At 58.4% G+C, this 40,620-nt stretch carries 33 protein-coding genes, 2 tRNA genes and 1 pseudogene; 13 read left to right on the forward strand and 23 right to left on the reverse strand.

Features of this window, described 5'->3' with window-relative positions; genetic code table 11:
• Window positions 1-88 precede the first annotated feature (88 nt).
• Window positions 89-1,729 (forward strand): IS1182 family transposase, encoded by a 1,641-nt coding sequence (locus tag H9S92_RS15305; protein WP_187464761.1) that lies wholly within the window; start codon window positions 89-91, stop codon window positions 1,727-1,729.
• 368 nt (window positions 1,730-2,097) lie between these two features.
• Here the strand turns inward: H9S92_RS15305 and H9S92_RS15310 are convergent, their stop codons facing one another.
• From H9S92_RS15310 to H9S92_RS15320, 3 genes are all read right to left on the reverse strand, one after another.
• The gene (locus H9S92_RS15310) at window positions 2,098-2,835 is read right to left on the reverse strand and encodes a 3-keto-disaccharide hydrolase (RefSeq protein ID WP_187467571.1); all 738 of its coding nucleotides are present in this window, start codon (window positions 2,833-2,835) and stop codon (window positions 2,098-2,100) included.
• Between the two features lie 305 nt (window positions 2,836-3,140).
• On the reverse strand, window positions 3,141-4,277 hold the full coding sequence (locus H9S92_RS15315; protein WP_187467572.1) for a S1C family serine protease: 1,137 nt from the start codon (window positions 4,275-4,277) through the stop codon (window positions 3,141-3,143).
• Window positions 4,278-4,441: 164 nt separating this feature from the next.
• Complete coding sequence (locus H9S92_RS15320; protein ID WP_187467573.1) at window positions 4,442-6,673, reverse strand: TonB-dependent receptor; 2,232 nt, start codon at window positions 6,671-6,673, stop codon at window positions 4,442-4,444.
• Window positions 6,674-7,663: 990 nt separating this feature from the next.
• Between H9S92_RS15320 and H9S92_RS15325 the strand changes: the two genes are divergently transcribed.
• The 4 genes from H9S92_RS15325 to H9S92_RS15340 all read left to right on the forward strand — a co-directional run bounded on the left by H9S92_RS15325 (window position 7,664) and on the right by H9S92_RS15340 (window position 11,071).
• Window positions 7,664-8,653 (forward strand): DUF2279 domain-containing protein, encoded by a 990-nt coding sequence (locus H9S92_RS15325; protein ID WP_187467574.1) that lies wholly within the window; start codon window positions 7,664-7,666, stop codon window positions 8,651-8,653.
• Window positions 8,654-9,075: 422 nt separating this feature from the next.
• Window positions 9,076-9,513 carry a hypothetical protein gene (locus H9S92_RS15330; protein WP_187467575.1) on the forward strand — a complete coding sequence of 146 codons (438 nt, stop codon included), beginning with the start codon at window positions 9,076-9,078 and terminating at the stop codon, window positions 9,511-9,513.
• The gene (gene dinB, locus H9S92_RS15335; RefSeq protein ID WP_187467576.1) at window positions 9,473-10,588 is read left to right on the forward strand and encodes a DNA polymerase IV; all 1,116 of its coding nucleotides are present in this window, start codon (window positions 9,473-9,475) and stop codon (window positions 10,586-10,588) included. Before H9S92_RS15330 ends, dinB begins: the two co-directional genes overlap by 41 nt.
• Window positions 10,589-10,997: 409 nt before the next feature.
• Window positions 10,998-11,071: transfer RNA gene (locus tag H9S92_RS15340), tRNA-Lys, on the forward strand.
• A gap of 110 nt (window positions 11,072-11,181) precedes the next feature.
• Here H9S92_RS15340 and H9S92_RS15345 read toward each other — a convergent pair.
• The 15 genes and pseudogenes from H9S92_RS15345 to H9S92_RS15410 form a co-directional block, all read right to left on the reverse strand.
• Entirely contained in the window at window positions 11,182-11,703 is a 522-nt protein-coding gene (locus H9S92_RS15345) for a DUF2335 domain-containing protein (protein ID WP_187467577.1), read from the reverse strand.
• 10 nt (window positions 11,704-11,713) lie between these two features.
• Complete coding sequence (locus H9S92_RS15350; protein ID WP_187467578.1) at window positions 11,714-11,902, reverse strand: hypothetical protein; 189 nt, start codon at window positions 11,900-11,902, stop codon at window positions 11,714-11,716.
• Window positions 11,903-12,133: 231 nt separating this feature from the next.
• Window positions 12,134-12,409: a 30S ribosomal protein S15 gene (rpsO, locus tag H9S92_RS15355; RefSeq protein ID WP_187467579.1), complete on the reverse strand. Its 276-nt coding sequence runs from the start codon at window positions 12,407-12,409 to the stop codon at window positions 12,134-12,136.
• Window positions 12,410-12,499: 90 nt separating this feature from the next.
• Window positions 12,500-13,126, reverse strand: a complete 627-nt coding sequence (locus tag H9S92_RS15360; RefSeq protein WP_187467580.1) for a chromophore lyase CpcT/CpeT — start codon at window positions 13,124-13,126, stop codon at window positions 12,500-12,502.
• A 50-nt stretch (window positions 13,127-13,176) separates the two neighbouring features.
• The gene (locus tag H9S92_RS15365; protein ID WP_187467581.1) at window positions 13,177-13,842 is read right to left on the reverse strand and encodes an RluA family pseudouridine synthase; all 666 of its coding nucleotides are present in this window, start codon (window positions 13,840-13,842) and stop codon (window positions 13,177-13,179) included.
• Window positions 13,843-13,862: 20 nt separating this feature from the next.
• Window positions 13,863-15,485 carry a T9SS type B sorting domain-containing protein gene (locus H9S92_RS15370; RefSeq protein WP_187467582.1) on the reverse strand — a complete coding sequence of 541 codons (1,623 nt, stop codon included), beginning with the start codon at window positions 15,483-15,485 and terminating at the stop codon, window positions 13,863-13,865.
• Between the two features lie 233 nt (window positions 15,486-15,718).
• Window positions 15,719-18,721 (reverse strand): DUF559 domain-containing protein, encoded by a 3,003-nt coding sequence (locus tag H9S92_RS22865; protein WP_406612199.1) that lies wholly within the window; start codon window positions 18,719-18,721, stop codon window positions 15,719-15,721.
• Window positions 18,722-18,748: 27 nt separating this feature from the next.
• Window positions 18,749-20,848, reverse strand: a pseudogene (locus tag H9S92_RS22870) (DNA polymerase III subunit alpha); the annotation flags it as partial.
• A gap of 409 nt (window positions 20,849-21,257) precedes the next feature.
• Window positions 21,258-22,076, reverse strand: coding sequence for a formylglycine-generating enzyme family protein (locus H9S92_RS15380; RefSeq protein WP_187467584.1), 819 nt, complete (start codon window positions 22,074-22,076; stop codon window positions 21,258-21,260).
• Window positions 22,077-22,192: 116 nt separating this feature from the next.
• Window positions 22,193-22,378 carry an SUMF1/EgtB/PvdO family nonheme iron enzyme gene (locus tag H9S92_RS15385; RefSeq protein WP_187467654.1) on the reverse strand — a complete coding sequence of 62 codons (186 nt, stop codon included), beginning with the start codon at window positions 22,376-22,378 and terminating at the stop codon, window positions 22,193-22,195.
• Window positions 22,353-23,366, reverse strand: coding sequence for an RNA-directed DNA polymerase (locus H9S92_RS15390; RefSeq protein WP_187467585.1), 1,014 nt, complete (start codon window positions 23,364-23,366; stop codon window positions 22,353-22,355). The genes H9S92_RS15385 and H9S92_RS15390 overlap by 26 nt, the downstream gene beginning before the upstream one ends.
• A complete protein-coding gene (locus H9S92_RS15395; protein WP_187467586.1) occupies window positions 23,350-23,805 on the reverse strand; it encodes an HRDC domain-containing protein in 456 nt (151 codons plus the stop codon). The genes H9S92_RS15390 and H9S92_RS15395 overlap by 17 nt, the downstream gene beginning before the upstream one ends.
• A 100-nt stretch (window positions 23,806-23,905) precedes the next feature.
• A complete protein-coding gene (locus H9S92_RS15400; RefSeq protein ID WP_187467587.1) occupies window positions 23,906-24,718 on the reverse strand; it encodes a formylglycine-generating enzyme family protein in 813 nt (270 codons plus the stop codon).
• A 3-nt stretch (window positions 24,719-24,721) separates the two neighbouring features.
• On the reverse strand, window positions 24,722-25,144 hold the full coding sequence (locus H9S92_RS15405) for a hypothetical protein (RefSeq protein ID WP_187467588.1): 423 nt from the start codon (window positions 25,142-25,144) through the stop codon (window positions 24,722-24,724).
• A 10-nt stretch (window positions 25,145-25,154) separates the two neighbouring features.
• Window positions 25,155-28,346, reverse strand: a complete 3,192-nt coding sequence (locus H9S92_RS15410; RefSeq protein WP_187467589.1) for a COR domain-containing protein — start codon at window positions 28,344-28,346, stop codon at window positions 25,155-25,157.
• Window positions 28,347-28,552: 206 nt separating this feature from the next.
• Here H9S92_RS15410 and H9S92_RS15415 point away from each other — a divergent pair, with 206 nt between their 5' ends.
• The 3 genes from H9S92_RS15415 to H9S92_RS15425 all read left to right on the forward strand — a co-directional run bounded on the left by H9S92_RS15415 (window position 28,553) and on the right by H9S92_RS15425 (window position 30,112).
• Window positions 28,553-28,816 (forward strand): hypothetical protein, encoded by a 264-nt coding sequence (locus H9S92_RS15415; RefSeq protein WP_187467590.1) that lies wholly within the window; start codon window positions 28,553-28,555, stop codon window positions 28,814-28,816.
• A 119-nt stretch (window positions 28,817-28,935) separates the two neighbouring features.
• The gene (locus H9S92_RS15420) at window positions 28,936-29,457 is read left to right on the forward strand and encodes a TlpA family protein disulfide reductase (RefSeq protein WP_187467591.1); all 522 of its coding nucleotides are present in this window, start codon (window positions 28,936-28,938) and stop codon (window positions 29,455-29,457) included.
• A 70-nt stretch (window positions 29,458-29,527) separates the two neighbouring features.
• A complete protein-coding gene (locus H9S92_RS15425) occupies window positions 29,528-30,112 on the forward strand; it encodes a hypothetical protein (protein ID WP_187467592.1) in 585 nt (194 codons plus the stop codon).
• Window positions 30,113-30,378: 266 nt separating this feature from the next.
• Here the strand turns inward: H9S92_RS15425 and H9S92_RS15430 are convergent, their stop codons facing one another.
• Together H9S92_RS15430 and H9S92_RS15435 are read right to left on the reverse strand one after the other, a co-directional pair.
• Window positions 30,379-32,655: a TonB-dependent receptor gene (locus H9S92_RS15430; RefSeq protein WP_187467593.1), complete on the reverse strand. Its 2,277-nt coding sequence runs from the start codon at window positions 32,653-32,655 to the stop codon at window positions 30,379-30,381.
• A gap of 5 nt (window positions 32,656-32,660) precedes the next feature.
• On the reverse strand, window positions 32,661-33,212 hold the full coding sequence (locus tag H9S92_RS15435; protein WP_187467594.1) for a type 1 periplasmic binding fold superfamily protein: 552 nt from the start codon (window positions 33,210-33,212) through the stop codon (window positions 32,661-32,663).
• 92 nt (window positions 33,213-33,304) lie between these two features.
• Here H9S92_RS15435 and H9S92_RS15440 point away from each other — a divergent pair, with 92 nt between their 5' ends.
• A complete protein-coding gene (locus H9S92_RS15440; protein WP_187467595.1) occupies window positions 33,305-33,682 on the forward strand; it encodes a Fur family transcriptional regulator in 378 nt (125 codons plus the stop codon).
• A 440-nt stretch (window positions 33,683-34,122) separates the two neighbouring features.
• On the opposite strand, the gene H9S92_RS15445 is transcribed toward H9S92_RS15440, so the two are convergent.
• Entirely contained in the window at window positions 34,123-35,709 is a 1,587-nt protein-coding gene (locus H9S92_RS15445; protein WP_187467596.1) for a peptide chain release factor 3, read from the reverse strand.
• 149 nt (window positions 35,710-35,858) lie between these two features.
• On the opposite strand from H9S92_RS15445, the gene H9S92_RS15450 reads away from it, so the two are divergent.
• Window positions 35,859-35,934: transfer RNA gene (locus H9S92_RS15450), tRNA-Thr, on the forward strand.
• A 170-nt stretch (window positions 35,935-36,104) separates the two neighbouring features.
• On the opposite strand, the gene H9S92_RS15455 is transcribed toward H9S92_RS15450, so the two are convergent.
• Both H9S92_RS15455 and H9S92_RS15460 read right to left on the reverse strand, forming a co-directional pair.
• The gene (locus H9S92_RS15455; protein WP_187467597.1) at window positions 36,105-36,347 is read right to left on the reverse strand and encodes a hypothetical protein; all 243 of its coding nucleotides are present in this window, start codon (window positions 36,345-36,347) and stop codon (window positions 36,105-36,107) included.
• Window positions 36,348-36,423: 76 nt separating this feature from the next.
• Window positions 36,424-36,588 (reverse strand): DUF1328 domain-containing protein, encoded by a 165-nt coding sequence (locus tag H9S92_RS15460; RefSeq protein WP_187467598.1) that lies wholly within the window; start codon window positions 36,586-36,588, stop codon window positions 36,424-36,426.
• A gap of 144 nt (window positions 36,589-36,732) precedes the next feature.
• Between H9S92_RS15460 and H9S92_RS15465 the strand changes: the two genes are divergently transcribed.
• The 3 genes from H9S92_RS15465 (at window position 36,733) to H9S92_RS15475 (ending at window position 40,604) form a co-directional block, all read left to right on the forward strand.
• Complete coding sequence (locus tag H9S92_RS15465; protein ID WP_187467599.1) at window positions 36,733-37,329, forward strand: hypothetical protein; 597 nt, start codon at window positions 36,733-36,735, stop codon at window positions 37,327-37,329.
• A gap of 100 nt (window positions 37,330-37,429) precedes the next feature.
• Window positions 37,430-38,884 (forward strand): ArnT family glycosyltransferase, encoded by a 1,455-nt coding sequence (locus H9S92_RS15470; protein WP_187467600.1) that lies wholly within the window; start codon window positions 37,430-37,432, stop codon window positions 38,882-38,884.
• A gap of 361 nt (window positions 38,885-39,245) precedes the next feature.
• Window positions 39,246-40,604 carry a pyridoxal-phosphate dependent enzyme gene (locus H9S92_RS15475; RefSeq protein ID WP_187467655.1) on the forward strand — a complete coding sequence of 453 codons (1,359 nt, stop codon included), beginning with the start codon at window positions 39,246-39,248 and terminating at the stop codon, window positions 40,602-40,604.
• Window positions 40,605-40,620: the final 16 nt, after the last annotated feature.

Consider the following 40,620-nt stretch of genomic DNA (forward strand, 5'->3'; position numbering starts at 1 on the left):
GGGGCCGTCTAAAAAGTCTACTAGGGGGGCATTCTGGTACAAAATACGAAAAAGTAGTATTTTGAGGCTGTTCCCATCCCCGTAGCCGATGAGCACAAAAAGAGCAGTTTTCAAGCCTGACCTCCAGAACCAAGGCTTGCTATTCCCTCCACATCTTGCCGACATGGTACCGCCTCATCATAAGGCGCGGCTGATCAGCCAGATTATAGATGGGATGAACATTGATTCGATCCTAAGCACCTATTTAGGAGGTGGCAGTAGCGCGTACTCTCCTCGGATGCTGCTTAAGGTGTTGGTTTATGCCTATTCTGATCGGGTGTACTCATCTCGTTCGATTGAGAAGGCTTGCTATGAGAACGTGTGCTACATGTGGCTAAGTGGGATGTCCACTCCCGATCACAATACGATCAATAACTTTCGCAAGCACCGCATGGGTGGCCGGGTAAAGGAAGTGTTTGCCCACGTTTTGTTGACTTTACATGAACAAGGCTATGTCAAGCTGGATGATTACTTTTTAGATGGCACTATACTGGAGTCAGTAGCTGGCCGGTACACCTTCGTTTGGAAGTCAAACGTTGAGCGTTACAAGAAGTCGGTGCTAGACCAGATAGGGATGATCGTTTCTCAGATTGACGCTTTATGTGAAAAAGCGGATAAAGAGGATGAGCAAGCTGCCGATGGGGATGATCAAGGGGACAAACTCAGCGACAGTGCAGCAGTCCAAGAAACGATTGATCGACTCAACAAAGCCTTAGAAAGTCAGTCCCCCAGCACCAAGGAGGAAGCCAAAGAGGTCAAAAAGGCAAAGACAAAACTGAAAAACCTGGAGAGCAAGTCCTTGCCCAAACTCCAGGAATATGAGCGCCAGCAAGAATTACTGGGAGATCGGTCGTCTTACTCTAAAACGGATCATGGTGCTACGTTCATGAGGCCCAAAGACGACCACTTGGGCAACGGGGAGCTAAAACCCGGCTACAATGCTCAAGTGGGAACGGAAAACCACTTTGTTGTAAACTGGACAATGCACCAGACGCCTTCTGATGCGGCCTGCCTCATTCCTCATCTTGAAGACACCGAATCGATCTTAAGCCAAATCGGATTGAACTTGCCCAAGGCCATTACAGCCGATGCGGGGTATGGCAACGAAGAGGCCTATCGCTATTGTGAGGGCAAGGAGATAGAAGCCTACCTCAAATACCCGGGCTATTACAAGGAAGAGCAAGGAGTACTTAAAGCGCCATTTGCGCCAAGCCAGTTATACTATAACGAAGAGCAAAATGTGCTGATATGCCCCATGGGTCAGCATATGACGTATTGTGGAGAGGGAGAGGAGAAAACAGCAAGTGGGTATATCCGTGAAACAAGTAAGTACAAAGCCGTCAATTGCATAGGCTGCCCCTTGCGCGGGATGTGTCATAAACAAGACGGCAACCGAGTGGTAACCATTAGCCACAAAGGTCAAAGCTATCGCCAGCAAGCCCGAGCTCGTCTGAGCACGAAAGAGGGTAGAGCAAAGTGCCTGCGCCGTAACGCAGAAGTCGAGGGCTTCTTTGGCAACTTGAAGGCCAATCTGGGAAGACGTCGGTTTACACTAAAGGGACTTACGGGGGTTAACATTGAGATGGGCCTCCTTTCGATAGCCACAAATCTTCGTCGATTACATAAATTATCGATTGAGCAAGGGCGTAGTCTGCTTACTCCGGTCGTACAAAGGGCCCAAATGACCTAAAACGGCCCAAAAATCCGTCTAGACGGCATTTTTAACTCCCTGAAGGCCCACCCAGCATGTGGGGAGGCCCAAAAAAGGAACACATATTTTTTCTTAAATGTGTCAGAACGCAACCAGCACAGCCACCGTGGCGCACCCCACAGCTTTGGGGCTGACTTTTTAGACGGCCCCGAACCTTAATAACCCCGGATGGAGGATGCGCAGCCTCCGGAATCCGGGGTACTCCCGCCAGAGTATGCGCAGCATCCGGAATCCGGGGTACTCCCGCCAGAGTATGCGCAGCATCCGGAATCCGGGGTACTCCCGCCAGAGTATGCGCAGCATCCGGAATCCGCCCCACACACAAAAGCTGCCATCCAGGTCACCCCCTAATTCCGCCGCACCCGCACGTTGCGGAAGCGGCACAGGTGGCCGTGGTCCTGCAGCCCCAGGTGGCCTTCCTCAGCGCTGGCGTAGGTGGGGTATTCGGCAAATTTGCTCTTGGCGTAGCGGGCCTTCCAGTCCTCGTCGTGCAGTTCGTAGCTGATGACGAGATTGCCGTTCAGCCAGTGCTCCACGTGCTTGCCTTTTTTCAGGATCCGGGCCTGGTTCCACTCACCAATCGGCTTGCTGTGGTTGACCGTCTGGGCGTGCATATCGTAGTTCGCGCCGGTCAGTTGGCTGCTCGTCAGCTCGGGGTAGGTGACTTTGTAGGTCTCGTCGTCGAGCAACTGGTATTCCGGCGCGCTGTGCCAGATGGGGGTTTCGGGGACCTCCTGGACCAGGTATAAAATGCCGCTGTTGGAGGTATCCGTCAGGGCAAATTCCAGCTCCAGCTCGAAGTCGCCAAACTTTTCGCGGGTAATGATGTCGCCACCGCTGCCCGCTTCTTCCATCCCGGAGTGTTCCACCATCAGTTCGCCGTTTTCAACGCGCCAGCCGTGGGTGGGGAATTCGGCCTGGTTATAACCACGCCATTTTTCGACGCTCGTGCCGTCGAACAGGACTTCCCATTCGCCAGTGAATTCGGCAGCAGCAGTTTCGGTTTCGGTATCCTCCGCTTCTTTGGGCGCCGGAGCGCAGGTGCAAAGGAGGAGGGACAAGGAGCAAAGTAAGAAGGTACGCATAGTGAGTGAACTTGGGTACGGGAGACTTAAACCGTACACCGCCCCAAGGTAGGAAATTCACCGAAATGTTGTGGAGGTGCTTAAACTCGACGTTAGCTACTGCTCGCCCTGGCTACTCTCCGTACACATCATTTCAGGCACTACAATCTCCAGCATTGACCCGCAAACAACCATCAATTTAACGTCAAAAGAACGGTGCTTGGGTCACCCCTCTCCTGTGGAGAGGGGCCGGGGGAGAGGGCAAAATCAGACTTAAACCATACACCGCCCCAAGGTAGGAAATTCACCGAAATACGGAGCCCCGCCTAATCCACCGTACTTCCCAAAGTAGCAGACACATCCAGTTTGCGGTCGTCGCGCAGGATGTTCAGCGTCACCGTTTCGCCAGGTGCAAGTTGCTCCATCGCCTGGAAGTAGTCGGTATTGCTCTTGATGGGTTTGCCGTTGATGCCGAGCAGGATGTCTCCCAGGGCGTAGTAGCCCCGGCTGTCTTGGGTAAGGCCACGGACACCGGCCCGGGCCGCTGCGCCCTCGGGAGCCACCCGGTAGAACGCCAGGCCCTGCTCATTGCGGAGCGGACGAAACTCCACGTCCAGCGTCGCCCGGCGGATTTCTCCGTAGCGGATCAGGTCGGGCACCACGTAGCGCACTACGTCTACCGGAATGCTGAAGCCAATCCCCGCCGAAGCACCGCTCGGACTGTAAATCGCCGTATTCACCCCGATCAAAAGCCCTTTGCTATCGAGCAAGGGACCACCCGAATTGCCCGGGTTAATGGCCGCGTCGGACTGGATAACGCCCTGGATCGGCACGTTGGCCTGGCTGTTGATTTCGCGATCGAGGGCCGAGACGACGCCCGTAGTCAAGGTCTGGTCGAGGCCGAAGGGATTACCGATGGCGTAGACCGATTGCCCCACCCGGATGCCTTCCGAAGAACCAACGGGAATGGGCGCCAACTCCCGCTGCGGCGCGTCAATTTTGAGAACGGCCAGGTCCTTCTCCTTGGCAAAACCCACGAGCGTAGCGGGGTAGTTCTCCCCATTGGCCAGGGTAACGATGGCCTGAGTAGCCCCCTGAATGACGTGGTAGTTCGTAATGATGTGCCCCTGCTTATCCCAGACAAAACCCGACCCGGAACCGGAAGGAACCTCCGTCACGTCAAAACTCCAGAAGCTCCGCTGCCGGGTTTTCGTAGTGATGTAGCACACCGAAGGGGAAGCCGTTTCGAAAAGCTGAATCGTGTGCAACTCCGACGGGGTATAGGTCAGTGCCTCCTCCGCCGTGACACTGCTCGCAATCGGACTTTCTCCCCTACTGACGACCGGAACTTCCGTAGTTGCCACCGTTGTGGGGCCCACCACCACGGGGGCAACGGGAAAAAGATAACGGCCAGCGGCAAATGCGGCCAGGACGATTAAAAAGGATAAAAGGAAGTTTTTCACGGCGGTGCTGGGTTATGAACGGGATACGGGGCCAGGATCTCCCCCGGCCCCGCCGATAAAACGCTCCAAACGGTACTTTCAGTTCACTACCCAGCACGAAAGCACCGCAGCCCCCCCAACCCCGGAAGGGGTCGAACCTGAATTGCCCCGGATAAAATCCGGGGTTAAAAATCCAAGCCCAGCCCCAGCAACACATTCCGCCCCGCCTGGGGGTAAAGTCCCTGCAGGATCGTCTGCTCCCCGGCGAAGCGGTAGCGATAACTCCAGCCGTTGGAGAAATATTCCTGGTCGGTGAGGTTGCGCACCAACAGGGTGAGGCGCAGGGCTCCCAACGGGCCTTCCCCCCGGGGCCGGAGGGTGTAAGCCAGGCGCAGGTCGGTGTAGTAATAGGCGGGCAACGCGGCGGCCGGGTCGCCCGTGTTATCGACGAAGCGCTGTCCGACGTATTTGGTCTGCAAGCCCGCTTCCAGCAGGTGGCGGTCGGTATTGGCCAGCTGGTAGTTGAGGTCCAGGGCTCCTACCACGTCGGGACTGAAAGCCAGCGGTGTCCCTTCGCGCACCACTTCGGCCTGGCCGAGGAAGTTGAAGTCTTCGTCGAAGTCGTCCAGGAATTCGGTGAAACTCCCAACGCGGTTGCGGCTCAGGGCCAGGTTACCTCCTACGCTGAAAGCGGAGGTGACCTGGTAGCCCCCCTGCACTTCGAGCCCCAGGCGGTAGCTTTCCGGCACGTTGGCGCGGATGTATTCCCCGACGTCATTAAGCTGGCCGGTCAGGACGAGCTGATCGCGGTACAACATGTGGTAGAGGTTGACGCCGTAGTTGAAGCGGCCAGCGCTCGTCCGCAGGCCCACTTCGGTGTTGTAAAGCTGCTCGGGGCGGGGCCGGGTAGGACCGGGATTCTCCGTGAAGTCGTTGCGGTTGGGTTCGCGCTGGGCGACGCCGAAGCTGGCGTAGGCCTGGCCCCGGCCAAAGTCGTACAGCAGCCCGGCCTTGGGATTGAAAAAAGTGTGCCGGGCCGTTTCGTCGATCCGGCTCAGGTCGTTGGCGAAGCCCAGGAACTGGTAATTGACGTGGCGCAGTTGCACATCCAGGTAGGCGTTGAAGCCCCCACCGAAGCGGTAATTGCCGCGCAGGTAGTTGCTGAAATCGCGTTTGGTGGCGTCGTTGTCGTAGTAGCGGTGGCGGATTTCGGAGTTGCCGGCGTTGCGGGCCCAGATGACTTCGCCGTAGTGGTGGCCCAGGTATTCGTTGGCTGAGCCGCCCAGGGTGAGGTCAAAGGCAGCACCGGGGCGGTAACGGAGACTGTAGACCGTGCCGTAGAAATGGTTGTCGAGCCAGCGGCGGCGGATGAGGTCGGAGGTCTCCCCTTCCGTATCCCCGACTGTGATGCCGTAGTCGGCCAGGTCCTGCTCGGCTTTGTACTGCTCGAAGTAGCCCAGTCCGCGGGTGTAGTGGCCGCTGATGCCCAGTTTCCAGCGGGTCCCGAAGGCATTGTTGTAGTGGAGCTGGTAGTGGTTTTGGCGGTAGTTATCAACTTCGTTGTCGTAGGGTTCGCCCGTTTTTTCGGTGCCAACGGAATTGTAGGTGCGGCCAAATTCGTCGATTTCCGCCTGCGTGACGCCGTTCCAGGCCTGGTAAGTGACCTCGTTGCCGCCAAAGGCATTGAAGTTCCACACTGCTCCTTGTCCTTTCCCGGCACCTGCGGCCGCGCCCCCGGCTACGTAAGTGACGCTGGCGTAGTAGCCGCTGAGGTCGGCGGTGGCCCGGTCGACGTACCCATCGGAGTGGGTTTTGCTGTAGCGGGCGTCGATTTTCAGGCCGCTAGGCAGGAGCCCGGAGCGGTAGTTGACGCTGCCCCGGCGGGTGCCGAAGCTGCCCACGGTACCGTCGATGCTGAAGCCAGCTGCTTCCTCGATGCGGTTGGTGCTGAAGTCGATGGTGGCCCCGAAGGCTCCCGCGCCGTTGGTGCTCGTCCCGACGCCGCGCTGGATCTGTACGCCGCTGGCGGAGCTGGAAAAGTCGGGCAAATTGACCCAAAAAACGCCCTGGCTTTCGCTGTCGTTGTAAGGAATGCCGTTGATGGTGACGTTGGTGCGGGTGGGGTCAGAGCCGCGGATCCAGATGCCCGTGTAGCCGATGCCGGTGCCCGCGTCGGAGTTGACGACCACCGAAGGCGTCCACTTAAGCAGGTAGGGCGCATCTTGGCCGAGGTTGCGTTTTTGGAGCGCGGACCGGTCCAGCTCCACGAAAGTGACGGGCGTGAGCGGGGTGGCAGCGGTGGCCGTAACGGTGATGTCGGCGTTGAGCACCCCCAAAACGAGGGTATCGGGAGATTGGGCCCGGAGCGCGTAGCCCGTGGCCAGCGCCAGGACGGCGCCAAAAAAGAATCGCAGCATGCGAGAAAAATTTTTCCCTTCCCGGCATTACCCGGGCAGGTTCCTGATTATGAAAATCTAAGGGTATGATCTCAGCCGGCCCACACGGGCCAGCACCCCTATTTATCGGTGGCAAAGGTAAAACAAGGAAATGGATTGGGCCGGAGATTCCCGGGAAGGGCCTTCGGATGACCGAAGGGGCATTTTGCTGGTAGCGATTAAAAAACGCGTCTTACCTTGCGCCCGGAGCAAAAAAAAGAAACCGGCCGCCGAAAGGGCAACCGGTTCGAAAAAAGAGCTTTGAGAGGCTATCTACATACCAAATTTCCGGAGGTTGTACCCTCCAATGTCGTCGTTCATGGGAAAATGGCCACTTGGGCCTGAAAACACGAATTCGCTTGAGATTACGATTGGCCTAAAGCAAGAAACTGATCGTCTGAGATTACGGCGTTGTCAAAAGAAAGCAGATCACTTGAGATTACAATTGGTCAAAAGAAAGCTGGTCGTTTGAGATTACGGTTGGTCAAAGGAAAACAGGTCTTGTGAGATTACGCTTGTCGAAAAACTTAAACGGGGTCGTGTGAGATTACAATTCGCTTGTGCCTAAAGATGGAGTGTTGTGAGATTACGATTCGCTTGTGCCTAAAATAATGGTCGTTGTTGGTGTGTTGAGATTACGGCTTGTCTGTGCCTGAAAAACATCATTCTGAAAAACCACTTTTGCTCTTGGTGAGCCTTGAAGTGTTGCTGTCATCATTCGTTTCCTCTTTCTGACAATACAAAAGTGCGGTAAGAAACCACACCTGTCATGTACATATGAGTAGTTTTCTGGACCAAAAAGTCGAACAGCAAAAAACATAAACTACTCAAAATCAATTTATTAAGATGAAAACAGTGTGCAAAAAGTGGACAATCAAGCAAGCTTCTTCCCCGCCCATTGGCCCAAAATTTTTTCATTTTTTTTCGCTGGCGGGCAAAAAAAGGTGCCTTAGCTGCCTTTTTCTGCTCTGTTTGGGTGCCCTGGCTCTTTTTCCCGCTCCGCTGGAAGGGCAGTTGGATAGCCTCCCGGACTATACGCAGCGCGATCCTCTGCAGGGGGTGGCTCCCGACGGATGGCTGCGGCCGGCGGATTCCTTTAACAAAAACCGCTTTTACCTTTCGGCCGGCACCGGTGCGGCGCTGTACGGAGCGGCCAGCGTGGGGCTATACCAGACCTGGTACGCGGGTTACGACCGCGTCGGCCTGCATTCTTTCGACGACTGGGGCGAGTGGAACCAGATGGACAAGGCCGGCCACGTATTCACGGCCTACATGTTCAGCCGCTATGCCTTCGCTGGCGTACGCTGGGCGGGCGTTGAGCGGCCGGGCGCCCGCCTGATGGCCTTCGGCGTAGCCAATCTTTTGCAGGGCACCATTGAGGTGCTCGACGGCTTTTCCTCCGAATGGGGGTTCAGTTGGTCCGACATCGGGGCCAACGTCACCGGCAGCCTCATTTTTACGGCCCAGGACCTGGCCTGGCGCGAACAGCGCATCCTTATAAAGGTATCCAACGACCTGCGGGCCCACCCCGATGTGCCCATCACCAACGCCAGCGGTGCGATGTCTAACCTGGGCAACATCAGCCGCGAGCGTTTCGGGGACAATTTCTTCGAGCGCTACCTCAAAGATTACAATGCCCAAACCATCTGGCTGAGCGCCAACCCGCGTGCCTTCTTCCCGCAGAGCAAGGCCCCGACCTGGCTCAACCTGGCCGTTGGCTACGGCAGCGAAAACGTCTACGGCGCCTACGGCAACGTCTGGAGTGAGGGCGGCCAGGGCTTTTTCTACCCCGAAAGCCGCTACCGGCAGTGGTTCCTCAGCCCCGACGTCTATTTCAGCCGCATCCCCACCCGCAAGCGCGGCGTGCGTCTGCTCCTCGGCATCCTCGATTTCGTCAAATTACCCGCGCCAGCCCTGGAATACAGCCGGGGAAAATTCCGGGGGCACTGGGTGATGTGGTAGCGATTTTGGGCGCGGACGCAGGTGCTCCCCCCCGCCCCCCCGAAGGGGGGAGTCAGGACGGAGGAGCGAAGTTCGTCGCCAATCCTTATCTTCGGCTTCGCTTGTGGAGCGCCAAGCCTGAGTCAACCGGGCCAGCACTGGAGGGCCAGTGGCGCTGTTGGCCCGCGTCAGAACAATACATTTCATAATTCATCAGCAACTGGCTGCGTAGTACTGAGTGCATTTAGTTGAGTTATTTTGGGTGTACCACCTTGCTACTACACAGAAAAACCCTCCTCTACTAATTATAAAAAGCAATTATACCGAAATAAAATTTGGCTCTTTATCGAAATGTAGATCGAAAGGTCATCCCTCTCCTGTGCAGAGGGGCCGAGGGAGAGGGATTAAAAACTGAACTGATAATAACTGAAAATCAACACCTTATGATCAGAACACTTTTGAAAATCGGCCTGCTGTTGGTCGTCGGCCTGCTGGGCTACAACTACTTTTTCGGAGACGCTGAGGAAAAGGCCCAGAGCCGGGAGATCGTCGGCAAAGCCGGCGAACTCGGCAAAGACGCCTGGAACCTCCTGGTCAGTGAGCGCCAGAAGATGCGCGAGGGCAAGTACGACGATGCCCTGGAAAAACTCGATGGCCTCTACACCAGCCTGCGCGGCAAGGCCAAGGAGTTGCAGGACTCCGACGCCCTGGCCCGCATCCAGGAGTTGAACGAGCGACGTCTGGAACTCGAAAAAGCCCTGGGCTCCGACGGCAGCGAACTCTCTTCCGCCGCCAAACGTAAGCTAGATGACCTCACCGCCGACACCGAGGAGCTGATGAATGAAATGGAAACGAAAAGCCAACCGGCTGCCCCCCGCTAGCGAGCGCAAAATCATCCATATCGATATGGATGCCTTTTTCGCCAGCGTAGAGCAGCGGGATAACCCGGAACTGCGCGGCAAGCCCATTGCCGTAGGCGGCAGCAAAATGCGGGGCGTCGTGGCCGCAGCCAGCTACGAAGCCCGGGTCTTTGGCGTCCGCTCCGCCATGCCCAGCGTCACCGCCCAACGGCTTTGCCCCCAGCTTATCTTCGTGCGCGGCAACTTCGATCGCTACCGGGAAGTCTCCGACCAGATCCGCGACATCTTCATTTCCTACACCGACCTGGTGGAACCCCTCAGCCTTGACGAAGCCTACCTCGACGTGACGGAGCCCAAGCGCGGCCCCGCCTCGGCCACCCTCATCGCCCAGGCCATCCGCCGGGAGATCTTCGAGCGTACCCAATTGACGGCTTCCGCCGGCGTAAGCTTCAATAAATTCCTCGCTAAGGTGGCCAGCGACATCAACAAGCCCAACGGCATGAAGGTCATCACCCGCGCCGAAGCCCCGGCCTTCCTCGCCGCGCTGCCCGTCAAAGATTTCCACGGCGTCGGCCAAAAAACCGCCACCCGCCTCGAAAAGATGGGCTTCAAGACGGGCAAAGACCTCCTGGTCCTCTCCGAACTGGAAATGGCCCAGCGCTTCGGCAAAATGGGCCACCACCTCTACCGCATCGTTCATGCCCTCGATAACCGCCCCGTCAACCCCCACCGCATCCGCAAAAGCATCGGGGCGGAGCGGACCTACTTCGAAGATGTCAGCAGCCGGCAGGAGATGCGCGAGAAGCTCGATTGGCTGGCGGAGAAAATCTTCCGCTACCTCAAAAAACAGAACAACTTCGGCCGCACCGTCACCCTGAAGATGAAGACGCCCGACTTTGTGGTCCACACCCGCTCCCGCAGTTTCGCCGGCGAAATCCGTACCCTGCCCGACCTGCGCGCCACCGCCTACGCCCTCCTGGACGAGAACATCGACGAAGTACCCACCGTCCGCCTCCTCGGCCTCAGCATCTCCAACCTCGAGCGCGAAGGTGCCGGCGGCGTGCAGTTGCTGCTTCCCTTCGACGAAGAAGAATAAGGTACTATCGAGGCTTCAGCCCGACCTCGCCCAAGGTACTGTCGCGGCTTTAGCCCGACCCCCAAGACCGAAGGTTCCAGGTACTGTCGAGGCTTCAGCCCGACCTCCTTTCGGGGTTTCCCCCGATCTCCTCTTCAGGCTTCAGCCCGCCCAGCTATGGTCGGGCTAAAGCCACGACAATACCTTCCGCGCCACCTCTCAAAAATCCACCCCGCAACTTTCCTTCTCCACCCAGAGTTACCTCCAGGTACCGTCCCGACTTTGGCCCGACCCCGCCCCCAAGGTTAGGGTCGGGCTAAAGCCACAACAATACCTTCCGCCCCGCCCCACCAAACTTTATTCCCCGCCGTGCTTGCAAATGTGTTAACACTAGACTTACCTTTGCGTCGCTTTTGTGAAAAAGCTGTTTGATTCCTTAGCTCAGTTGGTTAGAGCATCTCACTTTTAATGAGAGGGTCCTGGGTTCGAGCCCCAGAGGGATCACTAGAAAAAGCCCCCACGCACGCTCCTGTGCTGGGGGCTTTTTGGTGTTTTTGGGGGTGGGCTATTGGCTGAGGAACAGAGCCCCAGCAACGGACGACCAAACGCCACTCTTATTCCCTTTTCCGTAAACTCCGATTAGCCAGAAAAGCCCCGGCCAGCCCGACCAAAGTGGTGGCGAAAATGGTCACCGCAACGGTCTCTTTGCCCAGGATGGCGAGGTAAGTCCCGGCTCCTGCCAGCGCCAGGACGACTAAAGCAGCAACTACCACGTAAAACCAACCCCGGAAGTTGTGGCCGTTCAATTCCTTGCGCTCCATCGCCATGCGGTGGTCCGATTGGTTTTCGGCCTGCTTCAGTATCCACGGCACCAAATCCGGTGAGACTTCCTGGTATTCCTTCAGGGTCGCCGGATCCGGTAGCGGACCGCTGCGCAGCTGGATGCGGAAATTATCGAGGTATCTTTCCACTACAGCCCGTTCCTCCACCGGCATGGTCTCCAGGGCCTCCTCTACCTCATCCGGCAGCTCCAGGGCGTCTTCGTCAGGGGGCAAACTTAAGGGCTCGTGGTCTCCGGGCGCAGGGGCGGGGGGTGGGGTGGCTGGTGGAACGGGCTTTTGGCTTTTACCGGCCATTATTTACTGACTATTTCGTGTCGCGCATCGCCCGGCGCAGGTCTCCGCCCACGGCGCGCCAGTCTTGCGCAAGTGCCTCGGCATCCGTGCGGCGCAGGAATTCGGGACGCTTCTCGTTGAAACCAAAGATGTTAAAAACCTCCAGAAAGGCCTGTAAAAAGCTCAAGGGAGATTTCTTGGAAGAAAGTCGACTATCCATAAGGTTGCAATGAATGAAAACTATAGTACACCAGGTAGAACGCCGCAAACGTGCACAAGGATGCAAAACGGCAGGCCCCGGGTCCCTAATTTAACAGCAAGTTAGCCTTCCTGGCTCGATATTCCTACCCCACCCCCAAAAAAAGCGCCCCACCAGCCAAAGCCAGTGGGGCGATTCGTGCATTTTCCGACCGCCCAGCCCACCCGGTGAGGGCTGCTAAGCGGGAGTAGATTACTTACGGATGCCGAGTTTGGCGATCAGCGCACGGTAACCTTCGAGGTCTTTGCGTTGCAGGTAAGCCAGGTGGCGGCGGCGCTGGCCTACCAAAGACAGCAGGGCCTTGCGGCTGCCGTGGTCTTTGCGGTGGCGCTGCAGGTGATTGCTCAGTTCCTGGATGCGGTAGGTGAAGAGCGCGATTTGGCCTTCGGTAGAACCGGTGTTGGTGGCCGAACCGGCGTGCTCGGCGAAGATCTCAGCGATCTTCTCTTTGGGGAGGTATACTGCCATAATTAAAATGCCTTTGGTGATCGCCTGGATCAGGTAAAGCGAAAGATTTCGGGCCGCAAAAGTACGGCTTTTCCGGCACTGTGCAAGCCCCTACTCCTTAAAAAACATGTACCCCCCTCCGGTCGCGCCCCACACCTGCTGGTCTTGGGCGTCAAAACCCTGGTCCCACGACTGAATAAAGGACGACGTTACCGACACCCGGCTGGTAGCGTAGGCGGCCCCGCGCAGGCTGCTCGGGCAGTCTTTTTTCCGGGTGCTGCCCCGGTACACCCCGCCCTTATCGATCTTGAGGTAGACCGCGCAGCCTTTGCGCTCGATCAGGTCGGCGGGGCCAATCGCGTTGAGCAGCGCGGGGCGGCGGTGGGCCCCAATGAAGCGCTCCGGATCGGGCAATTCGTAGACGTGGCTGATGAATTGCTTACCCTTGCGCTCCAGGCGGTACACGCGCTGCCGGTAGGGCTTATCCTGCGCATCGGCCACGGCCTGCTCGACGTAGAGGTAGTGCTCCGGACGCTCGGGCCAGATCTCTTGCATGTGCAGACGGATGTCGTAGTAGGCGGGGTCGGCCCCGGCTTGGGCGCTGGAATTGTAGGAGCCCGTCATGGCGCTTTTGAGGTCGAGCAGTGCTGCATCGGGCGCGGCCGCAGGTGCCGGGTTCCGCGTAGAGGAGCAAGCGACGAACAACAAGGCTACGAAGGGCAAAAATCGGTAGGGCATAGTTAAAGAGTTGCTCCACAAGATACACCGCTTTGGAAAACTGGGCGCGCTCATACTGCCCCAGCAAACCAAACCGGGGGTGGCGCTTCTACGGTCAACAGCTCCCCTTCCGGCGTCGGGAAGCTCAGCCGCCGGGCGTGCAGGGCGATGGCCTGGGGGGCGATGATGCGCCGGGAGCCGTAGGCTGCGTCGCCCAGGATCGGTGCGCCCGCCGCCGCCAGTTGGGCCCGGATTTGGTGGTAGCGGCCCGTTTCCAGCTGGATTTCCCAGTGGAAGTGCCCCCCGGTGTGGGCGAGCAGTTGATAACTCAGGGTGGCTTCCTGAGCGCCGGGCAACGGACGGGTGCTGGCCACGGCGCGGCGGGCGGCCTGGTCGCGCAGCAGGTAGTGGCGCAGGGTGCCGGCAGCGGCGGGGAGCGGCTTATCGGTCAGCGCCCAGTAGGTTTTCGTCACTTCGCGGCGGGCAAAAGCCTCGTTGAGGAAGACCAAAGTCGACTTATTGCGGGCCAACAAAAGGGTGCCGCTTACCGGTCGGTCGAGGCGATGGACGATGCCGACGAACGGACTTCCACTGCTCCCCGGTCTTTTCCACTGCACCTGCGCCCGCGCCTCTACCGTATCGTTGGTAAAGTTGCGCTCCGTGGCAATGCCCGCTGGTTTGTTGATCACCACCCAGCGCGGCCCCTCGGCGAGTATCTCCAGGCTTTTGTCCTCCATGCGGTGAAGGTACGGGGCGCTCAGCGCAAGAGGGCCAACGAGCCGCTTAATTGCCGCTCGATGGCGTCGTCCATCAGGATGCGGGCGGAGTAGACGTAGACGCCAGCGGGCGCGGGCTGCCCGTTGATTTGTCCGTCCCAGGCCGCGCCCTGGAACAGCCTCGCGCCCCAGCGGTCGTAGACGCTGATCTCCACCACTTCCTGCAAATCGGGCCCGCCGGAGATGGTGAAGACGTCGTTGACGCCGTCGGCATTCGGCGAAAAGGCCGTCGGGGCGTACACCTGGTAGTAGGACAAATCCAGGTTCACGAGGCTATCGCAGCCCGCCGCCGAGACGGTGGTGAGGTCGTAGCGCCCGGGGTACTGCACGGCGTAGCGGCCAACCTGGAAGGCCTCGCCAGGGAAGATTTTGGCGCGGACGCTGGATTGCTGGTTGCGTTCTACCGTCAGCACCAAGTTGACCACGCTGTCGCAGCCTTCGACCGAGCGGAGGGTATCGATGTAGGCACCGCCCTCCTCCAATTGCTGGCGGCCGAAGGCGAAAAATTCGTCCTCGCAAATCGTGACGCGCGCCACCGATCCCAACTCGGGCCGCACGAAACTGTAGGCGGCGGAACGCAGGCAAAACTGCCCATTGTCCACCACCACTTCGTAGCGCCCGGTGCTCCGCCTTCCCGTCAGGGCCGCACCGGTTTCCCCCAGCAGGGCGATGCCGTTGCGGTACCACTGGTAAGAGGCATTGCCACGGGGCGGGATGGCCAGGGTAAAATCATCGGCGCAGGGTTCACCCGCCGGGGCGATGACGGGTGGAAACGCGGCAAAGTCGGCCAAGACGAGGTTGTCCAGAAAATAGTAGAGGCTGAAAGGGCCCGCCCGCGTCGGGCAGTCGGGTCCGATGGCGATGGCGACGATGTCTTGCTGGGGCATTACATCAATGGCGGTGTGTACCCAGCGGTCGCCACCGAACCCGTTGACGTAGATATTTCCCAGCGGCACCCAGCCGGTGCCGTTGGTGGGGCAGCCAAAGTCGGGATTTCCCACCCCGAAGGGAAGATTCTCGCAGCTTTGTGCGCCGAACATGGTCACGTTGATGGGCGGCGAAAAATCGGGATTGATGAAGCCTACGTCGAATTCAATGCGGTAGCGGGTCCCGGCCAGGAGCGGACCGAGCAGGCAGGCTCCGGCGTATTCTTTCCACTGCGGTACGGCCTCCTCCTGCGGAGGCGTCGCGGCGCGGCCATCCCAGAATCCCACCACCGCCTCGCCGTCGGGGAAAGGCTGGGGCGGCGGGTAGCCGGGGAAGCCCATCCAGCCGCAGGTGTGAACGAGGTCGGTGGTCGCCTCCGAGGCTTGGTCCCAACCCTTGGCGCAGCCCAGTTCGCTGCGGTTGTTGGGGCAGCAATCCAGCTCTTCAAACGAAGGATTGGGGATCAGGGAAGGAGGGGGTGCCGCCGTGCATGTGCAGTCGGGGTCGTTGAGGTCAATCAGGCCATCGCCGTCGTCGTCGAGGGCATTGGCACACAGCTCTGGCCCCAACTGCGGGGGCGGGGCTGCCCAGTGCCCGTAAAGACCCAGCACCAGCGGCAGGGTAAGGGCCCAGCCGAGCGGGAAGGTCTCCAGAGAGAAGAGGTGAAGCGACCGCATAGGGGAATTGTTGATAGTTTACCGTCGCCTTAAAGCTAATTATTCGCGGGCAATTATTCAACAGGCCACGGTTGCGAGGCCAAAAAAGCGGGAAATTGACGTTGGAAATGCAAGGGCTGGGTCGTTTTGGGCGCAGGTGGGGGGAGCAGGGGTACTTTCGAACATGTTCGAAGGTTCTTTTTTATGGCCCCAAGCCTCCCAAGACACCCTCAAGGCACAACCCAGGCAAATCACTACCCCCGCACCGCACTCTCCAGCCGGTAGGTAATCCCCAGGCGTTCTACTTCCCGGACGAAGTCGGTATCCGCCTCCACCGTCCGCTTGAGGGAGAACATTTTCAGCTGTACGTCCTCTTCGCGGTCGTAGAAGACCATGCGGAGCTTCTGTTGCCCGGGGAAGCGCTGGCACAGGTCGTCGAGGGCCACCACCATGCGTTCGTTGAGGTCTTCGAGGGGCAGCTTCAAAACGATGGCTTCGGTCATTTCCCGGCCCACACCTTCGAGGAGTTTGACGTCGGAGATGTTCAGTTCCAGCTCTTCGCTGTTCCACTTTTTGCGGTAGGTAGCCGTCAGGAACAGGGCCGTTCCCTGGTGGAGGATGTGGCGGTATTTCTGGTAATCTTCGCCGAAGAGCTTGAATTCCAGCGTGGCGTCGTAGTCGCCCAACTCAAAAATCCCCCAGCCGTTGCCGTTTTTGCTGACCATGTGGCGGGCCCCGACGATCATTCCGGCCAGGCGGACGGTACTGCGGCCGTACTTGATGGGGTTGACTTCCCCGAGGCTGCAAGTGACGTAGTTGTCGATTTCCAGTTTGTAGCCGTCCAGGGGGTGGCCGGAGACGTAGACGCCGGTAATTTCTTTCTCCCGGGCGAGCTTTTCGGGCAGGAGCCATTCCTTGGCTTCTGGCGGCGTGGGCTCGTCGGGCAGGATCTCCGCCTGAAAGGCCCCGAAGAGGGAGCTGGCCGCCGAGGCCAGCTGGGCGTGGTAGGCGTTGGCGTACTTGGTAACGTGCTCCAGGTAGCTGTCAAACTTCTCACTGGGGGCAAAGTACTGGGCGCGGTGGACGTTCTGGAAGCAGTCGAAGGCCCCGGCGTCCACCAGTGCCTCCAGCACCCGCTTATTGATGGCACCGGGTTCGATGCGCTGCAGGAGGTTGAACAGGCTGGTAAACGGACCCGACTTGCGGGCGTCAAGGATGGCCTCTACTGGCCCCTCCCCTACTCCTTTCAGGGCCGTCATCCCGATGCGGATGGCCCCTTTTTTGTTGACCGAGAAGTCGGCCTGCGATTCGTTGATGTCGGGCCCGAGCACGGGAACGTCCATCCGCTTGCACTCGCGCAGGAAGAAGGTCAGCTTCGTCTGGTCCGATTTGTTGTGGGTCAGTACCGAAGCCATGTACTCAGCCGGGTAGTGGGCCTTGAGGTAGGCGGTTTGGTAGGCCACCAGGGCGTAGCAGGTCGAGTGCGACTTATTAAAGGCGTAGGAGGCGAAGGCTTCCCAGTCTTTCCAGATTTTGCCGAGTTTGTCTTCGGGGTGGCCGTTCGCCGTGCCACCAGCGATGAAGCTGGGGTACATCTTATCGAGGACGGCCTTTTGCTTTTTACCCATGGCTTTGCGGAGGGTATCCGCTTCGCCCTTGGTGAAATTGGCCAACTTCTGCGACAACAACATTACTTGCTCCTGGTAGACGCAGTTGTGCAGTAAGATGTTATTCCCTACATAATTATGGATGCCTTCAACGGTGATGTCGTAGACCTTTTCATTGCCGGCGGGGGTGATGGAGATGATTTCGTCCCAGATTACTTGGGAGGATGACTCCCTAGGTCCATCGTTGTAGTTAGACCCCTCCCCCGGCCCCTCCCCACAGGGGAGGGGGGACCCAGGAGCCGACGAACTATGTTTTGAGGAAAGGTTTTTGCTGAAGCTGAAGACCTCTACAGGATAGGGCAGTGGCCGGTCTTCAGCACTACATACCGCTTCGGTCAGCCGCTGGATAACTGAGGGTAAATCGTTTCGTATCTCTTCATTTGTAAAGCGAATGGTACGGTAGCCAACTGCTGCAAATTTTGCGTCCCGCTCGGCATCGCTAAGCATCATCTCGGGCCTTTGATGGTAAGCACCATCAACTTCAACCACAATTCGCTTCTGAAGACAAATGAAATCCGGGATACAATCTCCCATTGGTTTTTGGCGCTGGAAAGTGTAGCCCGCAATCTTTCCATTGCGAACCACTAGCCACATAATGCGCTCCGCAAGGGTTGGCGCCTTACGCATTCCCTTCGCATAAGCATACACGGCTCTAGTAACTGCCGTGGGAACCTCCCAATAATCATGCGTAACCACACCATCAGCATAAGGCGCATTATTCCGGAGTCCTAACGCAGCATGCAGACGCTCCAGCCCTGTAACATCCTTCCTTTGCAATGTATAGGTCAAATCCTGGGAGTCCCCCCTCCCCTGTGGGGAGGGGCCGGGGGTGGGGTAAATGGAAGCGGAGAAATCACGGCCAAAACCAGCACCACCCCTTTGCAAACATTCAAGACCAGGCTCGCCATCCCCCCTCCCCTGTGGGACCGGCGAAGCCAGCCGCGTAGCGCACGGGCCGGGGGAGGGGTAAAATGAGACTGAGAGATCCCTGCCCAAAGTAGGATTCACACGCTCCATCTTCCCAACATCTTCCCTCTGCAAACATTCAAGACCAGGCTCGCCATCCCCCCTCTCCTGTGGGACCGGCGAAGCCAGCCGCGTAGCGCACGGGCCGGGGGAGGGGTAAAATAAGTCTGAGAGATCCCTGCCCAAAGTAGGATTCACACGCTCCATCTTCCCAACATCTTCCCTCTGCAAACATTCAAGACCAGGCTCGCCATCCCCCCTCCCCTGTGGGACCGGCGAAGCCAGCCGCGTAGCGCACGGGCCGGGGGAGGGGTAAATGGAAGCGGAAGATTCAACCGAGGAGTAAACATTCCTCCCCAACACCCCCCGCGGCGTACCAATAAAACTCCCAACCCCCAAATCACGCAACTCCCGCCAGCCATCTTCGGTAAGCACCCGGTGGTTCTCCGTCATTTTAACGCGCTTGCCCGACCGTAAAACCACCTCAAAAACCGGTTTCACCCCGTTGCACACCCAGTGGGTGAGCCAACCAGTGGCTTGCTGGTTTTCGGCATCCACGCCCTGACACAGGAAGTCTCCCACGCGGTGCTCCAACTCGTCAATCCGTACCCGCTTACCGCTCACCGCATCGTGTACCAGGGTATCACCCGTTACACAAATGCCGTAGGTTTCGTGCAGGTATTCCTCCATCGCGGGCAGGTCATACACGATTTCGTTCCTCCCATGCTTCCGCTCAATAAACTCCGGAATGTACTCCAGCGGGCCGGGGCGGTACAGCGCGTTCATGGCAATCAAGTCGTCGAAAGTCGTCGGCTTGAGGTTTTTCATGTGCTTCTGCATCCCGCCGGATTCGTACTGGAAAATCCCGTTGGTCTCGCCGCGCTGGAAGAGCTCGTAGGTTTTTTCGTCGTCCAGGGGGATGGCGTCCACGTCGATGTCCACGCCGTGGTTTTCCTTGATCATCGCCAGGGCGTCCTTGATGATGGTCAGGGTCTTGAGGCCCAGGAAGTCCATCTTCAGCAATCCCGCGCTTTCGGCCACCGAGTTGTCGTACTGAGAAACGTACATGCCCGTGTCCTTATCCGCCGTCACGGGAACGTGCTCCGTGATGTTGCTCGGCGTGATGACGACCCCACAGGCGTGAATACCGGTGTTGCGCACCGAACCCTCCAGCTTCTGGGCCATGCGGATCATCTCCCCGATCTGGTTTTGCCCCTGCGCCAGCTCGCGGAAGGCGTAGGCCCGGTCAATGTCCTCACTGTTCATCTTGCCCTTCAGCTTGGGGTCGATGTCGTTCTTGGCCAGAACCTGGCCCAGCGAGGCCCCGAGTTGCTGGGGGAAAGACTTCGCTACGCGGTCAACTTCACTCAGGGGGACGTCCATCACCCGGCCAACGTCCCGCAGCGACGACTTCGCCGCCATCGTGCCGTAGGTGACGATCTGGGCCACCTGTTCCTGCCCGTATTTGTCGATGACGTAGTCGATGACTTTCTGCCGTCCCACGTCGTCGAAGTCGATGTCAATATCGGGCATGCTCACCCGCTCGGGGTTGAGGAAACGTTCGAAGAGCAGGTCGTACTTGATGGGATCCACGTTGGTAATCCCCACGCAGTAGGCCACCGCCGAGCCCGCCGCCGAGCCCCGGCCCGGACCCACACTCACGCCCATCTGCCGCGCGGCAGTCGTGAAGTCTTGCACGATGAGGAAGTACCCGGGGTAGCCCGAAGCCTTGATGACGTCGAGCTCAAAATCCAGCCGCTCGCGGGTCTTTTCGGTGATCTCGCCGTAGCGTTTGCGCGCGCCCTCGTAGGTGAGGTGGCGCAGGTACTCATCCTGGCTGCTGAAGTTCGGCGGCATCGGGAAGTTGGGCAGCAGTACGTCGCTGGCCAACTGCAGGGTCTCAATTTTGTCGTACACCTCCAGGGTATTGGCCACGCTCTCCGGCACGTCGCGGAAGAGGTTGGCCATCTCGATCTGCTGCTTGAAGTAGAAATCGGAACTGGGGAATTTGAAGCGCGTCGGGTCGTCCATCAAACTGCCCGTGTTGACGCAGAGGAGGATGTCGTGGGGCAAAAAGTCGTCTTCTTCGACGTAGTGACTGTCGTTGGTGCAGATCACTTTGACGTTGTACTTCTTAGCCAGCAGGAGCAGTTTCTGGTTGACGTCCTCCTGGCTGATGCCCAGTCCGTCGATGTCTTCCATGCCGCGGTGGCGCTGGATTTCGATGTAGTAGTCTTCGCCAAACACGTCGAGCCACCAGCGCAGGGCCTCTTCGGCGGCCTCGTCTTTGCGTTGCAGCAGCAGCTGGGGGATTTCCGCACCAATGCAGCAGCTCGTCACCACCAGCCCCTCGTGGTATTTCAGGATGAGCTCTTTATCGATGCGGGGGTATTTGCCGTAGAGGCCTTCGATGTAGCCGATGCTGCAGAGTTTGCTGAGGTTGATGTAGCCCTGCTTGTTCTTGGCCAGCATCAGCTGGTGGTAGCGGTTGTCTTTTTCGCCGGCCGCGCGGCTGAAGACCTTCTTGTGGCGGTCTTCCACCAGGTAAAACTCGCAGCCCAGCATGGGTTTGATGCCGCGCTTGGTGGCCTCGTTGACAAACTTGAAGGCGCCAAACATGTTGCCGTGGTCGGTCAGCGCCACGCCCTTTTGCCCGTCGGCCACGGCCTTATCCATCATCGTCCCAATCTCGGCGGCACCGTCGAGGAGGGAGTACTGGGTATGGCAATGCAGGTGGCAAAATTCGGGCATGGTGGGGAGACTTTTAAGGCTTGCACAAGGTACGCCGGAGACGCCTTTTTCCAACAAAAAGTTTTCCACAAGGGCTTGTTTTTCCGGGGCGCGGCCGCAGGTGCCGGGGCGGGGGACGGGGAGAAAGTTGGGGTCGGCCCAGCCACTGGACTTCCCTCCGCGCGGAGAACTGGGCCGACCAAAAAAACCTTGCTGCTCCCCCATTGGGGGTCGGGGGGCCAACCATCTCCCCCCTTCGGGGGGTCGGGGGGGAGCACCTGCGGCCGCGCCCTGGGGATAAGGGGCTTTTCCTGGTGGCGGCCGTAAATAGCAAGCCTCCCGCCCCTTACGCCCCCGCGCGTCTTGCCGCTCGCTCCGCGGCGGCCAGCCGGGCGGGGGCGCCGGGCCAGTCGGCACTGGCTGGCTGGGCTCACCCTGACTCTGGAACTGGGGCGGCGAGGCGGAAGCCGAGGTCGAAGTCCCGGCCGTCCGGCCTCCAGGCGTTGCGGTAGGCGCAGCGGCAGAACCCGGCGTAGACGAACCAGGAGCCGCCGCGCAGGACGCGGACCTCGGCGCGCTTAGCAGGATCGGGATCATCCACCCAAGGTTCGCTATTACGGGGATGATTGTTGTAATTGCTGTGCCAGTCGTCTTCACACCACTCCCAAACGTTGCCGCTCAGGTCGTATAACCCGAAAGCGTTTGGCGCGAGTAGTCCATTGGGCATGGTTTCTTTCTCGTTGTTGCTGTCGTACCACCCTACTTCGTCCAGCTGGTTACTACCCGCGTAAAGCGTTTCCCGTTTCCCCGCGCGGACGGCGTATTCCCATTCCGCCTCGGAGGGGAGGCGAAAATGGCCGTCCGGCTTATCCAGCAGTTCGTTGAGTACTCGACAAAATTCGTGGACATCGTCCCAGCTCACGTTTTCAATCGGGCGGTTCGGGCCGGGGAAATGGGCGGGGTTGGGGCGAAGCAATTCCTCGTCAAATTTCAGCTTTTGGGCGCTGGCTTGGGTATACACCATAGTCCACAGCGCCTGCGTAACGGGGAATTCGGCGAGGGCGAAGGGCTTGATTACTCGGTTGTGTTTAGGTCGTTCCCAACTATTGTTTTCCTCTTCCCCTTCGTCGTTGCCCATAGTAAAGTTTTCCATTCCGGGCAGGGTGATCATGCGGAAGGCGGTCTTGTTACCGATCGTGTAGGTCTGCTGCGGGAGCGCGGTGGGGGCGAAGAGTTGGGTGGTGCGCATGAGGGGATTTGCGGTAAAGGGGCGGTGGGCCTTTCGCCGTAGCTACTGAGCCCACCGCCCCGGCCTAAGATAAGGCATCTTTGTCCTGATGGATCAGGAGCGGGAGTGCCTCCGGTTCAGATCCGGCCATCCGGCCGGGGGTGAGCTGGGGCGGCGAGGCGGAAGCCGAGGTTGTTGTTCCGGTTGTCCGGCCTCCTGTTGTTGCGGTAGGCGCAGCGGCAGTTCCTGGCGTTGTTGTTCCAGGAGCCGCCGCGCTGGACGCGGTTCTCGGCGCGCTTATGGAGGTACCCCAGGGTAAAGATTGGTTATTTTCTGGAGATTTTTGCGGAGGGCGAGTGTGTTGGCGCGTTCCACGAAGGCGAGCAGGCTTTGGGCCTGGCGCTGGGCCTGTTTTTCGGTTAGGATTTCGTCGTTAAGGTCATTGGTTACCCTCCTGAGTTTGCGGGCAAATCTTGCGCGGCTGGCGTGCGTCAACCTGATACTGTACGGGAAAATGCGGTAGCCCAGGAAAGGTAGGCCCTTTGAGCTACGGTTTAACACGGCGGGCTTGAGGGCGCAGTGCAAATCAATGTCGATAAGCTGACGGACCTGCGCTAACGCATCCAGCAAGTAGGCTTTATCGTTGTGCCATAGCACCATGTCGTCCATATATCGAACGTAAGCCGGGCAGCGCAAACCTTGCTTTATGAACCGATCCACGGGCGTGAGGTAATGGTTGGCGAAGTACTGGCTGGTCAAATTTCCTAGCGGCAACCCTCGACCAGCAGTGACGGAGTACGTGGCGAGTATTTGATCGAAAATAGCCAGTAATGACTCATCCTTGAACAATCGCTGAAGTTGCCCCTGAATGGTAGCGTGATGGATGGATGCGAAAAAATTTCGCACGTCCAGTTTCAGGTACCAGGCGTGTTGCTTGCAGAATTTTTGGGAGCGGAGTACGGCGGCGTGGGTCCCCTTCCCCCTCCGGCAGGCGTAGGAGTCGAAAACCTGATGCCGCTCAAAAGTTGTGTGGCAATGGTTCAATATGGCGTGGTGCAGGACATTATCACGAAACCTGCCTGCGCAGATTTCGCGGCGCTTGGGTTCGTGAATGATGAATTTCCGGTATCCCCCGTGTTGCAGTTCACCGCCCAGAAAACCTTGCCGGAGTTGGAGTAGCTCGCTGTCCAGGTTTTGCGTAAAGGCCAACACATCTGCACTGGCAGTTTTCCCCCTTCTGGCCTTTACGAAAGCGCTGCGCAAGTTTTCCGGTTCAGCAATCAGGGGAATAAGCTTACCGCTCCGTTTCATCCTCTGCTTTTGTGATGAAGTGCTCTCCGTATTTGGCCAGCTTTTTCTCGCCGACACCTTCAATGGAGCGGATTTCGGCTGGCGTAAGCAGACCTACTTCCGCCATTTCTGCCAACTCTTTATCCGTAAAGACCGCGTAAGGCGGCACACCATCTCTTTCCGCCAAAGTCTTTCTGATTTCCCGGTAGCGGGCAAACCTGGCAAATGCCTCCGGGGGCAAGACCTCCCGGTAGTCAATCCGGGCGGCCTTATTACCAGCTCGTTTTATCGGCTCACTTCCTTCCAGATATTCGACGCAAAAGCACCAGTGGCTATTGACCCCATCAGCGATGAATTGCTTCTCTACTTGGAGAATTCTGTGTCCGCGGAGAAACTTATTGAGGCTTTCCTCTTCGGCCTCGTTGCCCCAGGCGGGTACGGAAAAAATTCTTATCTGCATTGCTTGCTAATTTTCACTCGCCCCCACTCCAACCCTTGCCCCCTGCTTGCTCCGCCGCAGGCTGCCAGGGCTTCCGCCGGGCCTCGCTGGCTGGCTGGGCTCACCCTGACTCTGCAACTGGGGCGGCGAGGCGGAAGCCGAGGTTGAAGCACCGGAAGCCCGGCCTCCTGAGGTAGCGGAAGGCGCAGCGGCAGTACCCGGCGTAGTCGCTCCAGGAGCCGCCGCGCTGGACGCGGCCCTCGGCGCGCTCAGCAGGGTCGTCCACCCAAGCTTCGCTACCGAGGGGATGATTATTATAATTCTCGTGCCAATCATCTTCGCACCACTCCCAGACGTTGCCGCTCAGGTCGAACAAGCCGAAGGCATTCGGAGTCAGTAGTCCAACGGGCATCGTTTCTTTGTCGTTGTTTCCATCGTACCACCCGACCTCGTTCAGCTGATTACTGCCGGCGTAAAGCGTTTCCCTTTTACCCGCCCGGGCGGCGTATTCCCATTCGGCTTCGCTGGGCAGTCGGAAATAGCCTTTCGGTTTATCCAACAGCTCGTTCAGTACGCGGCAAAATTCGTGGGCATCAATCCAGCTTACATTTTCTACCGGGCGGTTGGGACCAGGGAAATAAGCGGAGTTGGGGCGCAGCAATTCCTCGTCAAATTCCAGCCCTCGGGCGCTGGCTTGGGTATGTACCGCAGTCCACAGGGCCTGGGTGACGGGGTGTTCAGCGAGGGCGAAGGGGGCGATGTTTCTGCTGTGCTGTGGTTTTTCATCATCGAAACTTTCTGCTTCTTCATTCTCACTGCCCATGAGGAAATGGTCCGCGCCGGGGAGATTGCGCAGGTGAAATGAGTAGCCGTTTACCTGATAGGTGGATAGCGGCGGGAGGTCGGTGGGAAGAAAAAGTGAGGTGGTGGTCATCGATTAATCATCGCACTCGTCGCCGGTGATCGTCTTGTATAAGGCGCACCACCCGGGAGTTTTAGACTTGCTGATCTTTCCTTCGTTCTTCTTCTTGTAGAGATACCAGAGAAGGAAAGTTTTGCCCGTATCGCCAAGAAATTCCAGAGCATCGCCGTACTGTTCGATCAACTGTGGCCAGTCGAGGTCAGAAAGGTTCCGGGTGGTTGCCTGGGCCTGTTGCAGTTCAGCGGAGTACGCTTTGGCGACATCTTCGTCTTCGGATGCGGCAATTTCGGCTACCAATTGCAGTAATTGATAAGCTTGTATTTTGGTCAGTGGCCGATCAATGCCAGAAGGTGGATCCCCAGGGTAGTAGGCGGTAACGAAAGCCACCGGGTCGGTGAAGGTGTGGCGGGCGGCTATTGCGCTTAATTTTTCGTCCATGTTGTTTTGCTTATTGATGGGCTTCCCCGTTGATGAATAGTTGGTAATTTGCGGTGGCGGGGGCAATATCCCTCGCTTGCTCACTTGCACCAGCGAAAATAGTAGGTAGACGCTCTAATCCTAGCTCATCCAAGTCTTTATAGAGGCGATAGGCAAAATCGCATCCTGCCCGGTCATCCAAGGCCCCTTTTGCGCCAATCACCGCCAAGCCCAAGGTACTGACGCGCTGGGCGATCTTTGCCGTATGGCAGGCGTTAAGGACAATGAGCTTGGGTCGTTGGTCTGATGCAAAAACTTCCTCCGCCCGTTTCATCCAGCCCCGACAAAGATTATAGAGCCCATCTTCTGATAGGAAGTCGGGCTTCCCATCCCGGTCAATCAACACAATACCACACTGGGCAAAACTCGTGGTATTCAACCAGGGTTTTTCCTGGCTGGGCCGCTTAATACCCGGAAGTTCCTGCCCGTGCCCGACGAAGTGGATAATTTGGGCGGGGAATGTTTTCATCAAGTTATCGAGCGTATTCCGGGTTGCGGGGCTCTCTCCGTTGCCCATGGGTTCACCATCAATGTATTTTCCTACGGCATAATTGATGGCACGGGTGATTCTAATCATCTCGTCCTCTACTTTCAATGCTGGCAAATCCGGCACGATAGCCTTGAAAATGGTCAGTTGCAATTGCTGCCGGGAGTTCGCTGCGGCCGAAGAAATCCCAGCTGAATCTAGTGGCTGGCCTTGAGGCTGAGGCTGATTTTCCAACGGGGGTGGATCGGTGGTTTCCTCGTCCTCCGCTCCCAAGTATTCCCCTTGCCCCTTGGCATCTCCAAAGGCCCGAAGCAGGGCCTCGTAGTCTTTACGCTTGGCGGAGTTACCATTGCGGTCAATTACTGCTGCTTTGTTTTCCCGCAGCAAGTCCAGGTCTACCCATTCCCGGCCATTTGGGCTCACCCAGGTAGTATCCGGGGCATCCGACCGGGGGACGTCCTTTAATACCTTGGCCAGATCGGTGAGGAGCGTTTTGCTTTTTTTAGGGACAAAAATGGCGATGGTTTTATCGCTTTCCTCGGTTTCCACTAAGACCTGATTCCCTTCTTCGTCGGCCAAGATCATTCCACTGCGCCATACCCATTCTTTTTCTTCGGGGTCGTGTAAGCGGATAATCAAACGGCGAACGATGCCCGTGTGCAGGTAAGCATTAAAAAGCTGCAAATGCCACCAGTCGCCGGGGTTCTGTTCAATGTTCTTGCGGAGTCGATCGCGGTCACGGGTCCGCGCAGGTGCTGCGGGCAGTAGTTGCGGCGCACAGTAGAGGCGGTCAGACCAATCCGCTTTGTTTTCTTCGTCCTGTTTACCGCCCACCCGATAGGCCAATTCACACCGGAGCATAAACTCCTCAAAAAGCTCATCATCTCCCGGTTTGGCGAGGTGGTCCTTCCAGTAGCCCAGCAAGTCCGTACCGGTGAAGTACCCATTATTTGCAGTAATCTCTTCGATGTAGTTTACTGGTTCCCGCTGTAAAATGGCGTAGATGGCGGCAGTCGCCCAACGTTGATCAAGGATGATGCGCGGTCCGGTAGCCGTTTCTTGGTAGAATACTACCCCCGTGTTGTGCAGCCAGGTTTTTGCAATTTCCAGAGGGTCCCGGCCGAGGGAGCCATACTCTTCTGCGACTTTTGCAGCTAATGCTTCGTACTCCTCTAAATTCAGGTATTTTTCGCCGGAGGCCTGCTTTTCCCGGAGGCGATGCCGCAACTCAATCCAGCTTTTTGCGGCTGATTTGCCCGCTTTGACCTTTGCCAGAGCATTTTTCAGGTGGTAGGTCAGGGTTGGATATCCATCCGGGAAGGGTGGCAAAACCGGTTTGGGGATGGATTCTACGGACAAGCCACCTTTGAAGTCCTCAAAGTAGTTGCTCAGAAAAGCATCTATTTTAGGATCTTCTACGCTGTGCTGCTTTTTGGTTTGCACCACCAATAGGGGTGTTGTGGATTTGTTCTGCTCCCACCGCCAGTTTGAGCGGCGCCCGCCGCCGCTGGCCCGGTAAACGTAATCGAGCCAGTAGGGGAGTCGGAAGTTTTGGTAGACACCGTAGGGGCCTTCATCGGGTATGGAGTATTGATCCAGTTTCTCCGATTCGGGGTCCCAAGCCACGATATAGACTGCGCTGGACTCCAAAAACAGGCGGTGGGTGGCGTGGTAAATGTCTTGTCCACCAAAATCCCAGAACTGTACGTTGTAGGGCGAGTCTTTATCAGGCCAGCGATGCGAAGCGATGATTACACCGTGGGTGCTTTTTTCTTTTTCGTTAGGGGAAAGGTTATTCAATCGGCGGTACATAGTGGTTTTACCCACCCGGCCATTCCCGACAATGAGCACCTTACATTCATCATCTTTCCCTACACCAGAATCCCGGCGGGCCGCAAGAATACCTTTGACGGCCACCGCATTTTCCGCTGGCGTACCCGTCAGAGCGGTCTGGTAATCGTCACTGAGTGGATTATCGTCGAGGAAGAGGTTTACCGTTGGCCCGAGCAGGTCTTGCAGCGATAGCGGAAGATCTTTGAACTTATTCTCACTCAACCGCAAACTCTCCAACCCCGGCAGCGCCCCCTCAAACGCCACCTCCGTCAATTCGTTATCCTCCAAACAGAGAATGCCCAGATTGGCGAAACCGTCAGCCAGGCGGAAAGCCGTCAGCCCATTGTGACTCAAATCGCAAAAGTACAGGCGGGGGCAGGCAGCGGCGAAGGCCCACTCGGTGAGGCTTTTGTCTTTTTGGCGGCTGACGTTGAGGAATTCCAGCGCGGGGCTGGCGGGCCAGGTCAGGCGGGGGAGGGCGCAGTGGCTCAGGTCTACGCGCAGGAGGTCGGGGAAGGCGGCGGGCAGCGTCAGGGCCGTCAGGTCGGGGTTGCTCTGGGCAAAAAGGACGCGCAGCTGGGTCTGGTGGCTGAGGTCCAGCGTGCCAAGGCCGCAGTTGCCCAGGTTGAGGTACTGGAGGTGAGGAAGGTCGCGCAGCCAGTCGGTAGACGGCAGCGGGTCCTTCCGGTCGGCCCAGCCAAAGAGGTTGAGGGCGATGATCTGTTTTTGGTCATCGCGAACGTACTGCCCGGCCTGATCGGCAAGGGCACAGCGGGCGGGGTTTTCTTCCTGGCAGGGCCTGAGCTCCGTGCCCAGGATCTCCATTAGCGTTTCTGGCGACATGGGGTAGCGTGCGGGTGTTTTTTCAGAGAGCGGGAAGATAGAGAAAAAGGGAATGTGAGGGGGATTTTCCTCGGCGTAGGGGCGAAAATGGCGTGGTTAGCAAAGAAACACGGGTTTCAAAAAAAGTAGCCCTAGGGTCTTGCGCCGTGTTTATGTAAGGACTAAATTTGTCTTATTCTTATTTGTATTAATTAAAAATAACAATCATGCCAGTTATCACCGCTTCCCTAATCATTGGGGGAAAAACCTTAGGCGCCTACTTGGTCAAGAAGTATGCAATCAAAACCGCTGCTACAGGCGCTTCCTCTATTCTCCGAGAATTAGCTACGAATCCTGCCATTAAGGAAGCTGCGGGTAAGTTTGCTGAAAATGTAGGAACCGGTATAGCGCAAGACCTAGGAAAGGATACCGGCGAGGAAGTTGTAAAACAGGTAGCAGACGTGATGGAGGCAATCGGCGAATACTTATAGGGCCATAATTTCAGTGCCCTACGCTGATCATCCTTTCTAACAGGTCCAACGGAAGTGTTTGGGGGTATCCACAACCCACCCCCCCCCCCCAACGTTGCACAAAAACCAAATCCGCCGCCGTGCTACGTCTCCTGACCTCCCTCGCTGTTTTGTCCGCGCTCTGCACCTGCGGCAGCGCCCCGGAAAACGCTCCGCTCCCAGCCCTCGGCACCGCCTCCGCACCCGTGCGCTACGCCCAATTTGCCGACCTGGAAGGGCTCTTCCAGCAGCAAAACGACACGACCTACCTGGTCAATTTCTGGGCCACCTGGTGCAAACCCTGCCGCGAGGAAATCCCCCTGCTCCAGCAACTGCTGGAGGACAAAACCGGCCAGCCCCTGCGCGTCGTGCTCGTCAGCCTGGACACTGAGGAAAGCGCCATCGCGCGCATCCCTGCCCTGCTGGCCGCCGATGCCCCCGACGTCGCCGCCGTGGTGCTCACCGACGAAGACCCCGCCTGGGGCAAAAGCATCGACCGGGTCTGGACCGGCGCCCTGCCCACCACCATCATCTACCAGCAACAACGCCGCTTCGTCTACCGCCGCGCCTTCAATACCTACGCCGATCTGGAGGCCGCTGTCAAGCCCCTGCTGAGACGGTAGCCGACATTTTCTGCCCTGACCCTGAACCAGTTGGAGATTTTTTGTATTTTTCCAGCATAAGCCGTAGACCATGCCAAAAATCTACCCCCTCCTCTTCTTCCTCCTCTGTTCCATCTCGCTGAGTGCCAGCCCCTTTCGTGGCTTTTTGCTGACGAAAGACGGCTACCAGCTCACGGGTTATTTCAACCTCATGGAATACGGTCTGCAAGGGAATTTCATCACTTTTACCAATGACTTTGGCGACGTCTACGCCATCCACCCCATGCTCGTCAGCGGCTTCGGGTTCAGCACCGACGGCCGCAGCCTCCGCTACGTAAGCCGCTACCACGAAGGGCAGTGGTATTTCCTGCGCGAGGAGGTCAGCGGCCGCACCCTGCGCCTGTACAGCCTACCGAGCAGCGACGACCGCTGGGTAGACGATTCCATGCTCCGCCTCTTCGTCAATCCACCCCCCGCCTACTGGCTGGAGACGAGCGACCGGCAACTGCTGCCCCTCTCCCGCCTCGGCTACAAAAAATCCCTGCGCGATTTCCTCGCCCTGGCCAGCCCCGAAATCGCCGAAAAAATCGGCAGCCGCGGCTATCGCTACCGCGACATCTACACCATCGTGGCGGAGGTCAATGCCCTGGGCGGGAGGAAACGGCGGCGGCTTTAGTCGGGCCCCTTTTTAACGTGAGGTTGGGAGACCTTCGGTCTTTTTTTGAACCACTAAGGACACTAAGGGCACTAAGAACACTAAGAAAACGTGATTATGGCGGCATGTAATCAGGACCTAGGTTGAGACCCTCTGGGTCGATCTCTCCCACCCAGGCTTAGACCCTCTGGGGCGATCCAAAGCACCCCATCCTTTCTCCCATTACAACGCTTACGCGCCACAACATTGCTCCGACCCGGAGGGTCTCGACCTAGGAGGGACCGCCACTACCAGGCGTAACTCACCTGCAATTCCACGTTGCGGCCCGGCGCATCGGCAAAATACCGCTGCCGATCGAGGTAATCGCGGTAGGCCGTATTGAGCAGGTTTTGGGCGCTAAGACGCAGGTGCAGGGTTCGGTTGGACGGCAACGCGAGGTCCCGGCGGAGGGCCAAATCCAGCAAAGCGTAAGCGGGCGGCGGCGGCAGAAAATCTTGCTCCGGGTCCAGCCTTCCCTGCTCGGCCACCAATAAACTTTCGAGACTGATTTGCCAGCCGGCGGCGACGCGGCCGGGGTGGAAATGCACCGCCAGACGCAGGTTCGCCGGCGGCGTAAAGACCAGCGGCCGGCCCTCACTCCGGTTGGTGCCGTACACTACCGCCAGGCGCCCGTCGAGCTCCCACCGTGGCGCGGGCTGCCAGTAGGCCTGCAAGTTGCTGCCGTAAAGCAGAGCATCGCCAGCCCGGTAGAGGAAGAGCGGGAAGGCCCCGCGCACCGTCAGGCGAAACTCCGGCTGCGGCTCCAGAAAGATGAAATCCTGGATGGGCTGCACAAAAACGTTGGCGCTCAGGGTGGTGCTGGCGGTGGTGATGACCAGCCCCGCCGTCGTTTTCAGGGAGCGCTCGGGGGCCAGCGTCGCGTCGCCTTCCTCGATGCCACTGACGCCCTGGTGGAGGCCCTGGCTGTAGAGTTCGTTGATCTGCGGTGCACGTTGGCGCAGGGTCACGCCGGTCCGCAGGCTGGCCCGGGGCGTCAGCTGCCAGCGGGCCTCCACGCTGCCGCCCAAGGTGTGGAAGAGGTGATCGAAGCGCTCGATGCGGCGCGGCAGGTCGCGGCTGATGGTGATCGCCTCGTAGGCCTGGCGGTCGTAGCGCAGGCCCAGGTGGTACTGGAAGGCGGCCTTTTCGTGGTGGTAGGCCAGATAGGCGCTGCCCCGCTGGGCGTTGTAGTCGGGGATGAGGGGCAGGATGCCGGTGCCGGGCTGGTTGTCGTTTTCAGTCAGCTCGTACTGGAGGCTGGCGTCGAGGTGGCGGCCGGTGCCCAGCTCGCGGTGCCAGGTGCCTTCCAGCAGGTGGTTCCACTGCTGGAGGCTGAGGGCGGCCTGGTCGTCGCGGTCGCCGCGCCTGACGTCAAACTCCTTGCGGTCGTTGAGTTGCCCGCCGTAGCGGAAGTTGAAGCGGTTATCGGGGTTGGGCCGAAACTCGGTCTCCGCCTTCAGCAGGTGGTGGCTGACGGTCTGGCGGGGGGAACCAATGTCGTAGCTGAAGTTCTCTTCGGTAAAGAAAGGCGCTTCGCGGTCGATGGCCAGCTGGAGATCCGTCAGGTTACCGATGTGGGAGCCGCGCAGAACCCCAATCTCGGCGTTGAAGATGGAGTAGTAGAGGTGGCTCGTCCAGCGGGCGTCGTGGAAGCGCGTCAGTTGCAGGGCGGCGTTGGCTTCGCGGCGGCCGGTGTTGCGGAGGAAGTAGTCTGGCGTGCGCTGGTCGCCGCGCACCTTTCCCGTCGCGCTGAGGCGGTAGGCCGTCTTGCCCCCCCGGCTGAGGCGGGCGTTGAGGGTGTGGCCCAGGCCGTTGGACTGAAAGCCGTAGGCGACTTTGCCCGCCGCGCCTTCGTCTTCGCGTAAGGGGGCGGGCTCGATCAAGACGGTGGCTGCCACCGTTGGCCCGGCGTACCGGAGGGCTTCGACGCCCTCGACGACGCGGATGTAGGCCGCTACCCAGGAGTCGATCTCCGGCGCGTGGTCATTGCCCCACTGCTGCCCGCTCTGGGCCACACCGTTGTTCTGGATGCTGAGGCGGTTGCCAAAAAGACCATCGTAAATGGGCTTCGCCGCCGCCGTACCCGTGCGCAGGGAACTGACCCCGGTGAGGCGCTCCAGGGCGTCGCCGAGCTGGGCCGTGGCCCGCAGGTCGAGTTGCTCGGAGTAGGTTGCAGCGTTGCGGGCCGTGACGGTGGCCGTTTCTGTGTAATTATCGTGGTGGTGCAGCAAGACGGTCAGCACCGTATCCCGCTGGAGGCGGAAAGACAAGGATTTGGGATCACAGCCGAGGTGGGAAAAACGCAGGGTTTCCATCCCCACCGGCAAACCCGTAAGGCGAAAGAAGCCCGCCGAATCCGCCTGCACGCCCCGGCCGCTTTTCTCCGCGTAGACCGTGGCGTAGCCCAGGGGTTCGAGGTCGTGCTCACCCAAGACGGTACCACTGACGGTGACGGGACCACCCTGCCCCCAGACGATGGCCGGAAGCAGGGCCAGAAAAAAACACCGGAACATCCACCGCGCCATGCCCACTACTGGATGCTGACGGGGAAGGTCACTTCGGCGTCCGTACTGCCGCCCGCCGGAGCAGGGTTGCCAATGGTTGCACCCGCCGCTTTGTTGGGTTCGTGGAGCAGGGTAACGGTCAGGCTCCCCGTGCCCGCTACGCCGGTGGTGACGTTGACGTTCAGGCCCAGGGGTTGGTTCTGGGCGTCAACGTCGTTGTAAGTAACGGTCATATCGAGGCCACTGCTGACCTGGTAAAAGATCTGGTGCTCCTCCCCTTCGGCGAGGATTTCCGCGTCGATGCTGCCCTCCGGACTGCCAAAAGACACCATCCCGCGGTAGCTGGCGTTGGCCTGTAAAGTGCCCGTAGTGCTGAAAGAAGGGGCCGCCCCGCCGTCGCCGTCGGGGTCCGAAAAGCCGAAGGTGACCGTTTCCTGCGGACCATTGGGGAACAGTGTCAAAGTGACCGAAGTGATGAGTTCTTCCTCGTTCTCGATGATGGGATCTTCATCCTCCACACAGGCCGTTACTACCAATAACAGGGCAAAGGAGAGCAGCAGGAGAAATTTATTGGACATGTTTTTTTCAATTTCGGCACAAGATATGGGCAGGAATCCATATTATTGCAATTAAGTCGCAATAATTGACGCGGCATCATCAGCTCCTGCCCATGAAGCGTCGTAATACCCCCACCAAGGCTGCTGTCCTTTCTTTGCTGGCCGGTGCAGACTCCGCCATGAGCCACGATATGTTGCTGGAGATGCTGGAAGATAGCGTAGACCGGGCCACGATTTACCGCATCCTCAACCGCTTTTGCGCTGACGGGGTGGTGCACCGCGTCCTCGCCGACGATGGCAAGCAGTACTTCGCTCTCTGCGAAGACTGTGCGCAGCAAACGGAACATTCCCACAATCATTTTCACTTCCGCTGCCTGACCTGTTCCCGCGTGGAATGCCTCGGCACGGAGGTTTCCGTCAACCTGCCCAGCGGCTACCGCGCGGAGAATTTTAATGGGGTGATTTCGGGGGTTTGTAGTCGGTGTGGTTGAAACTGCACACCAAAGTGTAAGTAAATATCAAAACACAAAACCATGATTTTTTACGCAAGCGAGTTTTTAGTCATCGGCCTGGTAGTGCTCCTCTTATTAGCGGCATTCCTCCTGTTGTTCAGGTACCTACGCAAAGATCAACTATGATCGCTGGGGAACATGACAAGTCCTCAATACGGCGCATCCCAGTGGGACAGATTATAAGAAGAGGAAAGACCGGACGCCCGCAGGAACCCCCAAACCCTTCCGCTCCGCTCCAGGGTGTGGAGGCACGCTACGGGGACCTGCACTACGGGTTCCTCGGGGCTAGGCCCCCGTAGCGTGCCCCGCCCACCAGTTAACTCAACCGAACGGAGATACTTTGCAGCGGGGTACCTGCGGGCGTCCGCACCATCCTTTTATTTCAAATCTGGGGGTGCCCAGGCTTCCCTCCGCTTTATCTAAAACTCACTAGTAGCGTGAAATTCAATTTCCGGGTGGTTGTCCTTCGCCATTTGGAGGGTCCAGGCCGAATCGGCGAGGTAGACCAGTCGCCCCTCCTTATCCTGGGCGATGTGTTGCCGGCGGCGTTCGCGGAAGGCCTGGAGAGCGGCGGGGTCTTTGGCCGTCACCCAGAGGGCCTTGTGGAGGCTGATGCCTTCGTACTGCACAGTAGCGCCGTATTCGTGTTCGAGGCGGTACTGGATGACGTCGAACTGGAGGGCACCGACCGTCCCGATGATCTGGGCGTTATCCACCTCGCGGGTGAAGAGCTGGGCGACGCCTTCGTCCATCAGCTGGTCGAGGCCCTTGGCCAGCTGCTTGGATTTGAGCGGATCGCCGTTATAGACGCGGCGGAACTGCTCGGGGCTGAAGCTGGGGATGCCCTTGAAGTGGAGCTCTTCGCCGGCCGTGAGGGTGTCGCCGATTTTGAAGTTGCCCGAGTCGTAAAGGCCAACGACGTCGCCCGCGTAAGCTTCGTCAATGACCTCCTTGCGGTCGGCCATGAAGCTGGTGGGGTTGGCGAACTTCATCTTTCGGTTCTGGCGGACGTGCAGGTAATTGGTATTCCGCTCAAAAGTACCGGAGCAGATGCGCAGGAAGGCGATGCGGTCGCGGTGCCGGGGGTCCATGTTGGCGTGGATCTTGAAGACGAAGCCCGAGAAATTGTCTTCGTTGGGTTGTACGGCCCGCTCCTCGGCCGCGCGGGGCCGGGGCTCGGGGGCAATGCGGACGAAGCAGTCCAGAAGTTCCTTGACGCCAAAGTTGTTGACGGCCGAGCCAAAAAAGACGGGGCTGATGACTTGCTGGAGATAGTCGTTGCGGTCGAAATCGGGGTAGATTTCCTTAATCATCGTGGTTTCCGCGCGGAGTTCTGCGGCAGCGGCCTTGCCAATCAGCTTATCGAGGTCGGGATCTTCCAGGTCCGTAAACTCAATCGTCTCTTCGGGGCGGCCCTGCTTGTTGTCGGGGCGGAACAGGACGAGGCGCTGCTCGAAAATGTTGTACACGCCCTGGAAACGATCGCCCATGCCCACCGGCCAACTCAGGGGGGTGCAGGGGAGTTGTAGTTTTTGCTCGATTTCGTCGAGGAGGTCAAAACTTTCCTTGCCGGGGCGGTCCATTTTGTTGACGAAGACGATGATGGGGGTTTTGCGCATGCGGCAAACCTCCACGAGTTTTTCCGTCTGTTCCTCCACGCCCTTGGCTACGTCAATGACTACAATTACGCTGTCCACGGCCGTCAGGGTCCGGTAGGTATCTTCGGCAAAGTCTTTGTGGCCGGGGGTATCGAGGATATTGATTTTCTTGTCGTCGTAGTCAAAAGCCATGACGGAGGTGGCTACCGAAATGCCCCGCTGCCGTTCGATCTCCATAAAGTCGGAGGTCGTACTTTTTTTGATCTTGTTGCTCTTGACGGCCCCGGCGACCTGGATGGCTCCGCCGAAGAGCAGGAGCTTCTCGGTCAGGGTGGTCTTGCCAGCGTCGGGGTGAGCAACGATGCCGAAGGTGCGGCGGCGGGCGATTTCTGTCTTCTGCGTACTCATAAGCGGCCGCAAAGGTAGTGCATTGCCGGGCTTGGTGGCAGGCAGACGGACGAAAGGCGGGCCACAGGGTAAAACTTTTTTTCTTGCCTTTGGGGACGGAGGCTTGGGCAAATCCCGGTGCGGGTTTATCTTTGCGGCCCGCTGTAGCAGCCACCCTAGCTCAGTTGGTAGAGCAATTCATTCGTAATGAATAGGTCGTCGGTTCGAGTCCGATGGGTGGCTCCACAAAAAAGCCCCTTCCCGTATTCCGGCGAAGGGGCTTTTTCTTTGGTTTCTGGGTACGCTTTCCTTGCGCCCTATCCATTCTCTCAGCTTCCTTTGCTCCCTGTCTTTTCTCCCCCCTCCGGGGGGCCGGGGGGGAGCACCTGCGGCCGCGCCCTACTTAAAAAAGCTGGCTAGTATTTGTGCAGTTTGCTGTTGGTTGGGCTTTGGCCCCGGCGCAAAAAAATCAGCAAAACGACCAGGATGGCCGCCACCAGGCCGATCCACAGCACCGGCCCGTCGAGCCAGGAGGGTGGCACCTTGGTAGAGGGAGCGTTGACGTCGTAGGGTCCGCCTTCCGTCTGCCCCAGCAGGGTAAAGGCCGCGAGCAGCAGCAGGAAAAAGAGGAAACTGGTTTTATTGATGATCAGTCGCATGATGGGATAAATTGAGAAGCCGTAGCCGCACGGGAGAGCGCGGGTACGGCTTCATGTTCGTTGGTTGCGAGGTGGTTTATGCCTTTTTCACCAAGCCTGAGATGAGGCTTACGACGAGCAAGACGATAAAGATGTAGAACAGAATCTTGGCGATTCCGGCCATGGCACCGGCTACTCCGCCGAATCCGAGAAAAGCGGCGATGATGGCAACAATAAAAAAGATCAGGGCGTAACGTAACATGGTTATCTGGATTTGGTTGGGTAATGTAATGAAGTGCTTTTCAGTCACTTATGAAAACTACAACGGAAGCCTGGTTTGCGGTGTTCGCTGCCCCGTATTTTTTTCCCACAACCGCAGGGCAACTGCGGCCGTTGGGGCTTGGGTATGACGACTTATCCCGAGAACCTGATTTTCCAGGAGGTGCCCCCGGGGCCGCTGCGCGCCTGGTTTGCGGAAGTCCTGGCCGCCTACCCCGCCCTGGCTGGCCGCACCATTTACCTCCGCCAGGCCGCCATTGCCCGCAGCACCATGCGCGCCCAGCCGGTGATCAACCGCCGCTTTTTCCGCCGCGCCACCCGCGAATACCGCATTGACATCAGCAACCACCTGACGGTGACGAACCACGTGCGCGTGCAGGAACTCCCCAAAGCCGTTGTCGCAGGCTGGTTTGCCCACGAACTGGGGCACGTCATGGACTTTCTCGACCGCCCCCTGCTGGGCATGATCAGTTTCGGGCTGCGCTACGCCCTTTGGTCTCCCTACCTCAGGAAGGCGGAGCGGCGGGCCGATACTTTTGCCATCCGCCACGGCTTCGGGCGCGAGATTGTGGCCACCAAGCAGTACCTTTTTGCCCACACCACCCTCCCTCAGCGCTACAAAAAACGCCTGCGGAAATACTACCTCTCCGCCGACGAAATCGAGGGTCTCATTCTCGACTGGGAAGAAAAGCGGCAACTGCACTCACGGATTGCGGAGGTGTAGCACGCCAGCGGAAGAGGGTGCGCCCCTGCTGCGGCTCCCTCCCTGCTCCTTCTCCCAAAAGCGTCCTTTCGCCCAGCCGCGCGCGGGCTACCTTTGCCCCATGCGTGCCTCCCATTCTCTCCTGCTCTTTTTCGCCCTGGCCGTTGCGCTCCGCTGGGGTTCTTTTTTCATCTCGGTGGTGGACCACGACGAGAGTACCTACATCGTCATTGCCGATGAGCTGCTGCGCGGCGAGCGTTACCTGCGCGACGTGGTGGACACCAAGCCCATTGGCATTTTCTGGATATACGCCGCCTTAATTTCGCTCACGGGCGGCAGCATCTTTGCGCTGCGGCTGGCCGCCGCGCTGGTGGTCGGCCTCGGTGCCTGGGGCCTGTACTGGGCGGGGCGGCGGGCTACGGGCAGTACGCGCGTGGGGCTGGCGGCGGGCATCATTTACTGTTGGTGTTGCAGCATTTTTACTTACTACGGCCTCTCCCCCAATACCGAAATTTTCTTCAACCTCTTCACCATCGCCGCCGTTGCCCTCGCCGTGGCTCCCCGGCTGGGGGAGGGGGCTGATCCGCCGTTTTGGCACTGGCCCGTGGCGGGTGGCTTGCTGGGGCTGGCCTTCATCATCAAGCCGTTTGCGGCCGCAGAAGCTTTGGCCATTGGCCTGTTTTTGGTCTGGTTTTACGGGCGGCGCGGAGATTGGGCCCGGCTCTTTGCGGGTGGCGCGGCGCTGGTGGGCACTTTTGCGCTGCCGCTGGCCTTCGTCTTTTTTTACTTCCAGCGGCAGGGGCTCTTGCCGGAATTTTACTTTTTCACCTTCGAGGTCAGCGCCGCCTATCCGGTGGATTTGCCCTGGTACCTGCGCCTGAAATACCTGGGGGACTATCTGCTGCGCTACGCCCCGTTCGTGCTTTTGGGCGCCGGAGCGCAGGTGCAAAGCTGGCGGATGAGGAGCAAGGCAAGCATCCGCTGGGGCACTTACCTGCTGCTGCAATTTTTGCTGGTCACGGTCGTCGTTCTCCTCACCGGCAAGCGCTTTGGCCACTACCAGATCCAACTGCATCCGGTATTGGCCCTGCTGGCGGCAACGTGGTGGACTTCCGGCCTGACCGTCTATCCCTGGCTACGCGGGGCAAGTGTACAGCGCTGGGGCCCTGCCTTGCTGGTCGTTGCTTCCCTGAGCCTGGGCTTGGCGTTCTACGGATACTTCGGCAAAAAAGAAGACCAGTCGGCCCAGATCGCCGCCTACCTGGAGCCCCGCCTGCAGCCCGGAGAAACTTTCTTCCCCATCAACGGCTGGCAAATCACCTACCACCTGCTCGACCGGCCCGCTCCCACGCCCTACGTCCACTCCTCCCTGCTTTTTCTCGACCACCACGTCGAAGCTTTCCAGATTGACGAGCGGGCCGAAGCCGAGCGCCTCATCGCCAACCCCACCCTGCAATACCTCATCGGCCGCGCCGAAGACCCCGAAGCCGAAACGCCCCTCAAAGCCCGGCTGCTGGAAGTCTTTGTGCCCTACGATACCATTGGCCCCAGGCTCCTGGTTTGGAAGCGGGAGTAGGTCGTAGTTCATAGTTCATAGTTCATAGTTCATAGTTCATAGTTCATAGTTCATAGTTCATAGTTCATAGTTCATAGTTCATAGTTCATAGTTCATAGTTCATAGTTCATAGTTCATAGTTCCTACTTTATAATTTAGGTGGAAACTACTGAACTACTGAACTACTGAACTACTAAACTACTAAACTACTGAACTACTGAACTACTGAACTAACGACTACCAAACTATGAACTCCCCAACCATCCCACCATTAAAAAACCAAGCTTTGACTTCCCTGGAGCCGGGTCAGAACCGGAAGGGCGGGGTAAAGCCCCAATAACCCGTACCTTCGCGCGGCCCGAATCAAATGACCGTTTTTATTATGGACATCAAAAACAACATCCTCGAGACGATCGGTAATACGCCCCTTGTGCAACTGCATAAGGTCGTCCGCGATCTCCCCTGCCGCGTACTGATGAAGGTCGAGACCTTCAACCCCGGCCATTCCATCAAAGACCGGATGGCCCTCAAAATGGTGGAAGATGCCGAAGCCGATGGCCGCCTCCAGCCCGGGGGCACGATCATTGAATGCACGAGCGGCAACACGGGGATGGGCCTGGCGCTGGCCGCCTGCGTCCGGGGCTACCGCTGCATCTTCACCACCTCCGATAAGCAGAGCAAGGAGAAACTCGACATCCTGCGCGCCATGGGAGCGGAGGTCATCGTTTGCCCCACCAACGTCACTCCCGAAGATCCGCGCAGCTACTACTCCGTTGCCCGCCGCCTGAGCGAGGAAATCCCCAACAGCTTCTGGTTTAACCAGTACGACAACCTGAGCAACCGCCTGGCCCACTACGAAAGCACCGGTCCGGAAATCTGGCGACAGACCGATGGGCAAATCACCCACCTCGTCGTTGGCGTAGGAACCGGTGGCACCATCTCCGGCACCGGCAGGTACCTCAAAGAACAAAACCCCGCCGTGCAGGTCTGGGGCGTTGACACCTACGGATCCGTCTTCAAAAAGTACCACGAGACGGGGGAGTTCGACGAGAAAGAAATCTACCCCTACATCACCGAAGGCATCGGCGAAGACATCCTTCCGGCCAACGTCGATTTCAGCGTTATTGACCTCTTCGAGAAAGTCACCGACAAGGACGGCGCCGTCATGGCCCGCCGCCTGGCCCGGGAAGAAGGTTTGCTGCTGGGCTACTCCGCTGGCTCCGCCGTAGCCGGCCTGCTGCAACTGCGCGACCGCCTGAAGCCCGACGACCTGGTCGTTGTTGTCATCCACGACCACGGCAGCCGCTACATCGGTAAACTTTACAACGACGACTGGATGCGCGACCGCGGCTTCCTCGATACCGAACTGCGGGTGCGCGACCTGATTACCCAGAAAAAAGAAAGTGCCTTCGCCAGCATCGCCCCCAGCGCCAGCGTCCGCGAAGCCCTCAAAATGATGAAGCAGTACGATTTCAGCCAGGTACCCGTAGTCGACGGCGAAACCATCGTCGGTGCCATCATCGAAACCGATGTGCTGAATTTCCTCCTGGCCAACCCCCTGGAACACTCCGAAAAGACAGTGGCCGACATCATGCGCAAACCCTTCCCCGAGGTGAGCACCGATATGACCCTCTCCGAACTCGGCAAGCACATCTCCAAAGAAAATCCCGCCGTAGTTGCTACCGACCGCAGCGGCCGCAAGCACCTCGTCGCCCAGTACGATATCCTCCGCGCCTTCTAGCCGGTGTTGTCGCGGC

Source organism: Neolewinella lacunae (assembly GCF_014349155.1).
GTDB lineage: Bacteria > Bacteroidota > Bacteroidia > Chitinophagales > Saprospiraceae > Neolewinella > Neolewinella lacunae.

Bases quoted from the DNA above. Each gene is read 5' to 3' on its own strand.
- H9S92_RS15305 (WP_187464761.1), top strand. From the start codon at position 89: ATGAGCACAAAAAGAGCAGTTTTCAAGCCTGACCTCCAGAACCAAGGC.
- H9S92_RS15310 (WP_187467571.1), bottom strand. From the start codon at position 2,835: ATGCGTACCTTCTTACTTTGCTCCTTGTCCCTCCTCCTTTGCACCTGC.
- H9S92_RS15320 (WP_187467573.1), bottom strand. From the start codon at position 6,673: ATGCTGCGATTCTTTTTTGGCGCCGTCCTGGCGCTGGCCACGGGCTAC.
- H9S92_RS15330 (WP_187467575.1), top strand. From the start codon at position 9,076: ATGATCAGAACACTTTTGAAAATCGGCCTGCTGTTGGTCGTCGGCCTG.
- dinB (WP_187467576.1), top strand. From the start codon at position 9,473: ATGAAATGGAAACGAAAAGCCAACCGGCTGCCCCCCGCTAGCGAGCGC.
- H9S92_RS15345 (WP_187467577.1), bottom strand. From the start codon at position 11,703: ATGGCCGGTAAAAGCCAAAAGCCCGTTCCACCAGCCACCCCACCCCCC.
- H9S92_RS15350 (WP_187467578.1), bottom strand. From the start codon at position 11,902: ATGGATAGTCGACTTTCTTCCAAGAAATCTCCCTTGAGCTTTTTACAG.
- rpsO (WP_187467579.1), bottom strand. From the start codon at position 12,409: ATGGCAGTATACCTCCCCAAAGAGAAGATCGCTGAGATCTTCGCCGAG.
- H9S92_RS15360 (WP_187467580.1), bottom strand. From the start codon at position 13,126: ATGCCCTACCGATTTTTGCCCTTCGTAGCCTTGTTGTTCGTCGCTTGC.
- H9S92_RS15365 (WP_187467581.1), bottom strand. From the start codon at position 13,842: ATGGAGGACAAAAGCCTGGAGATACTCGCCGAGGGGCCGCGCTGGGTG.
- H9S92_RS15370 (WP_187467582.1), bottom strand. From the start codon at position 15,485: ATGCGGTCGCTTCACCTCTTCTCTCTGGAGACCTTCCCGCTCGGCTGG.
- H9S92_RS15380 (WP_187467584.1), bottom strand. From the start codon at position 22,076: ATGCGCACCACCCAACTCTTCGCCCCCACCGCGCTCCCGCAGCAGACC.
- H9S92_RS15390 (WP_187467585.1), bottom strand. From the start codon at position 23,366: ATGAAACGGAGCGGTAAGCTTATTCCCCTGATTGCTGAACCGGAAAAC.
- H9S92_RS15395 (WP_187467586.1), bottom strand. From the start codon at position 23,805: ATGCAGATAAGAATTTTTTCCGTACCCGCCTGGGGCAACGAGGCCGAA.
- H9S92_RS15400 (WP_187467587.1), bottom strand. From the start codon at position 24,718: ATGACCACCACCTCACTTTTTCTTCCCACCGACCTCCCGCCGCTATCC.
- H9S92_RS15405 (WP_187467588.1), bottom strand. From the start codon at position 25,144: ATGGACGAAAAATTAAGCGCAATAGCCGCCCGCCACACCTTCACCGAC.
- H9S92_RS15410 (WP_187467589.1), bottom strand. From the start codon at position 28,346: ATGTCGCCAGAAACGCTAATGGAGATCCTGGGCACGGAGCTCAGGCCC.
- H9S92_RS15415 (WP_187467590.1), top strand. From the start codon at position 28,553: ATGCCAGTTATCACCGCTTCCCTAATCATTGGGGGAAAAACCTTAGGC.
- H9S92_RS15425 (WP_187467592.1), top strand. From the start codon at position 29,528: ATGCCAAAAATCTACCCCCTCCTCTTCTTCCTCCTCTGTTCCATCTCG.
- H9S92_RS15430 (WP_187467593.1), bottom strand. From the start codon at position 32,655: ATGGCGCGGTGGATGTTCCGGTGTTTTTTTCTGGCCCTGCTTCCGGCC.
- H9S92_RS15435 (WP_187467594.1), bottom strand. From the start codon at position 33,212: ATGTCCAATAAATTTCTCCTGCTGCTCTCCTTTGCCCTGTTATTGGTA.
- H9S92_RS15440 (WP_187467595.1), top strand. From the start codon at position 33,305: ATGAAGCGTCGTAATACCCCCACCAAGGCTGCTGTCCTTTCTTTGCTG.
- H9S92_RS15445 (WP_187467596.1), bottom strand. From the start codon at position 35,709: ATGAGTACGCAGAAGACAGAAATCGCCCGCCGCCGCACCTTCGGCATC.
- H9S92_RS15455 (WP_187467597.1), bottom strand. From the start codon at position 36,347: ATGCGACTGATCATCAATAAAACCAGTTTCCTCTTTTTCCTGCTGCTG.
- H9S92_RS15460 (WP_187467598.1), bottom strand. From the start codon at position 36,588: ATGTTACGTTACGCCCTGATCTTTTTTATTGTTGCCATCATCGCCGCT.
- H9S92_RS15465 (WP_187467599.1), top strand. From the start codon at position 36,733: ATGACGACTTATCCCGAGAACCTGATTTTCCAGGAGGTGCCCCCGGGG.
- H9S92_RS15470 (WP_187467600.1), top strand. From the start codon at position 37,430: ATGCGTGCCTCCCATTCTCTCCTGCTCTTTTTCGCCCTGGCCGTTGCG.
- H9S92_RS15475 (WP_187467655.1), top strand. From the start codon at position 39,246: ATGGACATCAAAAACAACATCCTCGAGACGATCGGTAATACGCCCCTT.